Genomic DNA, 57,671 nt, shown 5'->3' on the forward strand with positions numbered 1-57,671 from the left:
GATGTAGACGACGGCAGTTCCTCGTGCCTTGAGTTTCGTCACGATGTTGAACAGCACTTCGGCTTCCCGGTCGCTCAACGACGACGTAGGCTCGTCCATGATGACGAGTTCCGCATTCCGGCTCAGTCCTTTCGCGATTTCGACGAGTTGCCGCTGTGCCATCGACAGTCGCGCGACCGGAGCACGTGCATCGATAGCGATCCCGAGGTCGTCGAGCAGATCCTGCGCCTGCCGGAATAACGATTTGAAGTCGACGATCCCGAACCGCCGCGGCTCATGGCCCGCGAAGATGTTCTCGGCCACGCTCAGGTTGCTCGCGAGGCTGAGTTCCTGATAGATGATCGAAATGCCGGCCGCCTGGGACTCGGACGGGTTGGCAAATGCGACACGCTGTCCGCGCAGGAGCAGTTCACCCCAGGTCGGTTCATGCACGCCCGCCAGGATCTTCATCAGGGTCGACTTCCCGGCACCGTTTTCGCCCAGAATCGTGTGGACCCGGCCACTTCGCAACGTCAGCGAAACGTTCCTGAGCGCTTCGACAGGGCCGAACGATTTGGCGATCGACCGCAACTCTACGAAAGGGGAGCCGGCGTGATCGGCGAAGCGCGCGCCCGATGCCTGGGCGCTCAGGCTATTCGGGCTCGCGTTCATTTTGCGGCTTCGTGCAGATAGACCCCGGGCGTCACCGGGATCAGTTTCGCAACCTGTTGCTTCCCGGCGACCTTCACGGCCGTATCGACAGCGACAGCGCCCATTTTTTCGGGGTACTGACGGATTACGCCAACGAAATTGGGGTTCTTGTCGACCGCGGCACGCGCTTCCGGCATGCCATCGAAACCGATCACCTTGACATGGTTACCCTCGGACTTGCCAGCTACCGCTGCCGCCATCGCGGCGTCGTCTCCGAACCCGAAGATGCCATCAAGGTCCGGGTGGGCCTGGAGCATGTTCTGCGCCGTCGTCAATGCTTCGGCTCGCGTGACACCCGGCTGGACGGCGACAACCTGTACGCCAGGGCAGGCACCGAGAGCCTTCCTGAAACCCGTAACGCGGTCGATCACCGACTGGACCGTCGGATAGTCGATCACACCAACCTTGCCTTTGCCGCCGAGGACTTTGCACATGAGCTGTCCCGCCATCTGGCCGCCTGCATAGTTGTCGGTCGCGATGTGGGACGCAACCTCGACCCCTTGCGCGCCAATGTCCACCGTAATGACAGGGATGCCAGCCCGCTGGGCGGTCATCACGGCCGCCTTGACGCCCTTCGAATCTACCGGCGACAGCACGATGACATCCACCTTGCGTGTGACGAAGTCCTGCACGTCGGCGATCTGCTTGCTTAGATCCTGATTGGCGATCGAAATGTCGAGCTTCGCATTGTCCTTCTGCGCTTCCTGCTTCATCGCATCAGCCAGCGCAACGTAAAACGGATGCTGCTGCGTGAGAAGGGATGCGCCGATCGTGACCTGACCAGCTTGCACGAAAGGAGCGGCGGCAAAGGCGGCAGTGGCAGCCATGGTTGCCGCAATGCGTTTGGGCGTCAACTTCATGTGTCTCTTCCTCTGATAGGGTTAGGTAGTGGATTTGCGGAACTCCAGAATTCCGCTTTCCCTTCTGTGGAGCTGAAGACCTTTGCGTGGCATCAGCTCCATTGTGGGTGGATCGATTCCGTCATCAATCAGTAGCGCGTCAACGTCGGAAACGTTCGCGAAGACTTCACCATCGCGCTCATTCAGCTGCGGCTGGTACGCAACGACGATCGTTCTGGTAGCCGCCCGCCGCGCCGCCTCAAGCACGCGAGCCACAGCCGGGTCTGCGCAAAGCAGGTTGCCGTCGCGGTCGAGTCCTGAGGCCTCCAGGAAACACAGGTCAATTGATCGCCGCGTCAACGAGGCTTCCGCGTCAGGGCCCGTCATGACCGTGGCACCCTGTTCCAGCTGGCCACCCGTCAACAGCAGCTCGCAATGCAGAAAGCGCTGTGCCGTTTGCGCCATCCCAATGTCCTGCATCAGCAGGGCAAGATTTGAGCGATCAGACAGGAACGGCAGGATTTTGTGAACGATCTCGCCGGCGCCCATCATTAGCGACTCGTGATCGTCAACGGCCTCGGCGGCAAAACGGGCGATCATGGTTTCGGACGCCTTGCGCGTTGCCCCATCCGCCACAGGCATCAGGACGTTGTCCCCAGGCTTCTGCGCGAGATAGCGGGCCTTGCCGAACGACCGGGCGAGATAACGCTGCTGCTCCAGATAGGTCAGGTCGGTGCGGATAGTGACGCTCGAAACGTCGAACGCCTGGCTGAGCTCTTCGACCGAAACCTCTCCGCGCTTGCGGACCAGTTCGACGATCTGCAGCCGCCGCCTCAGGGAACTCTTGTTTGACAGCATGTCTCCAATCTCGAAAGAAAACGCTTTTGTTTCGAAAGAGTTTAGTTTCGAATCGAAAGAATGCAAAGCGATTTTTGTCGTACTCAGCCTGGGGTTTGCCCTGGTCATGTGGCGGCTGCAGACAAGAGAAATCGGCTGCCTGAGGAAAATCGAGGTCAGCAGACTTGGGGGTTACTGGGACCGCCAATGAAGGACGGTGGCAGGACGCTCAACAAGCTATCCCGCAGGAAGGGAATCGATGCAGCATGTTGCGCGCTCCAGGAACAGCTTAATGAAGCGCGGGCCCGGTCAAGCGGGCAACCTGTGCAAGAGGTTGGAAATCCGCAAGGAATGCTCGGTCGTAATTTCAGGGTTATGCGTGCGCGGCGCCGCTCGACAGTTCGTTGCCTCGAACCACAGTGACACGAAACAACCCGTCGGCCTAGGTTCGTTCCGAACGGCTCTAAAGAACCTCTAAGCTGACATACGCCGCTCCCCTCAGAATGACCGGATGTGGCCGTTCTGCGACACCTCGTTAGCGACTTCCATCCCGCCGCTTTCACCACGCCGCGCAACGAGAAATCAACCGCGGAATACGGATCCCCTTTTTATATCAGCAGCGGCTGAAGCGTCGCCGTTGCGTGTGCGCCTTCGACGATCAGCATGCCCGCCGAAACCGGCAACTTGAAACGCCGCGGTCCGGCGCTGCCCGGATTGACATACAGCACGCCGTTGCATTCGGCAATTGACGGTTTGTGCGAGTGACCAGCGATCACTACACCGATGCCTTCGCCGCGCAAATCGCCACTGAGCGCACCGAGGTCCGCGATGTCGTGCACGACGAGGATCGTCACCTGTTGAACGGTCAGCGTTGCGTGGACCGGCAACGCAGCGGCCCATTCACCGGTGTCGTTATTGCCGCGCACGGCCGTGACCGGCGCGATCTGCGCAAGCGCATCGAGCACCGTCTGATTGCAGATATCGCCCGCATGAATGATCGCATCGCAACCCGCGAGGAATTGCAGTGCCTCCGGACGCACGAGGTTATGCGTGTCGGAGATCAAACCGATGCGGGTGGTTCTCGCGTGCGAAGTCATGGTGGCAGTATTGGCTGATTCGGCTGAACGCGCTCAATCCGCTTGCGGCTGTTCGGCCAGTTCGCGCTGCGGCGTCCGCGCCGGCCGCTTCGCACCGAGCATGCGTCTGGTCGCGCCCTGCACGGCCCCCGACGCCGCCGATGCACACGCGAAGCTGAACAGCACGCTGTAGTGCGGCAGCATCGTCGCGGTCACGGCGAAGAATGCGGCAAACGCGCCGCGGCCGATCACCATGCCGCGCATCAGCAACGCGACGAAATCCGCACCGTGCGCGCGTTGCGCCGATACGGCGAGCACGATGCCGAGCAGAGGAAACACCGACAACAACCCGCTCCAGGTCGCGCCCATCGACGCGGACAGCGTCGTCACCGCGACGCTCAGCAGCGCGCCGGCAAGCATGCGCCAGGCGAGGTCGCCGAGGCCGAGCCGCGTAGCCGGCACGTGTCCCGTAATACGCGGCAAGCCGCTTTGCGAAATGGCGACGGCCACACAGGCCGCCGCCACCGCCCAGACGAGTCCAGCGGGCAGATGTGTGAGCAGCAGCGCGATGCCGCCCCACCCCGCCATTCCCGCGCACAGAGCAAGCGGCCACGCATAGCGCCGGCAACTCCACGCATAAGCAAAATTGAACGCCTCCGATGCGGCAAGCGCCGCGATCGACGCCGCCGACGCCTGCGCCGCGAACGCGGGGCCGCGCTCCAGCGCGAGCAGCAACATGATCGGCCCGGCGACCACCGGCAGCCCCGCGAGCCATCCCGCCACCGACGGTCCCCATACGCGCGCCGCCACCGTCAGCGCAGCCAGAAACGCCGGCACCAGCGCCAGCTTGAGCGCAAGCAGCATCCTCAGGCCTCGAACAGGTGTTCGATGCGCCGGTCCGGCACGATCCACCACGCCGCAGCCAGCGTATAGAGCGCCGCCGAAACCCACGGCGCGACGAACGCCAATGCGATGGCCGCGAGGTAGATCACGACCGAGACCTTGCCCTTGAAATCGTTGCCGACCGCTTTGGCGAGCGTCGAGTCCTTGCCGTGCTGACGGATCAGCACCTGGGTCAGAATGAAATACGCGATCGCCGCCATGAACAGCACGACGCCGTACATCGCGGTCGGCCACGAGGCGAGATGATTTTCGCCGGCCCAATGCGTGACGGCCGGCAGGAGCGACAACCAGAACAGCAGATGGAGGTTGGCCCACAACACCGCACCGTTGACCTTCTGCACGGTATGGAACAGGTGGTGATGATTGTTCCAGTAGAGGCCGACGTAGATAAAACTCAGCACGTAGGCGAGCAACACCGGAATCAACGGCCGCAGCGCGGCGAGATCGAAGCCGTCCGGCACCTTCAATTCGAGCACCATGATCGTGATGATGATGGCGATCACGCCATCGCTGAAGGCTTCGACGCGTCCTTTGCCCATCGCTCGGGTTCCTGATGATGTATGCGGTTAGGCGCGCAACTCGCCGTCATCCCGCTCTCCGTCATGCCACCGACGGCCCGCGCCGCAGCCGATTATCAGCGATGGCGCGGCGCTTTGTCGATGTCGGCCGATACCGTGGCGTTCAACGTGAACCGTCGCCCGGGTAATACACCGCGAGCCACACGCTCGGCTCCGTCTCGCTCGTCCATGCCACGCGGTGACGGCAATGCGCTTCGATCAGCACGTGATCGCCGGGCTTCATCGGATGCCACTGCGGGTCGCCTTCGAATTCGAGCGCCGCGGCGCCGCTCAGCAACACGACCCATTCCGCGCGCGGACTGTCGTACCAGAAGCCGGGCGCGCTCGCCTGGCCCGTCGAGACAATCCGCTCGATGGTGACGCCGGCCTGCTCCGCCAGCGTATCGATCCGCTCGTCGGGACTTGTCCGCTTACCGATGTCGAACAGATTGCCGCTGCTGATTGCGCGCTTCATTGCTGGGCTCACTTCATCGGTTTCAATCCATCGAGCAAGGTCGGCACCAGCTCACTGATGGTCGGATGGATATGCATCGCGTACTCCAGGGTCGGATACGGCGCGCCCGCTGCCATGATGTCGATGAAGGTATGGATCGCTTCGTCGCCTTCGATGCCGTGGATCGCCGCGCCGAGAATCTGCTTGCTCCCCGCGTCGACCAGCACCTTCATGAAACCATCGGTCTCGCCGCGTTCACGGGCCCGGCCCACGCGCGACATCGGCATGGTGGAGATCAGCGCTTCGCGGCCGGATTTGCGCGCGCCGTCTTCCGAGAGCCCGACGCGCGCAAGCGGCGGATCGACGAACACCGCATACGCCATGATCCGCGTATCGACGCTGCGCGTGGCGCCGTCGAGCAGATTGGCCGCGACGATCTGGAAGTCGTCGTATGAAGTGTGGGTAAAGGCGCCGCGGCCGTTGACGTCGCCGATCGCCCAGATGCCCGGCGCAGCGGTGCGCAACTGGCTGTCGACGGGAATCACGCCGTGTTTGTCGGCGGCGAGGCCGGCCGCTTCCAGCCCTAGCGAGTCGGTATTCGGCACGCGGCCGGTGGCGAACAGCAGGTGCGACGCTTCGAGCGCGGGAATATTCTGCTCGAAGCCGATGCACACTTCGCCCTGATGATGCGGATGCGGCTCGACCCGCGATGGCTGCACGCCGAAGCGGAACTCGACGCCTTCGCGCGTCAGCACTTTCTCGACGGAGCGCGCGAAATCGGCGTCTTCACGGGCCAGCACGCGATCGCCGCGCACCAGCACCGTCACGCGGCTGCCGAAGCGGCGAAAAACCTGTGCGAATTCGAGCGCGATATAGCTGCCGCCGACAATCGCCAGATGCGTCGGCAATTCGGTGAGTTCGAGCAGCGACGAATTCGTGTAATAGCGAATCCGCTCGATACCTTCGAGCGGCGGCACGACGGCGCGCGTGCCGGTATTGATGAAGATTTCGTCGGCGCTGAGCTCGGCGAGCACCGATCCGTCCGGCGCGCCGATGGAGAGCGTATGTGCGCCGGTAAAGCGCGCGTGGCCGTTGAAGACGCTGACGTTATCCGTGCCGCGCAGCCATTTCTCGACGCCGTCGCGCGATTGGCCGATGATCCGGTCCTTGCGCGCCTTCACCGCCGCCAGATCGACGCTGACCGCCCCGCTCACCTGCACGCCCAGTTCCGCCGCGTGGCGCGCCACATGCGCCGCGCGGGCGCTTGCCACATACGACTTGGTGGGCGTGCAGCCGACATTCACACAGGTGCCGCCAAACGCAGCACGTTCGATGACAGCGGTTTTGCGTCCGCTTTCACCGAGGCGGACCGCGAGCGGCGAGCCGCCTTGTCCGGTGCCGATCACAACTGCGTCGAAGTGCTGTGGCATGGCAAATCTCCCGAGGCGTGGGTGCAGCTCGTCATCTTACCCCTACGCTTCGTGTTGCCTTTGTCGGATCTCGTCTGGATGCGCGCCGTTACATCAGCGTGCCGGCTTGCAATCTGTGGTTGCCCCGTCGAGGGTGCGGTGCTGTCCGCTTGTTCCGGATTTCTCCGGATTGCTCCTGATTTGGCCTTGATTTGGCCCCGAGCGCGCTCAGGCGTGGCAGTGCACGGCGCAGATCAGCTCGCGTGAGCGTTGCAGCGCGGCTTGCGCGCCGCGCGCGGCGACCACCCACCCGACCTGGCCGAGGTTGAAGTCCTGTGACACCATCACTTGCATGAGGGCGACCATCGGCAGGACCACCGACGGTCGATAAAGCTGGTTTCTGATCAAGGCTGGCATGGCCGCTCCCGTCGCACCGCGCTGCTTCCGCGCCGCGCTGAAAAACACGTTTCGATGGGAGAATTTTACGGAGGCGGCCGCCAGGGATAAATATCGCTAGCGCGAAGTCACTTGTTTGCCAGCACGAACAATCGGGTTGCGTCCTTGTGCGTCCTTGTGGGTGCCTTCTGCCACCTTCGCCCGAGCCTCGCTCAACACACGAGCATACGAACTCGCACCAACCGGCCGGCTATACAGGTACCCCTGCTGCTTATCGCAGCGGATCGACCGCAGAAACGCCGCCTGCTCCGCGGTCTCCACACCTTCGGCGGTCACATTCATCCTAAGCGAATGCGCCATCGCCACGACCGCCTGCGTGATCGCAATCGAATCGCGGTGATCCGGCAAGCCGGCCACGAACGAGCGGTCGATTTTCAGGTTGTGCAGCGGAAAGCGCTTCAGGTAGGACAGCGACGAATAACCCGTGCCGAAATCGTCGACGGAAATGCGTACGCCCATGTCGCTCAGCGCGGTCAGCATCGGCAGCACGTTGTCGGTATCGCTCATCAGCAAGCGTTCGGTGATCTCCAGCTCCAGCGCGGCCGGTTCGAGCCCGGACTGTACGAGACAGCACTCGATCCGCTCCACCAGCCCGTCGTTGAACTGGCGCGGCGACAGGTTCACCGCGACAATCAGGTCCGGCGCCAGCGTGCGGCGCCACTGCGCCACCTGCTCGCAAGCCCGTGCCAGCACCCATGCGCCGATCTCGACGATCAGGCCGGCGTCTTCCGCCACCGGAATGAACTCGACCGGCGAGACGTTGCCGAGTTCGCTGTTGTACCAGCGCAGCAACGCTTCCGCCCCGATGGTCCGGCCGCAGTGGCTATCGACGATGGGCTGGTAGACGAGGCTCAGCTCGTCGGCGGCGAGCGCGCGGCGCAGCGATTGTTCGATCGTGAAGCGGCGTTGCAGATGCTGATTCAGTTCCGCCGTGAAGAACTGGAAGTTGTTGCGGCCGCGCTGCTTGGCGCAATACATCGCCGAGTCGGCGTTGCGCATCAGCGTCGGCACGTCCTGGCCGTCTTCGGGGAAGAGGCTGATGCCGATCGACGCGCCCAGATAGTACTCATAGTCCGCCACCGCGAACGGCACCGCGATCGTGTCGAGAATGCGGCGCGCGAGCGCAATCAGATGAGATGCGTCGTCGTACGCACTGACCACGATCACGAACTCGTCGCCGCCTACGCGCGCGAGCGTATCGTCACGCTCGACACAGGCCGACAGCCGCTCCGCCACACTGCACAGCAGCGCATCGCCGGCCTCGTGGCCGGCGGTGTCGTTGACCTTCTTGAAGCCGTCCAGATCGACGAACAGCACGGCTACGCGCGCCAGTTCCGCACTGCCGACCGCGCCGCCCGGCGCGAACAGATCGCGCATCCGCTCGGTCAGATAGGCGCGGTTGTAGAGGCCCGTGAGCGAATCGCGGGTCGCGAGAAATTTGAGCTGCTGCTGCGCCTCGCGCACCGGTCCGATATCGGTAAAAGAGATCAGCACCGAACTGGGTTCGCTATCGCCCGGCTTGATGATCGGCACGACGTTCCCAGTGATCCAGACGATCTCGCCGCTGCCCAGTTCCACGCCGACCGTGATACCCAGCAACGGCTTGCCGGTCGCCAGCACCCGCGTGGTCGGGCGGTCCGCCTCGGTGAGCAGCGAGCCGTCCTCGTGATACGCGCGCACCATCACGGTCAGAATGTCCTGGCCGACGAGTTCGGCGCCCGCGTGCAGAATGCGTTGCGCGCTCGGATTGCAAGCCAGCACGACACCCGCGCGCGATTGCACGATGATGCCTTCGTTCAGATGGTCGACGACCAGCCGGTGATGCTCCTCGCTGCGTGCAAGGCGCTGCGCGATGGTGTCCTGATGGACGGCCAGACCGACGCTGCGGCTGATGTCGCGCAGTATCGCTTCCTCTTCGGCGCTGGGACGGCGCGGCGCGCGGTAATAAACGGCGAACGCACCGAGCACCACGCCGGCATCGTTCTCGAACGGCACCGACCAGCACGCGCGCAAGCCGAGCGGCAACGCGAGCTGCTTGAAGTCGGCCCACAGTGGATCGGTTTCGATATCCTCGACGGCGACCATGCGCCGCTCGTACATCGCCGTACCGCACGAACCGGCTAGCGGACCGATCGCAGCGCCGTCGATGGCGGCGCTGAAATGCGCCGGCAGCGACGGCGCGCCGCCCATTCTCGTGTGCACGCCGTCCGCATCCAGCAACAGGATCGTGCAGGTCGCCCCGTCGCCAAGCAGCGCTTCCGCACGACGGCATACCTCATCGAGCAATTCCGGCAGCGGCGTGTTGCGGGTAATCAGCCGCAGTACGGAGCGCTCCGACGCCAGCACCTCCTCGGCCAGGTTCGGCCGATAGCGGGTACCCTCAGGCGTTGCTCGCATCGTGCTATCTGATGTCGCTTCGCAAGTCATATGTGCGCCCCCCAACCCGACATCGGCAGATTAGTGTACGCGGCACACGGGGGTTTACGCCAAGCAAATGCACTTTAATCACGGTGCGTGGCAGCAGGCCTCACGGGGTCGGATCGGGGAGTCGGGCCGCGACATGCGCCGCATGAGCTCATGGCAGATTCCGCGCGAAGCAAGATTTGGTAATCACCCACCTGAAGTCACGCTGTTTTCCGGCGTCTGTGCAGCGACGACTGCACCGATCATTCATTGCATGAAAACCCTTGCACCGCCGGGACCGCAATGAAAATCATCCGCCCCATTCTCGTCGCCGCTCTGATGTCGACGTACTTGCCCGCTCAGGCTACGAGCTTCGACTGCCACAGGGGACACTCGCTTACCGAAAAGATGATCTGCGCGGACCCCGCGCTCTCGAAACTCGACGACGCGCTCGGTCAACTGTATTGGAAAGCGCGCCGGCGAGTCGCGAACCGGCGAGCCTTTCTTGACGACAGCGACAGCAAGTGGGCCTGGCGCGAAGCGAATTGCCGCGATGCGGCGTGTCTGAATGCGTGGTACGCCACGCGGATCGATGAACTGGAGCGCTTGATTGAAAGCATGCGCAGCGGCACGCCGGCTGCTCCCGCCGAACCGCCTCCGCTACCGCAAGCCGAGACCATGGCGCGTCAATGCACGGCTGCGAATCCAGGTATCGTGCTGCACGATCAGTGCTCCACCGTGCTCAAGCAGAACGCCCACTGGCGGTATGAGCCGCATGGCGGCGACTGGTTCTGCGGACTCGCCATGGTAGGGACGGGAGATGCTGTTCCGCCGCAATAAGATCGCGGCGCTTTTTTCTACGCGCAGATTACCGGCTACTCCAAAACCGCCTCTGCACCTCCATAATTTCAGCCTCGACCTCGGCCACCGGCCCAACCACCTCCACTGCCTTCTGGCAGTGCTCGAACACATACCGGCAATCCACACTCATCGTCGGATTCTCCGAATGATCCCCGGTCGCCTCCAGCAATCGCTTCTCCGTCATCCCGAACACGACCCGGCCGATATTGGCCCAATACATCGTCCCGGCACACATGCAACAAGGCTCGACAGACGTGTATAACGTGCAGCTCCACAAATACTCAGGCGTGAAATTCAAAGCTGCGACGCGGGCCAACACCGATTCGGCGTGATTGACCGTGTCGACATTGCCCTGCTCCATCAACACGGTTTCCTGATCCGGCCCAACCAGCACCGCGCCAAACGGATGATGCCCCAGCAGCGTCGCCCGCTCGGCCACCCGGCTCGAATGCCGCAAATGCCGCACGATCTGTTCGGGCGTGGGCGCCAAACCCTGCGGCGGATACGCCGCCGCCAGGCCGGCGGCGTCAGTCGAGACAGTCAGACTCACGGGCGGTCTCCTTTAGTCATCGTTGTGCAAACCCGGCAATCCGTTACTTCGGCAGCGACCCGTCCACGCCCTGCACGAACCAGTTCAGACGCAACAGATCCGCATCGCTCAGCGACTTGCCCGCCGCCACCTTCACCGTACCGGACTGATCCGCGATCGGCCCGGCAAACGGATTGAACTTGCCGGAAATGATGTCCTCACGCTTCTGATTCAACGCCTTTTGCGCAGTCGGCGAAACCGCGTCCGTGTTGATGTCGGCGAGATCGATCGCCTTCTCCTTCAAACCCCACCACACCGGCGCGTTGTTCCACGTGCCCGACATCACCTGCTGCACCAGATGCGTGTAATAGACGCCCCAGTTGCTCACGCAGGCGCCCAGTTGCGCGTTCGGGCCAAACTTCTTCATGTCGGAATCCCAACCGAATGCGTGGACCTTCTTCTGCTCGGCGGTCTGCATCGTCGCGGTCGAATCGGTGTTCTGGATCAGCACGTCGGCGCCCTCGCCGATCAGCGTCTCGGCGGCCTGCTTCTCGCGGCCCGGATCGAACCAGCTATTGATCCACACCACCTTCACGCGCGCATTCGGGTTGACCGAGCGCGCACCCATCGTGAATGCGTTGATATTGCGCACGACCTCGGGCACCGGCACCGAGCCGACGAAGCCCAGCGTATTGGACCTGGTCGTATAGCCCGCGACCAGACCGGCCAGATAAGCGCTCTGATAGGTCCGCACGTCATAAGTGGCGAAATTGGGCGACTTCTTGTAGCCGGTTGCATGCTCGAACACGGCGTCCGGGAAATCCTTCGCCACTTTCAATTCGAAATCCTGGAAGCCGAAGCTCGAACCCACGACGATCTTGTTGCCCTTGGACGCCAGATCGCGAAACACGCGCTCCGAATCCGCCGACTCGGGCACGTTCTCGACACGCGTCACTTTGATCTTGTCGCCGAATTGCGCCTCGACGGCTTTCACACCCTGTTCGTGCGCATAGGTCCAGCCGGCGTCGCCCGGATTGCCCAGGTAGACGAAGGCGATGCCCAGCGGCTGGGTCGTGGCCGCCGCGGCGCCGAATGCCACGGTCGCCCCGAGTGTGGCGGCGAGGACGGTCCGCACGGTTCTGATACGCAGTGAGTGATGGAGCGCGCGCGCCAGCTTTGCTTTCATGAATTCTCCGACGATGGTTTGGAAGGTGCCTGCCACAGCGCTCGGGACAAACCCGGGCAAGACGTCAGCATAAGGGGCCATATTCGAAGGTCAAATTCAGCGGAAAAATTATTTCCCGTTATTCCGCCCATAACGCGGGCTGTATCTTGGTACGCGTCAACGTCGTGAGCCCCGGTCGGGCCGCCGGCGCGATCAGCCCGGCTGCGCCTCAGTGGGTCCGCGGCGCCGGGGCGGACTGCCCATCGTCGGGATCGTCAGGCGGCCCGGCGCCACCGAACAACGCCGCGCATAAGCCGAGGCCGGTTTCGCTCAGACGTGCGGTGCCCGACCCTTGCTCGTTGAAGGTGGTGTCGACGAGGCCGCCGTCGACCAGCGCCGTCAACTGCCGCCGCAAGCCGCTCATCGGCACGGCCGCCTGCTTCGACAGTTTGGCGAGCGACCACGCGCCGCCAGGCGTCTCCTGATGCGCGCGCCACAACTGCGCCAGCACGGCGACCAGCACCGGGTCGATTTCGTCGTCTTGCATCAAGTGCGTCTCCTTGTTTTCTCAAGCCATCCGCGCCACGAGCTCGCCGAGGATCTTCAGCGCCGTTTCAGTCTGCGCCGTCCACGGATAGCTGTAATTGAGCCGGATGAAGTGGCGAAAGTCGCTGCGCATCGAAAACATCATGCCCGGCCCGATCGTGATGCCGCGCGCGAGTGCCGCCTGATAGAGCCGCATCGAATCGACGCGTTCCGGCAACTCCACCCACAGCACGTAACCGCCTTGCGGCGTCGAGGTCCGTGTGCCGACGGAAAAAACCGCTGCACCATCGCCGTCATGATGCTCGCCTGCTGCCGGTAGACCTTGCGCACGTGCCGCAGATGCCGGTCGTAGCCGTCTAGCCGGAGATAATCCGCGACGGCGACTTGCGGCACCGAAGGCGTGGTCAGCGTGTTGAGAAACTTCAGTTTCTCGACCTGCGCGCGATGGCGCCCGGGCATCGCCCAGCCGATCCGGTACGAGGCGGTCAGGCTTTTCGAAAACGACGCGCAATGCAGCACCAGCCCTTTGCTGTCGTAGTTCTTCAAGGTCGAAGGCCGGCTCTCGCCGAAGTACAGTTCCTGATAGACATCGTTCTCGATCACCGGAATCTCGTGCGCGGCGAGCAGTTCGACCAGTTGCTGCTTGCGCGCGTCCGGCATGCGGAAACCCAGAGGATTCTGGAAGTTCGGCATCACCATGCAGGCGGCGATCTTCTGCCGCGCGATCACCTCGGCGAGCGCCTCGATGTCGATGCCGTCGACCGGATGCGTCGCCACTTCGATCGCGCGCATGCCGAGACGCTCGATGGCGTGCAGCATCGCGTAATAGGTCGGCGATTCGACAGCGACCGTGTCGCCCGGTTTGGCCACCGCCTGCAAGCTGAGGTTGATCGCCTCGGTCGCACCGACCGTAATGACGATTTCGTCGGGATCGACCGGCACGCCGTTTTCCGCGTAGCGGCGCGCAATCTGGCGGATCAGTTCGGGGTTGCCGGGCGGCAGGTCGTCGATCAGATTCCAGCTCGCCTGACGCCGCGCGATCGCATTGGCGTACTGGTTGATGCGCCGCCACGGGAACAGCGACGGATCGGGATACGGCGAGCCGAACGGCACGGCGTCGTGCGCGCGGATGCTGCGCAGCGTCGACAACACCAGCCGGCTCACGTCGACGGCAGCGGCCACCGGCGGCGTCGGCGCGGCGGCCCGGCGGCCTTGCCGCGGCGTGTCGGGCCCCGCAGCCGCAACGGTGGTCACGGCGTCCCGCACGAAATAGCCCGACTGCGGCCGCGATTCGACCATCCCGCGGCTTTCCAGCAACGCATACGCGTGCAGCACGGTCTTGATACTGACGCCGTGCTGCTGGCTCGCCTGGCGCACCGACGGGATCCGCTCACCGGCCGCGAAGACGCCGCGGCGCACGGCTTCGGTCATTTCGTCGGCGAGTTTTTCGTACAGTTTCACGGACCTGGCTCGAACAAACGGATGGGCGGGAGCGCCAGTCTATGACAAATATCCACCAACTGTATTCCTCTGCTTTCCGATTATCTGTATGCTGCGCTGCTTTTGGAACACAGTAGGCTTGCATCCATCGGCCTATCAGCCTCGTCAAAGCCGCTGCGGCGGCAGGATCATGAAGAAACCCGAAGCTCGCATCGCACCGTACACGCACCCGGCAGCCGGCTGGGGCGCGCTCAAGTACGTCGCCATCAATCTCATCAAGGAAAAGGTCACAGGCGGCAACTACCGCACGCTGCTTAAACAGAATCAGCCGGACGGTTTCGACTGTCCCGGTTGCGCATGGCCGGATCGTGAACACGCGTCCACCTTCGAATTCTGCGAAAACGGCGTCAAGGCCGTGGCCGCCGAGGCGACCAGCAAGCGTGTGACGCCGGCGTTCTTCGAAGAACACACCGTCGCCGAACTGATGACGCAATCGGATTTCGAGCTCGAACAGCACGGCCGCCTGACCGACCCGCTCGTCTACGACGCGGTGCGCGACCGTTACGTGCCGATCGGCTGGAATGAAGCCTTCGACCTGATCGCCGCTCACCTGAAGCGCCTCGACCACCCCGATCGCGCCGCCTTCTACACCTCGGGCCGCGCCAGCAACGAAGCCGCGTTCCTGTACCAGTTGTTCGTGCGCATGTACGGCACCAACAATTTCCCCGACTGCTCGAACATGTGCCACGAAGCGACCAGCCGCGGCCTGCCGCATACGGTCGGCGTCGGCAAGGGCACGGTTACGCTCGACGATTTCGAACATGCCGACACCCTGCTGCTGTTCGGCCAGAATCCGGCGACCAACCATCCGCGCATGCTCGGCGAGTTGCGCGAGTGCGCGAAGCGCGGCGCGACCATTGTGTCGATCAACCCGCTGAAGGAGCGTGGGCTGGAGCGCTTCGCGAGCCCGCAGCACCCGGTCGAAATGCTGACGCTCGGCAGCACGAAAATCAGTTCGGTGTTCATCCGGCCGAAGGTCGGTGGCGACTTCGCGCTGATCAAGGGCGTCGCCAAACGGGTGATCGAGCTCGACGACGAAGCGCAGCTGTCCGGCCTTGAACGCGTGCTCGACGTCGCGTTCATCGCCGAGCACACGGTGGGCTTCGCGGCGTTCGCCGATGACCTGCGCGCCGAAAGCTGGGACACCATCGTCGCCGAATCGGGCGTGCCGTTCGACGAGGTGCTGAAGCTCGCCGACATCTACGTGAAAGGCCGCGCGGTGATTTCGACGTGGGGCATGGGCCTCACACAGCACAAGAATTCGTTGCCGACGGTGCAGCTGCTGTCGAACCTGATGATGATGCGCGGCAATATCGGCCGCCGTGGCGCGGGTCTGTGCCCGGTGCGCGGGCACTCCAATGTGCAGGGCGATCGCACGGTCGGCATCGAGGAAAGGCCGACCCAGGCGTTTCTGGACCGGCTCGGCGAAGTTTATGACTTCGAGCCGCCGCGCGAACACGGCCTCGACGTCGTCAACACGATCCAGGCGATGCTCGACGGCCGGGTGAAGGTGTTCATCGGCCTCGGCGGCAACTTCTCGATTGCGACGCCGGACACGCCGCGCACGTGGGAGGCGATGCGCTCGTGCGAGCTGACTGTGCACATCACCACCAAGCTGAACCGCAGCCACCTCGTGCATGGCCGCGACGCGCTGATTCTGCCGACGCTCGGCCGCACCGAGATCGACTTGCAGAATGGCGTGGCGCAAGGCGTGAGTGTCGAGGATTCGATGAGCATGGTGCACATCTCGTACGGCATGAACAAGCCGGCCTCGGAGAATCTGTTGTCCGAGATCGCGATCGTCGCGCGGATGGCGCACGCCACACTGGGCAGCGCGAAGGTGGACTGGCTCGCGCAGGCCGCCGACTACTCGCTGATCCGCGACGGCATCGCGCAGGTGATCGACGGCTTCCACGATTACAACGAGCGGCTCGAGCACCCGGGCGGCTTTCATCTGGGCTTGGCCGCGCGCGAGCGGATCTGGAAAACGCCGAGCGGCAAGGCGCAGTTCATGGTGCATGCGATTGCCGTCGACACGCCGATTCACCGCGCGCGCGAAGAGCACGGCGAGCGCCTGATGACGTTGATGACGACCCGTTCGCACGATCAGTACAACACGACGATTTACGGCCTCGACGATCGTTATCGCGGCGTGTATGGCCAGCGCCGCGTGCTGTTCGCCAACAAGGACGATCTCGCGATGCTCGGTTTCGTGGCCGGTCAGCGGGTGGATATCACGAGCGTGTGGGCGGACGGCATCGAGCGTCGCGTGGAAGGTTTTTTGCTGGTGGAGTACGACATTCCGCGCGGTTGCCTCGGCGCGTATTACCCGGAGACGAATCCGCTGGTGCCGCTGTCTTCTGTCGCCGATGGCGCGGGAACGCCGACTTCGAAGTCGATTCCGGTTTTGTTGAGTGCCTGTGCCGCGGAGGCTGTCGCCGCTTGACGGGTCAGGTCTGGTTCCTCGTGAGATCGCGATGCGTCAGGTAAAGGCGCAGGTCGAATTCGAACTGGTGGTAGCCGGGTTGCATGAACTCGCAGAGGCGGTAGAACGCTTTGTTGTGGTCGCTCTCTTTCAGGTGGGCGAGTTCGTGCACGACGATCATTTTCAGGAACTCCGGCGCCGTCTCCTTGAACAGCGAGGCGATGCGGATTTCTTTCTTTGCCTTGAGTTTGCCGCCCTGCACGCGGGAGATGCTGGTGTGAAGCCCCAGTGCGTGGCGCACGACGTCGAGCTTGCTGTCGTAGATCACTTTGTCGATTGCGGCTGCACTGCGCAGGTGTTCGCGCTTTAACTCAGCGCAGTAGTCGTAGAGCGCGCGATCGGTCTGCACGTCGTGCCCGTTCGGATATCGCTCGGCCAGGTACGCGCCGAGTTTCTGGCCGGCGATCAGCGTCTGGACTTTTTCCTGTAGCGATGCCGGGTAGCCGGTCAGGTATTTCAATGGCTTCATAGTGGTTTGGGTCGCGCGTAGCGCGCGGGGTCAACAGACTGCCCTTAAAGAAACCAGCGGTACTCCCGCGCGCTGACGTCATTCATAAAGTCCAGATGATCCTGGCGCTTATTCTCGCAATAGACCATCACGAACTCCTCCCCCATTCCTTCCCGCACGACCGGATCGCCCTGCATCGCGGCCACAGCCGCAAGCATATCCTGGGGAAAATCGACCCCGCTTGCGCGGTCTTCGTTGAGCGGCGCAATGGGCTCGCGGGCAGCAGCCAGCCCATGCTCCATGCCCACGAGAATGGCTGCCAGCACGAGATAAGGATTGGCATCGGCGCCCGCCAGGCGGTGTTCAATGCGTAAATTGCGCTCATCCGATTCGGGAATGCGAATGCACGCGTCGCGGTCTTCGAATCCCCAGCTGGCGCGGCTGGCAGCATTCGCCTTCCAGCCATAGCGGCGAAACGCATTGTGATTCGCCGCAAAAACCGGCATGCAATGCGGCAGCAGAGCAAGGCAACCGGCCACCGCGTGGCGCAACGGCCGCTGGCCGTCTGCCGCCAGCAGGTTGTTGCCGCCCTCGTCGTAGAGACTCACATGCACATGCATACCGCTACCTGGCGCGTGCAGATAAGGCTTGCTCATGAAGCTCGCGCGGTAGCCGTGTTTCATCGCTACGCCACGCGTGCTGCGGCAGAATAAGGCCGCCCAGTCCGCGGCACGCAAACCGTCGTCGTTGTGACCGAAGTTGATCTCGAACTGCCCGGGTCCCAATTCGGCGGTGATCACGGTCGCCTCCACGCCCTGCTCGCGAGCGGCGTCGACCATCTCGTGGAGCACGCCGGAAAACCTCGACAGCCGCTCGATATGCATGTTCGGCTGGTCGTCCCTGTCGTCGCTGAGCGGGTCGCGCGGGAAGCGCGGCAGACCGTCCTCGAGCCGCGCGTCGAACAGGTAGAACTCCAGCTCGAAAGCCACCACCGGGCGGATGCCGCGGCGCTCGAAGCGTCTCAGCACCTGCGCCAGCACCTCGCGCGGCTCGAACTCGATGGGATTCGCGGTGCCGTCCGAGGTGATCAGCATCTGCCCCAAGGGCTGGCTCTCCCATCGCACCGGCGCGAGCGTACCGGCGACGAGGCGGCGTGTCGCATCCGGATCGCCGTCGTTGAAGCAGTAGTCGCCGATCCGGTACAGGCCGCCCTGCGCACCCAGCAGTATGCAGTTCTGCGGCAGCTTCAGAAGGCCGCCGGCAGCGACCTTCTCGAGCATGTCCATCGGATAGCGCTTGCCATAAAAGTGCCCAGGGATATCCAGGCAGATCAGGTCGACATAGCGTACTTCGGGATAGGCCGCGCGGAAGGCGCGCACTTCACTGAGCAAATCTGCTGTAGGGGAAGCCACCTTGTTGTCCTTCTCACGAGTAAATGATGATCGAGCTTCGGTTCATCGTCGCGATGGCCAGGCCAGACGACGACCGCACAGGACACGAGACTCACGGCGCCATCAATTGGCAATCCGGATTTTCATACGCGCAAAGCCTCGCCCGATGTGTGAGGAGCCGGCTGAACCCTCTAGGTGAACACCCAAAGTACCCGCGCCGGCTGATTAGACAGATTGGCGTAGCGGAACTGGGCGTGCGCCGGCACCTGGAAACCGTCGTTGGGCCCGAGCGTCACAGGCTGCTCCTCGCCGTCCAGCCAAATGGTCAACTCGCCTTCGAGGACGAAACCGCCCTGCTCGTCGCTGTCGTTCAGGGGCCGGTCACCGCTGCTGGCGCCGGGGGCCAGGTGGCTTTCCAGCATCGAAAAGCCCGCTGCCATGTTCGGCGACACCAACACGTCGGTCACGCCTTCGGCGTAATAAACGGTGCGCCGTTCTCCGGGCCGGGTCACCCAAGGCAAGGCACGCGGCTTGCTCAAGCTATAAAAATAGGTGGTGGGCGCGCCCAGCGCCTCGCCGATGGCGGTCAGGTCGCCCACCGTCGGACGCGACAAGCCGCGCTCGACCTGCGAGAGAAAGCCCACCGAGCGGCCGATCTTCTTCGCCAATGCGCCCAGGGTCACCTTCTTGTGCTTGCGCAGATCGCGAATCAATATCGCGAGACCTTCCATCTCTTCCTGCCTGTTCATCTTCCGTCCCTCTTCTACCCTTTCTCTCAGACTCTATCGCGCAGGCGATACCAGGTTTTCCCAATGACTTCCAGCGGCGCCGCCAGCAACGCACCGCCAGGAAACGGCGGGTTGTCGATGGACTGATACAGGCCCAGCAGTTCGTCGTCGCCGAGGATGGCGTCGGCCACGGCCCGGGCGGCGGCGAGCGTCGGCAGCACGCCATGACCCGAGTAGCCCTGCAGCCAGTAGCGCTCACCGTGGCGGCCGATATCCGGCGTACGTTTCATGCTGATATCGATATGGCCGCCCCAGGCAAACTCCAGCTCTACCCCGCGCAGTTGCGGGAACGCCCGTTCCAGGTAGGGCCGCGTGGCTGCCGCGATGTCCTTTGGAATACCGCCCGCGTACGTGCAACCGCCGCCGAACAGCAGGCGGTTGTCCGGGCTCAGGCGGAAGTAGTCGGGGACGAACTGGTTGTCGATCACACAATGGTTGCGCGGCAGAAGCGAGCGGGCCAGTTCCGGCTCCAGCGGCGAAGTGGCCACCTGATACGTGCCGACCGGCAAGACGCGTCTCGCAAGCTTGCGGTCGAGACGGTCGAGATACGCATTGCAAGCGAGCACCAGCACGTCCGCGCGCGCCTCGCCCCTGTCAGTGCGCACCACATAACCGGCGGACGTTTCGCGATAGTCCAGCACCTTGCTCTGCTCGAAGATGCACCCGCCCGCATGCTCGATGGCCGCCGCCAGGCCTTGGGCCAGTTTGAGCGGATTCAGATGGCCCGCCTCCGGATCGTAAAGCGCCGCATGATAGCGCGCGCTTCCGATCCACTCAGGCATCTCCGCGCGGGGGATGAAACGCATCCGGTCGTAGCCCCACTTCTCCACGGCCTCGCGCTGAGCCTCCTGCAGCAGAGCGACGCGGCGCGGCAGCACTGCCGCCCACAGACTGCCGGCCCGGTAGTCCGCATCGAAGCCATGACGCCCCGCCAGTTCACGTATCTCCGCGGCGGCCCAGCGCATGCTGTCCCACAGCTGGCGGGCACGCTCCCGCCCCAGCGCCGCCTCCAGCGGCGGCATGTCGCACGACCAGCCGAGCAGCGCCTGTCCGCCATTGCGCCCGGACGCCGCCCAGGCCACCCGGCTCGCCTCGAGCAAGGTCACGCGCTTGCCTGCCAGAGCGAGGCGCAGCGCCGTGTGCAGGCCGCTGAAGCCTGCGCCGACGATCGACACCTCGGTGTCTACACGGTCTTCCAGCGCCGGACGCAGCGGAATCGGACCGGGATAGGTGCGCGCATAGTAGCTCGCGACGTGCTCGCTGGACTGATGGAACATTGGACACGGCCATGAAAAATCGAATCGATAATTTCATGAAAAAATAGCATCACTTTTTCACGAAAGCAATCGTGATCTTCACCGGACCGTTGTAGTCACGAGGCGACGATCCGCCTGAACACCAGCAGGATCGTCCTTCGCTTCACCTTGAGTAGCCAATAGAGCAGCCCGACCGCGAAGCCGACGCCCAATGAAATGATGTCGCCCATACCGATCTTCCTTTCCGTAGCCATCTGTCGTGACGGCACGCAAGCGTGGGCGTCAGAACGCGAAACAGCTACAACCGAGCGCGCCCCAGAAGCCGTTCGAATCGCTGACCGGCACGTTCTTGCGCCACGCCCAGCCGTGCGCATGCGCGTGCCCGCCGCACAGATTCACGCAGCCGTCCACGCAGGCCACCGCGGTCGGCTTGTAACGGCTGTAGCCGCCGAACTCGGCAACCGGCGACCTCGACGGACTGACCGGCAGATCGGGCGGCGCGAGCGGCGCGAATTCCTCGTCCGCATAGACGATCTTGCCGCCCACCACCGTCATCACCGAGTTCAAGAACTTGATGCGGGTTTCGTCGACGGTGAAGTAGTCTTCGCTGAGCACCGCGAAGTCGGCGAAATGGCCGGGCATCAGCGCGCCCTTGCGGTCGTCCTCGTTCGAGAACCATGCGCTGCCCACCGTGTAGCGGCGCAATGCTTCCATCCGGTCCAGCCTGTTCACGCTCGAATACATCGCGGTGCCGCCCACCGTCTTGCCCGACACCATCCAGTACAGCGACACGAACGGATTGAAACTCGCGACGCGCGTGGCATCCGTGCCCGCGCCGACCGGCACGCCGGAGTCGAGCATGCGACGGATCGGCGGCGTGTGCTGCACGGCCTCTTCGCCGTAGCGCTGAATGAAGTACTCGCCCTGAAAGGCCATCCGATGCTGAATCGCAATACCGCCGCCGAGCGCGCGCACCCGCTCGATGTTATGTTGCGTGATGGTCTCGCAGTGGTCGAAGAACCAGCGCAGCCCGTCGAACGGAATATCGGCGTTCACGCGCTCGAACACATTCAGGAAGCGCTCGATCGACTCGTTGTACGTGGCGTGCAGACGGAACGGCCAGCGGTTCGCCACCAGCAGCCTGACCACGGCTTCGAGTTCGTCTTCAAGCGTGTCCGGCAGATCGGGGCGCGGCTCGAGAAAATCTTCGAAGTCGGCGGCCGAGAACACCAGCATCTCGCCCGCGCCGTTCACACGCAGGAAATCGTCGCCTTCGCCGGGCCTCGTCACCTTCACCCACTTCGCGAAGTCTTCGATTTCCTTCCTGGCGTTCTGCGTGAACAGGTTGTACGCGATACGCACGGTCAGTTCATTGCGCTTCGCGAGATCCATGATGACCGCGTAGTCGTCCGGATAAGCCTGGTAGCCGCCGCCCGCGTCGATCGCGCTGGTCACGCCGAAGCGGTTCAGTTCGCGCATGAAGTGCAGCGTGGAGTTGCGCTGATCTTCCGGCGCGAGCTTCGGTCCTTTGGCGAGCGTCGCGTACAGGATGCCGGCGTTCGGCCGCGCGATCAGCATGCCCGTCGGGTTGCCGCGCTTGTCGCGCTGGATCTCGCCGCCGGGAGGATTCGGCGTGTCTTTCGTATACCCGACCGCACGCAGCGCCGCGGCATTCAGCAGCGCGCTGTCGTAGAGGTGCAGGATGAACACCGGCGTATCCGGTGCGATGGCATTGATTTCGTCGAGCGTCGGTCCGCGCCGCTCGACGAACTGGAATTCGTTCCAGCCGCCCACCACGCGCACCCACTGCGGCGCCGGCGTGCGGGCCACCTGCTTGCGCAGCATCTCGAGGGCGTCGGCCAGCGACGGCACGCCGTCCCAGCGCAACTCCATGTTGAAGTTCAGGCCGCCGCGAATGATGTGCAGGTGCGAGTCGTCGAGACCGGGGATGACCGTGCGCCCTTTGAGGTCGATCTGCCGCGTGTTGTCGTTCACATGACGCATCACGGCGTCGCGGGACCGACGCATCGCGAATCCAGCCTGTCAGGAAGCCCTGGTCGGCGCCATCGGCGCGACCTCGGCGCCGGTCGCGGGGTGCCTGGCCGATGCGGGCCAAACGGTGCGAGCGACGCTGATCGCGCTGGTTCGCTATCTGACGATCGGCCATCCGTTTGCCGTCCGTCTGCCGTCCGTTTTCCGCCCGCAGCGCTTGAGCGAACCGGTTCATTCAGGAAGCCGGACGGAATGCCGTCCGCGTGCTTAACAACATTTCAGCGTAGCTTCAGGAAATCCTCTGAGGTTAGCGATACGCCAGTCGACAGAGTCACGCATCTGAAACCAACGCATGCGGTCGATATCGATCCGTCGACGCCACGGCTCCGTGCGCTGTGTAACGACCTGCATCTGCACAGCGCGAAGTTCGGCTGCGGGCAGTTCGCAGATGCGGCGCTGCGCGGATCCTTCGCGTGCGATCTGTTTCACCATGCCTCCGTGCTAGGATGGTTGCTGCTCACTGCGACGAGGAATTCGCCATGGCAGACCATGACTTCAGCGAGTTTTCCTGGGATGAACAGGAAGACGTCAAGGCCTTGCTTGCAAGCCAGGGACTTGACGTACGAGAGTTCAAGATCACGGACAACGGCGACTCTCCGGCGGGCGGCAAAATCGGCGCCGTCCGACAGATATCCGTCACGCGGATCTCTAACGGCAAAATGGCGATTTATGACACCGATCATTTCGCCACCTGGATCACAGATTTCGCAGACGGGCTGGAAGCGGGCGCGTTCGACGACTGACGTTGAACAGCAGCCATCGCCATTCGGCGCGCTAAATCACCAATCGGTGTCTCAACAGACGCGTCCACCCCTGATCCAATCGCTTTGCACGGCGAGTGGGAGCCTAAGCATATGACGGAGGACGGCGGGTCAGACCGCCAACGTTGCCAATACCGCCACGGTTCGCGGTGGTTGCCCTCGACAGGCTCATCAGAAATGGGGATACCTGCTTTAGCATCGGATTGATACGCTGTGTGTTCGTACAACTGTCCCGTTGTGCGTGTGTGTTCGGGCCTCGGCTTCGTCCGGGGCTTCTTTTTGTCCGCCCGCGCAGCGTCCCGCCAGCTATTTACCGAAACATTACGGGTGCCGTGTGCAGATTGTGTGCACTAAACGGTGCAGGGATCAAATAAGGACGGCTGAATGGGAAACTCAGTAGGGAAATCCTGAAAATAGGCTGAGGATATCCCCATCGCACTCGGGCTCCAAGTTCCGGTGCGTACTGCTGAGCGCATGCCCGGAGCATGCTCGATATGTGTCGGAGCGAGTCACGAAATCAGTGGGAAACGACACGACTATGCGGGGCTTAATTATGGTTGTCGTCGAGTTGCAGGTAGAAATCGCGCGCGTTGTGCGGCAAATCACGACTGAATACGGCCGCACGCGGTGCAAGGAAATAACGGACGAACGCGAGCGCGGCGAACTGCCGGTCGCGACCCGGTGTCACGTTTGCGTCCACAAGCGCGCCGAGTTGCAATCTGGACCCGAGTCTTGTCACAGCGGCAAGCTGCGCGTGTGCGTAGGGGCCGTGGTCGTGGCTGCCGGCGCAGGTGAATTGCGCCGCACTGTCGACGATTGACTGGCTCGAACCGGGCAGCTGCGCGATCGCATTTGCCAGACCCGCGGTCAAGCCGAGCGGAAAACACCGTTCGGAACGCTGAAGCGTGTCGTTCCAGCCCGTTTCGAGATTCCCCTGCCACTGCCAGTTGCGCCCTTCTTTCGACAGCCATTGCAGCGCAACGCCCGTGCCCAGCGACGATTGCGGACTGTAGTATCCGCCTTGGCCCCAGCTATAGAAGTTTTCGTTGCGGCGGTACGAAAGGTAGTGCAACGCGGGCCCCATGCTGAAATAGTCGAAGCCGGGCACGCGAAAATCATAGCCGCCCGACAGGTCGGCCGACATGCCCTCGTTGCCCACCACGTTCATGCCGGTCAGCCATTGCCCTTCCACCGCCGCATTGACATTCCAACGCGGTGCAACCTGCCAGCGTACCTGCGTGCCGCCCGCCATGCGGCGCACAGCGCCCCATTTACCTCCGCCGACAGCCGCCGGCAAGGTCATGCCACGCCACGAGAGCAGCGAGTCGCGCACCGGCATGACGCCGATGTAAGTGGTCCACATGCCCCAGGACGTTTGCTGCCCGATGCTTGCCTCGCGAGTGGGCTGAAAGCCCGCAGGCGCGCCCTGGGTGGCGCCGGCGGACACGCTCCAGTCGAACCTTGGCAAGGCGCCAATGCGTATCGAGTCGGCCACCATCACCTGCAATTCTTCGGCACGGGCCGAGCCGCCTACAGTCGCGACTTGCCTGAAGTTGTTGAAGGTATTCTCAAGCGATCTCTTGACCGATTCCTTGGCGTTGCCCACGCCGTCCAATATCAACGATTCGAGCCGGCCAAGCGACCCCGGCACCGTCTGGTCCAACGAGGTCGTCCCCGCATTCAGGAAAAGCTGCCGGTACCGCAGCTCATATTGCGTCGTGTTGTGAATCCACTCGCCGCGCAGCGCAGGCGCGATCGTATCGAGCCGCCCTTGGCCGGCCGCGCCCACGTGATCCGACCACGTGAGGCCACCCGCTACCGACGCCGCATCGATTCCATTCAGATCGGCAGGAACGTAGCGTCCGATCCGTTGCCCGTCGGCTCCGCCGACGCGCGCATCGCGCAAGGCCACGCGCGAAGCGACAAACTGCTTGCGATAGTAGAGCTGCTGCGCGCCGAGTGCATCCAGGTAGGAACCAACGAGGCCGCCGCCGGCCGCGGCGGCGAGGCGCTCAGGCGCGGCGCCGTGGTTCAGCGCAAGAGTCGCGAGCGCCAACCCTTCGGCGCTGTCGTCGTCATGGTCCCGCTCGTAGCGCTCGCGAAACACTGCGACCGCCTGCACATATTGGCCCAGCGCGTACAGATTCCAGCCGCGCAGCGCCTCCGTATCCGCCGCCGGCATGCCTTCGCTTGCAGCCACGTCGAGCAGCTGCAGGCTGTCGCGATAGCGGCGTTGCCCATAGGCCGCGTTTGCCTGCGCAACTGCAATCTGTGCGCGAGCCCGGCGTGCGCGTGGCTCGTCGCGCAACGACGGTTGCGCGAGCAGCGCCATGGCCGAATCGAAGGCGCGTTGTTCGATCTGCGCCTGGACGAGACCAAGCGTCGCGTCCACGTCGCCCGGCGCAAACGTCAGTGCTGCGTCGAACCAGCTGTCTGCTTCTTCGACGTGATGCTGGGCGAGCTCGATCCAGCCGGCCAACGTCGCCGCCGGCGCGTCGCGATACGCACGAATGGATGGCGCAAGCGCGGCCAGCTGCCGGGCGGCACTCGCGTCGGCCGCGGGCGTTGTGCCCAGCGCCGCGACGGCGCGCTGATAGCGCAGGCGTTCGAAGGCGGCCTCACCGTCCGCATCGCGGCGGCCTTGTGACGCTTCGAGGTCGATCAACGCAGCGGTTTGCTCGACCGGCAACTCGCGTTGCGCACGGTAGAGCGTGGCAATACGATTCGCGTCCGGCTTGCAGGCGGGAATCACCGTGCGGTAAAGCGCGTAGACATCGTCGAGGTAGCCCGTGCGCACAAACAGGTCCGCCGCTTTCCATAGACGATCAATGTGCGCGCAACCGAATTCGTCCGGCGCACGCGCGATCAGTTTGCGCAGCGCGCCGGGTTCTCCGTTCAGCGCGGCGGCAATTTCCGCGTCCCGCTGACGCCGGGCGCGTTCGACGATAAGCGCCTGCGACGGCCTCCATGAGGGGAACTCGCGCACGAGCCCATCGATGCGCTGGTCGTATTCGCCAAGCCGGTTCGCCTTCAGCAACTGCCACAGCGGACGTTCGTCAGGCGCCTGCTGCGTGACGGGCGTGACGGGCGTGACGGGCGTGTCGCCGCTGTCAGTCGCGTGAAGGGCGCCATGCGCAGGCGGGTTGCCGACAGACGGTGGCGAGGATGGTTCGGGCGCGGCGAGCAGGTTTTGCTGCTCCGACTGCACGATGCGTGCACGCCCCGCCTCGTTCCTTGCATTATCCAGACTGCGCTGACGATCCTGCTGCACGCGGGGTTCCGTTGTGTCGCTTGCGCTTCCGAATGTCGGGTTGTGCCGCTCGATGTCCAGCAGATTGTCCTGCGCCGCCCACCCCCATGCCGGAATTGCAACGCACCACCACACCACCCAGCGCCATCTGTCTGCGTTATTCATCCGTGTCACGGTGCCGATTCCGGTGGTAGCGACGCAGTAACAGCGCGGTCAACGCCGAGAACATGGCCAGCAGCAGGATGAGCGCCGCGTAGCCCAGCCACGGGTGATGGGACAGCATGTAACCGAGGTGGTCCCCGATACTGAGCGTGCCGGATTCGTAGGTGTCGCCCACACTGGCCGTCCACAACCCGGGGCGGTCGAGGCTCAGCAGCGCGACGTTGCCGTCGAGGCTTGCCCAGTAGGCCGGATTGATCAGCTGCCCAACGCCCTGCGCCAGTTCGGCCGCGTTGGCAGCCGTCAGCACGGTCAGCGCACCCGCGGACTTGTCGCGATACTGCATGACGAGCAACTGTTGCGACAGCGATGCGGCGCCATGCAGCGTAACGCTTGCGGGCGAAGCAGCATGCGCGGGCGTGCCGAGGAAACTGTGCCAGTGACGCGCGACCCAGCCGTCTGCAAGCTCGTCTGGAGAGCCTGCGGCGGCGTCCGTGGCGCGGATGCTCTGCCCTGGAAACCAAGGCGCACCTTCGAGCGCCGAAGGCGTTAATGCCGGGGCCGCGCCGATCAGTATCGTCTGGCGGCCTGGCTGCGGTGCGCCAAAGGTGATCTGCGCGGCAGCGAGCGGTGCCATTTGCGTCTGCGCGAGCTTGCCCGCGAGCGACCACGCAGCCGCAATGGTGTCGTTGTCGCGCGAAGCGACACGGATGGCCAGACCGGCTCCGTCCGGACGGACCATATAGGGAAATCCGCTGTCCGCAAAGCGCTTGAGGTCCGGCAGCATCGTGAAGTGTGACGCGGGCGGCAGCGTCAGCGTTGAATCGTCGAACAGCGTGACCGAGAGATTGCCTGTCTGCCGCAACGCGCAGCGGTCCGTCACGAGCGGGACCAGCACGGGGCGAAGCGACAGCGTGTTAGCGCCCGCACGGAAGTCGCGCAACGGAATACTGATGCGATAGTGCCGAATGACCGCGCCTTGCGGCTGGTCGAGCGCCATCACCTGTTCGAAGCGCCCGTTCAGGAAAACGTTGAAAACGGAATCCTCACGCATCTTTGCGCCTTCCGTGAAGTTCATGTCGAGCATCACCTTTGCATCCTCGGGTGCATAGATGTCGGCGGGCAGTCTGACCTCCATATCGGCATGGTCGCCGGGACGCAGCGTGCGGCTCGTGAAACCGAGCTGGCGGAACGTAAAGGGCGCAGTGCCCGATACCGTTCCCCCTGCCGACCACGACGGCATGGCGGCTTCGTCCAGCCCGCCAACCAGGAGTTCGTCACGGCGCGGCAACGGCAATTCGCGATGCGCGAACGCACGCGCCGCGCGGTTGACCTCGGCGTCATCGCGGCCGCTGATGACGAGAACAAAGCGGCGGGCATCGTCAGGCTTCGGATAGATACCGAGAAAGGCACCGTCGATGCGGCTCGCAATCCGCGGATCGACGTAACTGCGCAATGCGTCGCGCGTGCCGATCAGCAGCAGATCGGAACCTGCCAACGGCGCAAGCGCGAGCCCCGGCAATGCGCCGCCTCCGGCACCGTGCTGGGCGTCGAACGCGCGCGGTGTCGCGCTCAAATAGCGCAACCGCAGTGCGACAGCCTGTGCGAGCAGGCCTCCGCTCGCGAGCTGCAGGTCGTTTTGCGGATGCGCTGCCGTCACAATGGCGACCTGACGCCCGGACCACTGTTTCGGGTCGATGAGGTCGTCGAGGTCGGCAAGTACCGGCGTCAGCGGCTTGAGTTCAGTTTGCAGTCGCAGCTTCGAGACACTGGTGTCCACTTCGCTCCACAACTCGGGCGAGTCCGGGTCTTCGCAGTTCTCCGTCGAATGCTGCGCGACTGCAAAAGTCAGTGTGTTGTAGCCCGGCCGAAACAGCTCGGCGGGGACGCGGATGTCGGCCGTCGTTTCCGGCTGCCGGGACGACAGCGGTAACTGCGCGATGGTGCGATCGTTGACGCGCACCGCGAGCTGCGAACGGTCCGTCAGCAGCGACACCGAATTGGATACGACGAGATGCAGCGTTGCGTTCTGTACCCGTTCGCGCGCGGATATCGGAATGCTCATACTGCTGGACGCAGCGGCACCGGCAAGGCGTAGCGAGCCGGACAGGTTGCCAAGTGTGGCAAGCGATACCTCAGCACCTGCTGTGGCAACGGACTTCGCTTCCGCGGGCTGGCTGACCGTCGGATTCTTTGGATGTCCGGCGGCGCATGCCGCACTACCGGCAAGCAAGGCCAGCGCGCAGCAGGCAGCCCGGGCCATTGCGTGGGAAATCGACGAAACGCTCATGTGTGTTTTTTCTGAATAGAACGGAAGGAGATGACCGTGTTCGACGCCATGCGCCACGGGCGTGCCGCAAACTGCAGCATGCCGGTCCAGAATCCCCGGTAATGGGCGAAGGCGTGCACGGTGCCGAGGCTCACGACGATCCCGAGACTGCGGAGTATGCCCACGCGTCGGTTGCGGCTCTCGCGGAAATCACGCCAGCGGCCGCTGTCGCCGAACACGAGGGCGACCTGTTCGGATAGCCCGCCGACGCTATCGTCAGCGAACTGCGCGCCGACCGCCACGCCGCCGTTGCCGGCACTGAACGTGTTGCGGATGGTGAGCGGCACGTGACTGACGCGGTCCAGCGCGACATTGAAAACCTCGAGCGTCGCGGTGCCATTGCATGGCACGTCCGTCTGCTCGGCCTCCGGAACAAGCAGTTTCAGGCCGCCTGCCGACATATCCAGCACGCGGCACGCGAACGCGCGCTGCGTGCCGGCCTCACCCGAAATCGGCGGTACATTCAGCGTGGCGTCGAGATTGGCAGGCACGCGCGGCACCGAGCGCCGCTGCTTGCGCTCGTACAGTACGCCGATGCAAGCGTTGAGCTGGACGAGGTTCAGGCCGCACCAGCCAAGCGCGGAAACGATCACGTCGCGGTGTGGGAAACCATCCAGCAGTTTCCATACGCCGACGGCCGCGCCGAGCAGCATGAGTACATAAGCGAGATAAAACGGTCCCGCCAGCTCTGAAATGGAGTCCTCCTCGATCTGTTCTCCCTTTGGCGTCACCTTGAAGCTCGGTGCACGCGGGCGCAGCATCACCGACAACACCGCGCGTAGTGAGAACATCGACTGCAGCAGTTCGTACACCTCGGAGATCAACGTCCACCGGTAGCGGCCAAACAGGAAGTCGGACGCGAGAATCGCCGCGATCATCTGCGGAAAGCCATAGGCGAAGAATTCGGGAATCGTCGCGTTATAGAACTGGAGCCCGAACACCAGATACATGACCGGAGCGAACAGGAATACGAGCCGCGCGTAGCAGAAGAACCAGAAGAACGAATTCGAGAAGTAGCAGAGCCGTTGCGCGAGCGAGAGTCCCTTGAGGCGTAAGGGATTGCGCAACAGGAACAGCTGGATCATGCCCTGTGCCCAGCGCGCGCGCTGCACGATAAAGCTTGAGAAGGTCTCGGGCTGCAAACCGGAGATCAGCGCTTCATTGACGTAAAGGCTGCGATAGCCGCGTGCATGCAGCATCAATGCCGTTTCTGCATCCTCGGTGATCGACGAGCCGGCAATGCCGCCGATCTCTTCCAGACACCGCCGCCTCAACACCGCAGCCGAACCGCAGAAAAACGAGGCATTCCAGAAATCGAGCCCCCGCTGAATAACCGAGTAAAACATCTCGTTTTCGGGTGGCATCCTGCCGAACATGCCGAGGTTTTTCTCGAGCGGATCGGGATTGATGAAGAAGTGTGGCGTCTGCACGAGGTACAGCTCCTCGTCGCACTGAAAGTAGCCGACGGTCTTCTCGAGAAAATCGGCCGTGGGCACGTGGTCCGCGTCGAAGATCACGATCAGTTCGCCATCTGTGCACGACAGCGCCGCGTTGATGTTGCCCGCTTTCGCGTGTTCGTTGCGATCGCGTGCGAGGTAGAGACCGCCGTGGCGGCTCGCCATCGCTTGCAGTGCGTTGGCTCGTGCCTGGGCTTCGGCGGCCTTCCCGGCGTCCTGCTGGCTAAGCTTTTGGCGCGTGCCGCCGTCGTCGAGCAGGTAGACGTTCAGCAGCCTGCGCGGATAGCGCATGTCGAGCGCCGCGCGCAACGTGACTTCGAGCAGTTCAGGCGGCTCGTTGTAGGTCGGAATGAAGACGTCGACACGCGGCAGCTTGCCTCCATCCGTCACGAGCGGAACGGGAGCGCGTTGAAGCGGCTGGCTGTTGACAAAGAGCCCAAGCATGGCAACAACGATTCCATACAGTTCGGCGCCGTAGAGAAGCATCATGAAGATGAAATCGGCAAGTCCGTTGTAGCCCAACGTCGCCGTGGTGCGCCAGTACAGGTAGCGCAGTGTCAGGAATACCGAGCACAGCAGAAAGAACATCCGGGTGCGCTCGAGGCGCGCGGTATGCCGCAGCAGGATCATCGTCCCCAGCACGGAGAAGGAGAGACAAATCTGGGCGCTCAGGTCGAGCTTGACAACGGCCAGCACCGAGATTGCCGCCAGCAAACTGCCCCATAGGGTAGTGATTGCCCACCCGGGTAGCATCGAGAGCGGTAACGCGTTGACGCACTGCTCGAATGCGTGTTCCAGCGCTGCTCTCGCGGCACGGGGGCGCGGCAGCTGGGCAACGGCTTGCGCCTCGGCTGTTTCATTCATGGCTGGACTTTAGTGTCTTGACAGGCGGGATATGCGGAAAGGGCCGGCGATATAAGCGTCGAACCGGTTAAAGGCAAATAGACGGCCCGGATTATAAGGATATCGGCTTGATGGTAAAAATATTTACGTCAGGCAATCGTTAAATATGGTCAATCCGACCTCTCATTCTTCACACTTCTGGAATCAAACGTTTGCGCGCCCAAAGACACGGCACACAATGACCAGCAGACACATAAGGCCTTACTGACTATCTTGTAGGGAAATCCTCAATTTGACATCGCATTACGGATATCCGTTTCTTCTGCGACGACCGCAGCTTTTTGGGCACGATCAAGACTATCTGCCGTTCCACCAGCCAATCCAGCGCCAAGCCAAACCGTGACGTATCGTTTTTCAATCTGGATCTCGTGCAGAAAGCCCGCAGCACATTGGCCAGAAACTCGATATTCGAATTGTCGTTAGTTGCAGAATTGGGGACTTGGCCGCCGTTTTGGCAGCCAGCCGTATTGTCGATCGAGCCCGCGTTGACGGTGCCCGTGCCGCCTGCGCTGAACACGCCGTTGCGGTTTGTGAAAGCACCGGCCGTCGTCACCGTCGCGTCACCGCTGGCAAGCACCGAACCGGCATTGTTGTTCAAGCCTTGCGCGGCCAGGGTCGTGTTGCCCTTCGCGGATACCGTGCCGGCGTTGGACAGCGTCGCGGCCGAAAGCGACACATTGCCGTTGCCGCCGATGAAGCCCTGAGTCCCATTCGTCAGCGCCGCGCTGACCGACACGCCGGTGGCGCCGTCGCCGGCATTCGCGACGCGGCCGCCGGAGTTGTCGACGTTCGCGCCCGCCACCGTCACCGCGGCATGCGCGCCGGCAGCGTCCATGCTGCCGCCACCGTTCGTGATGTCGCCGCTCGCAGCAACGTTCAGTGCGTTACCGGCGTGCACCGTGCCACTGGAGTTATCCAGCGCGCCCCGGACGTCGAGCGTTGCATCGCCCTGCGCAGAAGGCGAACCACCGCGGCTGGCCAGTGATGCGGCGGTGAGCGACAGCGTCCCGTTGGTTGCCACACTGCCGTTCGAATTGCCCGCTGCACCCTGACTCGCCAGCGTCAATGTGCCAATACCGGCGTGCGCAATGTGTCCAGCGTCGTTGAGCAGCGCATTCGCGTTGACGCTCAGGCGTTCTGTATCAACACCGCTTTCCGTTACGTCACTAGCCACAACGCCGATTGCCAGTGGCAAAAAAAGAGCATAGCGAGTGCCGCGCTGTGGAGGCCGAATTAGATGAACCACCTCAGTGCGACAGAACCGTTTTCCGAGCGCGCGTGAGTATTTCGCATTTCGGCGTAATGCTATTTGCGATAGCTGTTAAGAGCGATCGCAAACGTTTGCTTTTCTGCAATTCCAGTTGATTTGGGGTGGCCAGAACATTTCGGCTCGCGATGCATGTCAAAACGTCTGACGATATTTAACTTTCGAAAGAAAAATATTTCTATATCTTTCCGCCTCGATGCGGGACATCGCGGACTTTCGCATAAATCGGGAAATTCGCCAGACCCTCAGACCTCGAACGCGGTGTTTTCGTCCCGCGTTTAGTACATCGACATTAATGAATCGATAAAGGCATATGCGAAAAGAAACTCATCTTCAACGGGCGACAGACCATCATCCTGGATCACGCCCTCCCCGCAATCGACTGGCCGATCAGATATCGAGGCCACACCCCAAGGCAACGACCCTCTCCGTTCTTGGCTATATCGCACTGGTTCCCGCGCTCGCGCACGCCAACTGCACGACGTCGGGCACGACAACGACCTGCGATACAAGCTCGCCGTCGCCGTGGACGACGCAGATCGGCACCGGCCCGACGACGGCTTCCGGCGCCCAGGTGACCGTCGGGTCCAACGCGCAAGTCGTCGTTGGCAACAGCAGCGCCATCGCGCTGTCCGACAACGCGAACATCGTCGTGCAGTCCGGTGCGCTCGTGCAGAACGCCGCGACCAATGCCTCAGGCACGTACGGTACGGGCGGCAACACGATCGACTTCCGGAACAACAGCACGCTCACGGTGCAGCAGGGCGCGACGGTGCTGTCCAATGGTACGGAGGGGGACGCCGAAGCCGTCAACCCGGAGGGTACCGGCAACCTGATCGTCAACAACGGGACCATTCGTGGCATCAACAGCGCAGCCATCTGGTTTCAGAACACCTCGGGCACCAACACGGTCATCAACAATGCCACTGGCGTCATCCAGGCCCCGGGCAATGTCATGGGCGCGTCGGGCAATGGTGCCGTGGTGTTCAGCAACCTCGGCAAGGTGATCGGCAACCTGGTTTTTGCAGGCGGCAACGACACGCTGAACATGTTCACCGGCTCGAGCGTCTCGGGCTCCATCAACGGCGGCGGCGGCAGTAATCTGCTGACGCTGAACGGCACTGGCACGGCAACGCTGCCCACGACGATCACCAACTTCCAGACCCTGCAGAAGAAAGACAGCGGCACCTGGACGATCTCGAATTCGATCGGCAGCATGGGCATCACGTCAGCTGAAGTCCAACAGGGCACGCTGGTTCTCACGGGCAACAATTCGAGCTATACGGGCGCGATGCGCGTCGATCAGGCAGGCACACTGCGGGCCAGTGCGCAGAGCCTGCCCTCCGCCGTGACCGACAACGGCCTTGTGCAGTTCCAGCAGGACACGAACGGCACGTATGCGGGCCTCGTTAGCGGCTCGGGCGCCGTCGAGAAAGATGGGACCGGCACGCTGACGCTCGCGCCGTCGGCGGCTGGCGGCAATTCGTACACCGGCGGTACCGTGCTCAAGCAGGGTGTGCTGTCGGTGTCGGCGGACAATGCGCTCGGCGGTACGACGGGCGGTGTGACGTTCGATGGCGGCACGCTGCAGCTCGGCGCCAGCCTGGACCTCGCGAGCACGCGAGCCATCTCAGTTACCTCGAATGGCGGCACGATCGACACGCAGGGTTTCCAGTCGACGATCAACCAGGCAATCAGCGGATCAGGCGCGCTCGACAAGACGGGTTCGGGAACGCTGACGGTCAACGGCGCAGTGGTCGGGGCGATCGCGGCCGAGGTACAGCAGGGCACGCTCGTGCTCAACGGCGACGCTTCGCAGTTCACGGGAAGTGTGACGGTCGATCAGCCGGCCGTGCTGCAGGCGAGCGCGCAAAGCCTGCCGCCGACGGTCACCGACAACGGTCTTGTGCAATTCGAGCAAAACGCCGACGGCGTCTATACGGGCACGATCGGCGGCACCGGCGTCGTGGAGAAAGACGGAACGGGCACGCTGACGCTCGCACCTTCCGCAACCGGCGGCAATACCTACACGGGCGGCACCGTGCTGAAAGCGGGGACGGTCTCCGTCTCGGCCGACAGTGCGCTCGGCGGCGCCACGGGCGGCGTGACCTTCGACGGCGGCACGCTGCAACTCGGCAGCAGCTTCGACCTTGCGAACACGCGTGCGGTGTCGATTACCTCGAACGGCGGCACGATCGACACACAGGGCTTCCAGTCGACGATCGCGCAAAACATCACCGGCGCAGGCGCGCTGACCAAGGCGGGCAGCGGGACGCTCGTGCTCGACGGCGTCAATACCTATTCTGGCGGCACGACTGTGGCGGCCGGTACGCTCGTCGTCGGAGATGCGTCGAACACCGGAGCGTCGGTTGCCGGGGCGACGAGCGTCGCGACGGGCGCGGTACTCGGCGGCTACGGTACCGTCAATGGCGACGTGACGAACAATGGCACGATAGCGGTCGCCAATGCGTTGCCGTCGTCGGTCCCTGCCGGCGCGCGAGGCAGCTTCACGATCAACGGCCAGTTGACGAACGCGGGTCTGGTGCAGCTCGGCGGCGGCGGGCAGGCCGGCAATACGCTGAACGTGAACGGCTACGTCGGCCAGAACGGGACGATCGCGCTCAATTCCGTACTCGGCGCGGACAACTCGGCCTCGGACAAACTCGTCGTCAACGGCGGCACTGCGACAGGCTCGACCACGCTGAAGATAACGAACGTCGGCGGCCACGGCGCGCCGATCGTATCGAACGGCATTCAGGTCGTCGAGGCGGCCAACGGCGCGAAGACCGATGCGGGCGCCTTCACGTTGTCGGGCGGCATGGTCAAGGCCGGCGCATATGAATACTACCTGGCGAAAGGCGGCGTGACGGCAGGCACTTCGGACGACTGGTATCTGCGCAACACCGTGCCCGCCGCGGCCAGCGTGTCAGCGAACGGCAGCGGCGGCTCAGCCGTGGTCGCCGCAGAGGGTACGTCCGCGTTGCCGGCCGCGGGCAGTGCTCCGGTCACGCTGTACCGCCCCGAAGTGGCGCTTTACGCGCAGATTCCGGGCGTCATGCGTCAGCTCGACTGGATGCAGCTCGACGAGTTCCATCTGCGGCAGGGCGATCAGATGCTGCTCGGCGAGACGGGCCGATTGCCTGCCTCGTGGGGCCGTGTGTGGGGTGCGCATAGTGTGCTTTCGGAAGGTGGTGGCGTGAGCCCGCAATTCGACGGCACGATGGGCGGTGCGCAAATCGGTCAGGACGTCTATGCCGACGGAACGGAGGGTGGCCACCGCAACCATTACGGGTTCTATCTCGGCATGGGCCGCGCCACGGGCGACGTCAGCGGATTGGCAGTGGGCGTGCCGAATGCGGACGTCGGACACCTCTCCGTCAATGCGTACAGCCTCGCCGGCTACTGGACGCATATCGGCCCGGGCGGCTGGTACACGGATACGGTCGTGTCGGGCACCTCGCTGGTTGCGGCTACGACTTCGAGCGACAACCTTCACGCCAGCACGCACGGTACCGCCGTCACGGCCTCGATCGAAAGCGGCTTGCCGATCGCGATCGGGCATGGGCTCACGATGGAACCGGAAGTGCAGCTGGTCTACCAGCATCTGTCGATCAACGATCTCAACGACGGCGCCTCCAACGTGGGGTTCGGCAGCGGCAATACGGTGCTTGGCCGATTCGGCATCCGGTTTGCCGGCACGTGGAACGCGATGGGTGCAGCGTGGCAGCCCTATGTGGGATTCAATGTGCTGCACGCATTCGCCAACGGCGACCGCCAGACCTACGACAGCGTCGCGTCGATCGGCACGCCGGTCAACCAGACGACGGCGCGGATCGACGCGGGGGTGGTCACGAAGTTCTCGAAGCACGGCAGCGTGTACGCAGCCGTCAATTGGGGCACGAATCTCGACGGGGAACATGTGCGGACCATTGGCGGGAACGCCGGCGTGCGTTGGTCCTGGTAAGGCACGGCCGTCGTGAGCGCCGCTTCGCTCGCGCGTCCGTTCCCAGTCGGGAACAGTGCGACGCGAGGCGGCTCAATCCGGTTCTGGTAGTCATATAGCCGGCCGGCCTCCGTTCCAGTAGAACGGCTGGCGCAGATTCGGGCGGTGAACGCGCCCTGCAAATTCCGACGCGCCGCTACCTGTTTCGCCGAAAAACGTTGGTGGATAACGCCACACCGTTTTTCCGGACCGCGCACTCGCTGCAGCGACGACTTCCAGGCGTGTTTCGAGCAATTGCCGGTCGTGCTCGTTCACGACTAACGTCAAAGCGTCGATCGCAGCTTCGGAAAACGACCAGACGTCAGTTTCATTGCCGGTTGTGAAAACTTCGACGAGGGCGTTTTCTGCCTCATCCAACTCTGCCACTGCCAGTCGCCCGTGCCCGGCTTCGGTCAAGAAGCGGGTGAGCAGCATGACGCTTGTCAGCCGTTGGCCGAAGCGCCGTCTGCGCGCCCGCTGCGCACGGCTTCAAGCGCCACGCGCGAACGAAGCATCATCGCATCGGCGTCGGCGCGCGGCATCGGCAGATACAACATCTTTGAGCGCCGCGCGTGCAATGGCGACGCCGATTCGAAGCGCTTCTTCCCTTTCTTTGAATTCAACAAGGATGGCCTTGACAAGTTCCCCATGACGCCGATCCGTCGCCACCTTCTGGACGAACGACCGGTCGATCTTCAACGTGTCAATTGGAAGCGAGCGAGGTAGCTGAGCGACGAGTAGCCCGTACCGAAGTCATCGATCGCAATCGAAAGCCCTATCTCCCTGAATGACGACAACGTATTCAGCATCGCGTCATCCTCAGCGAGCAGCACGCTCTCCGTGATTTCGAGCTCCAACCATTCGGGGCGGCAGCCAGTCTCGACAAGGATGTCGTTCACCATCGACACGAAATCGTGAAACCGGAACTGTCTGGCAGACAGGTTAACCGCCACCCTATGTGATACCGATCCCGCGGCGGCGTTCCATTCGGCTGCCGTGCGGCAGGCCTCGCGTAGCACCCAGTTGCCCAGATCCACGATCAGGCCTGTTTCTTCGGCAAGCGGAATGAACTCATTCGGCGGGGCCAGCCCAACGCCAGGTCGGCGCCACCTGAGCAAGGCCTCCGAGCCAACGACGACATTGCCGTGAAACGACACCTTGGGCTGGTAGTGCAATTCCAGTTCGCCGCGCTCAATCGCGCGGCGAAGACCTCGAATGGTGGATGGGAGGCACACGCAGCGCGAGGTCGGCTGTTCAGACTGCCGGCGATGGCGTCGAGTTCGTCCTGACTGTAGACCAAAAGGTCTGTGACTTTGGGCAGATGCTGGCGCAGCAGTCCGTTGGTGTTTTCACAAGTGCCGCGTTGCAAGCGACTGTGGGGCACAGAAGTACGCTTTCGCGCCCGGAATCGTACGGGTCGGCCTAAGCCCGATACCAGCCCGCTTGATGCATCACAACGACATGGCGACGAACCGTGTGATTCCTCGTGAACCAGTGAATGATCGTAACCAGTTTCTTTCTCTTTTCTGCCACCTGAAGTGAATAAGGGCTTTCTCCTGTTGATATTACAAATGACCGCGTTATCAAGCCCCCGATCAGCGTCATCATGGATGACGTTTATAGAAACGTACACTTTCATCGTCAACCATCGCTAAACAATAATGGCGTGATTTTATGCGGTGTTAAAATCCCTAAAAACACGGCAGCGTAAAAATCGTCAAGCCACGCATACGCATCGCAACGCCACTTGTTGGGACGCCATGGCGGACCACCTGCGGCATGTGTTCGGGCCAAAGCGAAAATCCACGCAGCTCGGCCGTCAAAACGCATGCCGATCGATAGCGGCGTGTCGGCATGCCGCGAGAAAGACGTGTACAAATCGCAAGAAAGAATTCGACTAGATGTTGACGGTGATCACTCGGGGCGATTACCACTTCAACTGTTCCGGCAACGGTCTTCCGCGCCAATGATCCCCGGCGTCTTCGCCCAACCGTGACACGGCCTGCGCGGACGATTACAGGGGACATCCTCCATGCGGTCCTTGTCAGCCCAGCCCATTGCACGCGCCCATGTGGTATTTGCATGCAGCCTCGCGGCACTGATCATCGTTACCGGTCTGATCGTATTGCCGTTCGCCAACAGGCCGTTGCGGCCGCAACCGCTGGTTTTTCCGATCACATACACAGCGGTTTTCCTCTGCAGTTCCCTCACCGCGTTCCTGCTGTTGCTTCAGTTTGGCGCGACACGCCGGCGTGGCATGTTCGTGCTGAGCAGCGCGTATGTCTTTCTGTCGACCATCGCCTTGCTGCAACTGCTGGCGATGCTGGGTATCGCGGGGCTCGGCGCACAGCCGCTGCCATGGCTATGGGTCAGCTTTCATGCCGGCTTTCCTTTGCTTATCGCGATAGCGCGATTCATCCCCAATCGCAAGGAGCGCCCTGCCCGACCAGCGACGGGGGTCGCGATGGCGATCGTGACGCCTCTGCTGATCACAACGGGACTCGGCGCGGCCCTCACGTACTACGCGCCGCACCTGCCGGTGCTCGTGATCAACGCCACGCTCACCGCCGTCTTCGGCAACTTGCTCGTGGCGCTATGCGTGGAGGCGCTGTCGATCCTGGTGGTGGTATTGCTCGCAGGCCTGCGCGACCGGCTGGACCTATGGCTGTGCGTGACGGTGCTTGTTTATCTGGTTGATGAGATGCTCGTTGCAGCGACGCCAACCCGTTATACCGTCGGCTGGCTCAGTGCCGCCGTCATTGCGACACTCTCGTCGGCCATCCTGCTCTTCACCCTGTTGTGGGAGGTCCGGCAGCTCTACCGGAGCCTCATCACGCTGAACGCAGAACTACAGGAGCAGGCCTTCCACGACGGCCTCACCGGCATGTTTTCGCGACGGTACTTCGATCAGACGTTACCGCTTGTCCTGCGTGACAGGATCGACGCCCGGCAGCCACTGTGTCTCATGCTCATCGACGTGGACCATTTCAAGGCATGCAATGACCTTTATGGTCATCCGGCCGGTGACCGGCTTCTCATCCGTCTCGCGCGTACGTTGAGTCAGCACTTTTCCCGTCCAGGGCAGTTCGTGGCAAGGTATGGCGGCGAAGAGTTTGCTGCTGTGTTGCCGCGGGTCGACACCGCGCGAGCGGCCGATATCGCCGAATCGCTGCGCCAGGTGATCGAAGAAAGCGGTACCCGCCGTGACGACGTTTCGGTGCCGACATTGACCGTGAGCATCGGAGTCGCCTGCGTTCCGGCATCATACGAACCGGTCGAACCGGCGGCGCTGGTGACCTTGGCCGACGAGGCGCTCTATGCCGCCAAGCGGGCCGGTCGCAACTGCGTACGTGTGCACGTGCCCGATTCGGCTCCGTCCGTAGTATGGGATCGTTCCGACCTGTCGGCGGATATGGCCAACCGATAGCCGTCACGCGACGCGAGAGGACACGCCACTCCGTTGAAATGAAAATACGCCGATCCCAAGCTGCGCATCCAGTGTCCTGGCAACGGCAATCCCCGGTGCTCATGCGAGCCCCCTATCAAGAACACCGTGTTGGCGAAGATGTCCGGATCGCGCACGCGGCAGGCTCTGGACGATGAAAGAAGAAGCCCTGGAACTTTGATACGCCGAGCCGGCGCAGAAACTGCAACGTGGCATCGTCCTCGATCCCCTCCGCCACCAGATCGAGCTCCATATCCGCGGAAATCGACACCGCCGCCTTGACCAACGCCTGACTGATCGCGCCGGACATGATGTCGGACGTCACCGAGCGATCGATCTTGATCCCGTCCACCGCGATTCGCTTGAGGACGTCGAACGAGTTGTAGCCGGTACCGAAATCGTCGAGGTATATGCGGACACCATGCGAGCGCAGGATCGCGACGAACGCAAGCTCCTCCTCCGTCCAGCTGATTTCTTCGAGTTCGGTGATCTCGATCCACAGCGTGGCGGCAACGCCCAGGTTATCGGCCAGACGCTCGATCAACCAGTTTTGAAACAGTGGGTCCGCGATCGATCTCGCGCCGAGGTTGACCGACAGATATGGGCAAGACGCACCCGGGCGCAACGCATGCAGGTCGCCGAGCAAAGGCAGCGCCTGGTTGAAGATCGCCCGGTCAATCCTCGTCATCAGGTCGAAGCGCTTTGCCGCCGAGAGGAACATATGAGGTCCGACGGTCTCGCCGGACGAATCGACGAACCGCGCCAATGCTTCATAGCCCAAAATTTCGCCATCCGCCGACACGATTTTCTGCAGGAACAGTCTGAAATTCCCTTTTTCCAGGCCCTCCTGAATCCGGTACGACCATCCCGTCGCCATCCTCGCATCGACGATCGACGCCGCATCGGGGCGATAAACACTGACGCGGCCACGCCCCTCGCGTTTTGCGGCCCGGCAAGCGGCGTCGGCCCAAGCGAGACCGGTTGCGGCATTTGCCGTCTCGGCACACACGCTGGCAAGGCCCGCACTCGCCCCCAACGTGAAAGCGCGTCCTTCGTGCACGAAACGATACGTATTCAGGGAGTCGATGATACGGTTCGCAATGGCCAATGCCTGATCTTCTTCGACCCCGTGCAACAAAAGCACGAATTCATCGCCACCGAGCCGCCCTACTGTGTCCGTCGATCTGGCATGCAGACGCAGGAGGCGGGCGACTTCGGCGAGCAGCCTGTCGCCCGCATCATGGCCGCATGCGTCGTTCACGAGCTTGAATCGATCAAGGTCGACGTAGAGCAGGCTAAGCGCCTGTTCGTACCGGCCCACGTCGGCGACCGCCTGTTCAAGCCGTTGCATGAAGCCTCTGCGATTAAGCAGTCCCGTGAGTTCGTCCTGTGCGGCCTGCGTGGCAAGCGCTTCCGTCAAGGCGTAGACCTTTTCAGCGTCCTGCAGCACGGTAACCGTGCCCAGTATCTTGCCATCCATTGCATGAAGCGCAGAACAGGAGATGGTCACGACGCGTCGTCGCTGACCCGTTGCCTGCAATCCGACGAAATCGCTGATGCGAACCGGTTCGCCTGACTCGAGTACCGACACGGCCGGACACGGCAGGCGCGTGGCAGTGGCAAGGTTGAGCAGTTGCAGGGTCGACGTGATCGGACGGCCCACGATGTCCGCGATCTCCATGCCCATGAGCTTCGCGGCCGTCCCGTTGCACAGAGTCACCTCGCCGGTCAGGTCGGTGCGGATTACACCTTCGACCAGCGAGGTCAGCGTCACCTGCGCCAGTTCTCTCGCCTCGTGCAACGCGGCTTCGCGTTGCACGCGCTCCGTGATGTCTTCGATCATCAGGAACGCTTCAGATGGTTGACCGTCGTCCCCATAGGCTGTCACGACGAGATGACTCCTCGCCTGAATAACGACGCCGTCGCCCCTCACGTAGCGCTTCTCGACCACCGCACGGCCGTTGCCCGCCTTGAGCCGGTCGAGCATCGCCGCCAGCGGACGCGTCGGATCGTCGGGCACCGTCATCTCCCGGAACGACTTGCCGACCAGTTCCGCCTTCTGGTACCGCAGGATTTCGCACATTGCGCTGTTTGCGTCGACGACCACGCCTTCACCCACGACGATCGCGAATCCGACCGGGGTGTTCTCGAATGACGCACGGAAAAAGCGCTGCGAGTCCTCGAGCGCGGCCTGCGTCTCCTTGAGCGGCGTGATGTCATGCGCCTTGGCAAAGATGCGCACGACCTCGCCGCCCTCTCCGCGTAACGGCCACAACGCGAGATCGCTCGTCATGACGCGCCCATCGGCGGCGCATTGCCCGATCTCGAACTGGACGTACTCGCCATCGGCCGCGCGCCGCACGGCGTCCCTGACTCGCTCGCGATCGGCCTCGCTCAGCCACCAATGTCCCTCCCAGAAATACAGGGACCGCTTCTCGTCGACTGTTAGCCCCGTGAACTCGTATCCCATCGGATTGGTGCCGATATGCCTGCCATCCCGGTCGAGCACGCTGATGACGTGCCGCGTCGTCTCGAAGATGCCGCGAAACCTCGCCTCGCTCTCGCGCAGTGCCTGATCGGCACGCTTGCGCGTGTCGATATTCATGAGGGTGCCGATGATCCGCAGAGGCTGGCCCGCGTCGTCCCGCCGGACGACCTTGCCCCGGTCGCTGACCCACTTGTAGTGACCGTCGCCATGGCGGATGCGCAGCTCGCACTCGTAGTGTTCCGAACGGCTTTCGAAGTGCGCCGCCTGGGCGTCGCGATAAACCGCGCGGTCATCGGGATGCAGGCATGCGACCCAATCATCGGCAGTTCTGAAATTCTCCTGTGGGGCGCCGAGAATCTCGAGCGTCCGGTCGGAATAGAACATGCTGTCCAACTCGATGTCCCAATCCCAAAGGCCGATTCGTGCGTTCTCGATCGCCAGCGTGGCACGCGTTTCCGATACGGCAAGCGCCTGCCGTGTCTCGAGCAGCTCCGTCACGTCCTCGATAATCGAGACGGCCGAGACGTCACCGGAATCTTGCTCCCCGTCGAGCAGCGATACATGCACCTGCAGATCGATCGGCTTTCCGTCGCTGCGCACATGGCGCCTGACCACGCTGACGCGGCCGGCCGACTGCCGCGCCTGCAACTGGATCTGTTCGACATCGTGGTGCGGCTCGTCACTCGCTATCAGCTCGTCTGGGCTCATGCCGATGAGTTGATCGCGCGTATAGCCCACGATCCGGCAATACGCGTCGTTGACGCCGAGGTAATGCGCTCGCAGCGTGCCGTCGTGAATGGCGAGGCCGAGCGGCGCGTGCTCGAACGCTGCACGGAAGAGGCGTTCTGAGCGGTTCAGCGCGTCCATCGCGTTGTCGAGTTGTACGCGTTTCGCTTCGAGTTCCAGTTCCGACAGTTTGCGTTCGTGGATGTCCTCGGTCGTCCCGACCATGCGTGACGGCTGACCGCTCCCGTCGCGCTCCGCCACCCGGCCGACCACCCTCACCCAGCGGTATTCACCATCGGCACACCGCACCCGATACTCGGACTTCAGATAGGGCAGCCGTCCCGCAAGATGGTCGGCATACCGCGTCATCTGGGCTGCGGGATCGTCGTCTGGATGGATGCGTGCAATCCAGTCTTCGATGCCTGGTGGCGCCACTTCGCCGTTGGCAAGCGAGACTGGATCGATGCCGAAGATTTGCAGGGCAAGCGCGGTGAACGTCGCCGTACCGTTGACGAGATCCCGCTCCCAGACGTCGATGCCGGAACCGACCGCTGCGAGGTGGCGGACGAGCGCGGCGTCGCGTAGCCGATTCGAGAGATCGCTATACGTGGCATCGGCTCCCTCTCCTGCGCTCGGCTGGGGACGGGTGGGCGCGCGTAGCACGGCATCGTGCGTTCGCTTCCATGCCAGAAAGATCTTGCGAGATTTCATGATGAGGTGCTGATCAACGCTGACTGGATCCGAGACACGCGCGCGCTCATCTGCCTGCCCCGATGCGGGGAGACCGCCTGTCGGCCTTTGCCCGCTCCCCGTCTAAACGTCCGGTTACGCCGCGGCGGGCGATCGCATTGCTGCGGCATTCGTTGCCGCATCGCACGGCAGGCTCCAGGTCCAGGTCGAGCCGCGCATTCAGGCCGTATCCGGTCGTTCACCAACTGATAACAGCAGGCAATCACATTCCTAACCGATTACCCTTACGTACCCTTATGTATACGGTCACAACGAAAAGCAACTGAAGGGCTATCTATGTAGGCATTTCCTGCAATTCATGTAGGGAAGCTGCGCATGCCACGGGTCGAATAGCGGCTCATGGTCACAGGAAACAGGCATCACAGCGGTATGAAGAATTGAGGCAGCGGTCTGTTCGAGACTCGCCGCGGCTTGCTCGCTACGCGCGCTCAGATCGCTATTGCCTGCAATCAGAATCCTGAGCATCTTTGTGGTTCGTCGCAAAGCGGGACGTGAATCGAAATCACCGTGCCGGTGTCGAGCGCGCTATCGATCTGCAGCGTTGCGCCGATCAGCCGGGCACGCTCCCTCATCCCGAGCAATCCATAGGAGTATCCCTCCACCGCAGCAGCCGCGTCAAAGCCGCGACCGTCGTCGCTGACGTGGAGGTCAAGCGTCGTGTCGCTGCCCGTCAATGTCACATCTGCCCGCGATGCACCGGCGTGGCGCGCGACATTCGTCAGAGACGCCTGCACGATACGGAACACGACCGTCGCGTGCGCATCCGACAAAACGGGTTCACCGCCATTGATCCGCAACTGACAGGGAATGCCGTAGCGTTGACCGAAATCTTCGACTAGCCATTCGAGCGCCGACACGATCCCGAAGTTCAGCGCTGCAGGCCGCAGATGGTTCGACACATTGCGCACCATCCAGATCGTCTTTTCAACGAGCTCACGCATGTCGTCGGCTTTTTTTACGGCGTCCGGGTCACCGGAAAGCCGCATCTTGAGCAACGACACATCCATCTTCAGCGCGGTCAGCAACTGGCCCAGTTCATCATGAATTTCCATGGCAATGCGCCTTCTTTCCTCTTCCCGAATCGCCTCCATGTAGGCGGACACCTCACGCAACTGTTCCCGCGACTCGAATAGCTCCTGCTCGATGCGCTTGCGCCCTGTGATGTCGTTCAGGCCGACGTAGATTGCCGGTGCGTCGTCATACGTGGCAACGCGCGCCGTCGCCATCGCCCAGAACGTGGTGCCGTCCGGTCTGCGGAAATGGGCCTCAGTGTTACGAAAACTCCCTTCCCGGCGCAAATGCTCTACCAGCCTGTCGCACCCCGTGGCGTCCGCATAGAAGTCCGCGATGTTGCCGGCCGCGTTGTTGCGCGAATCAGGGCCGAACAGCGCGCGCAACGGCTCATTTGCGTAGAGAATCGTGCCGTGTGGCATCGAGGCAATGCACAGCGGCACCGGGCTCGTCTCGACAATGGTGCGAAAGCGCGCCTCGCTCGACTGCAGTCGAGCTTCGATCCGTCTACGCTCCTCGACTTCGGACCGTAGGCTCGCATTGGCTCGCGCGAGCTCCTCTTCCACCTTCTTGCGTTCGGTGACATCGCGGGCAATGCCGGCGGTGCCTGCCAGTTGTCCATGTCCGTCGGCGAAAGGTGTCTTGATCGTCTCCACCCATCTCCGGCGACCGTCCGCCTCGATATGGGTTTCTTCGATCCGTTTGCGGCGCCCCGAGGTCATCACCTCGACATCGTCGGTACGGTATGCGATTGCGTGTTCAAGCGGGTGCAAGTCGAAGTCGGTCTTGTCGATCATGTCAGCCGGTTCAGCGTAGCCTACGGCGCTCACCAACGCCCGGTTGGCCGCCACGTATCGACCGTGAGTGTCTTTTACCCAGGCGAGGTCCGGAATGTTGTCGAGGATCGCCGCCATCTGCGCGTTCGCGCTGCGGAGTTCGGCAGCATGCTGATCGAGTCCCTCGAGCATGACGTTGAGGGCATCGACCAGTTGATCCAGTTCGTCGGGTTTCCGCCGTGTCCGCCGCAACCGCAATGGTGCCATGGCGATGCCCGGTGTGCGTCCTCGCAGCGTCGCAGCGATATCTACGAGATGGCGCGTCGCGAGCCTGTGAACCATAAACAGGATGAACAGCGCGACCAGAAACGTTTTCGCCGCGTTGCTCACGAGGATCACCAACGCCTGGCGCAACAGATCGCGATAGATGTCAGTCAAACTACCCTCAAGATGCAGGATCCCGATCTGGTGCCGGTCGTTGTCACAGCAATAAACGGGAAACTCCCTGACGACCGCGTTTTCGACCTTTACGGAACCTCGGGAAACCGTCAGCGGGTGCGCGACCTGCGTTTCGCGGACTTCGACGTGGCGGATCAGGGGCAGATGCAGTATTCCGTCGAGCTGATCCTCCAACCGCTTGCTATCGAGAGCCCACAGCGCGTTGCCCAGACCACGCGCATAGCCTTCCTCTATTTCGTTGAAGCGGTTCTGCAACCCTGAGACCGCAGCCTGGTAACTTAGCAAGAGTTGAACGACGGTCACCACCAGCGTCACCATCGTACTGAACAGCAATACGCGGATCAGTAGGGCGGCAGCAATTCCGCCCCGTGGCGTACTGAAGGTTTTAGGCAACGAGCCAGTATGGGTAGCCAGCAAGATCAGCTCCAGGTAAGACGGCCATTGTGACTATAACTTCCATGCCGCCGGTACGGGTCACCGGGCTGATCCGTATGCAGCACCAGAGATCGAGTCTGGGACGTGAAATGAATACTTGGAAAGATGTGGTATATGAAAGCTGTACACTGCCTGACCGGACGCTGCCGTGGTGCTGGTCGCTGCGGGCAATGCTTCGGCATCGAGTGACGGAATCCGCGGCAGCGCTCCTGCCTATACCTGCACACACCTTACCCGAGCGCTCGTTCGAGCGCCGGGTGCGCTGGTCCACTACGACGACATCGGCGAAAATCCGAAGTTCGACATCGCTAGCGGCAATGTCGCTCCTGACCGCACGATTGGTATCGTCCAGGCGGAATAGACATGGCGACCTGGAACCGTGGTGCGAGAAGCTGCTCTGGAGCGCTTACTGGGTGTAGTTTGCCAACACCGCACGAATCGCCGGATCATTCATGTTGTTCGGCGTCACCGTCACCACGTCGACGAATACTTTGGAGCGAGGCGGATGGCCCTGCAAGGCCCCAACCAATGTTTCCACCGCCAGATAGCCCATGCGGTAAGGGTCCTGCACCACATCGGCATAAACGACGCCATGCTTGAGCCCATCCAGGAATTCCGGGCGCCAGTCGAATACGACCAGGCGCGGGTGATCGCCGACGGCCCTGGCTTCAATGACTCGCAGGGCGCCATAGGCAATCGGCTCAGCCGGTGCGAAAACAGCATCGAGGTGACCCGCATAGGTGTTCAGGGCCCTGGCGATCAATCCCTCCGATTCACGGGGCCGGTACCCCACATAGGTATCGACAACCACATCCCATCCTTCTTCCCGCGCCACGGTCAGAAACCCGTTTTCGCGCTCGGTTGTGGAACTGATGTTCGGTGCGAGACGCAGCACGGCTACCTTTGCCCCCCTCCGCAGGACTGGCACAAGACTGAGTGCCGCCTTTTTCCCCGCGACGAAATTGTCGGTGCTGACGGTAGAGATAGCGTTGTAATCGGTGCTGCTCCGGTCTATCAGCACCGTAGGGACCGCGATCGAAACTGGAGTTGCCACATTCTCCAACGGCTCGGGCGCCAACAGGATACCAGCGGCTCCACGCTGCACCATGTAGTCGATCATCCGTAGCTGGATGTTCGGTTGCGCGCCAAGCGAGGCACCGTCTGAAGGGTTGCGCATCATCAGTTCAATATGCTTATCCTCGCCTGCCTGCTTGATCCCCTTTGTCATCGCCTGCCAGAAAACAAGCGACGATCCGGCCAGTACGACGCCGACCCTGGCGGCGTACGCAGTTGGCAGCGCTCCGGTCAATGCGGCAAACAGCACAACGAGCGAAAGGACCCTCCGCATAGCGGACTCCCGCAACGCCGGGACGCAACCCTCGCTCGTCTGGGGAAAGGCATGAGGACTCACGACGCCATGGTCATTCCGCCTTGCCGATCTCACATCAATCTCCTCAACCTCATCTGGCACGTCTTTCCAGACGCGGTATCGCGTTAATCGGGAGCAGCTTTCGACCCCTGCCGAAAGCCTCGGACCGCTCATGTGGCAGACGACAATCTTCTGCTGTTGATCGGAGATAGGGTCAAGTCTGGTGGTACGACACGTGTCGCCGTCAGCCGCGCGTAATGCGCCACGCATACAGTATACGGTAAAGATCTTCCTTGTCTTGTCACGCTCGGCGTTCGGAACATTGATCGCGGGCCGTGATCGCCCGGGATGCGCAAGAGGACGAAGAGAAAGAAAATGGCGAGATAGTCAAGCCAGTTCTCACAGCCAACACAACTGCGTAACTAATGGAGATGGCGACTGACCTGCACGCAAGACAGCCCGCACATCGCGGGCCTCATGAACCTCGCAATGGTTATCACGTCAGCTGCTGCTTTTCATGAGAGGCACTACCGCATTCCGGCCAAGACGCGTATCGCGGCCATCGCTGCGGCGCTTGTCGTGCTCGTCTTCAATGTCGTTCTGGTCGCTGAACCTGCGGTGTTTCTGTGTTCGAGCTTGCGGACCACTTCCTCAGCTTCGGTTGAAATTCAAGTCCCTCATTCAGGCCATCTTGTACGGCTTGTCAGCGGGCTTGGCGTTGCGAACGGCGAGATCGGTTAGCGACATGAAAGTACCAACAGGCATCTGCGGTTCTACGCGGAAAAACATACCGCCAGAAATACCACCAGGCGCGACACGTTATGCACCTGTCCTTCTGCCATGGATTGTTGTCGCAGAGACAACACGGTGAGCTCCTTTGCAGGGCTACTGCCTCAAGACGACCACGCTTACGCTTTGTCCTGACGGTGACGGCACACGCGACCTGATGCGAGCCGGGAAACACGACACCGTAAAAGAAACGCGCAAACGCGCACAGCAAGTCTTCACTGCCTTGCGCGCGCACGTTATTGGCCGCGGCAGCAAAAGCTGTTGCGATGCGTGTTACGCAGCACCTCACCAACCGAGGAACGATCCGTGACAGAAGAAGATATCCGCAACAACGCATTTGCGATGCCCGTACACAATCCAGCGTATCCGCGTCCGCCCTTCCGCTTCATCAATCGGGAATACTTCATCATCTCGTATGAAACGGACATGGATGCGCTTAGGGCCGTCGTTCCGGAACCGCTGACGGTCGACAACGCAATCGTTCACTACGAATTCATCCGCATGCCCGATTCGTCGGGGTTCGGCGACTACACGGAAAGCGGCCAGGTGATTTCGGTGCGGGATGAGGACGGCAATCGCGCCAACTTCACGCACGCGATGTACCTGGACGACGAAGGTCCAATCGCAGGCGGACGCGAAATCTGGGGATTTCCCAAGAAGCTGGCTTCACCGAAGCTCTGCGTCGACGGCAAGGACACGCTGCTCGGCACGCTCGACTACGGAACGCAGCGCATCGCCACCGGAACGATGGGCTACAAGTATCGCGCGCTCGAGACGGCGACCGAGCGCCGCAAGCTCGCGGACACGCCGAACTATCTGCTCAAGGTCATTCCGCACGTCGATGGCTCGGTACGCATTTGCGAACTGGTGCGCTTCTTCCTGCGCGATGTCGATGTGATCGGCGCATGGGAGGGCCCTGCAGCGCTCGAGCTGCATCCGCACGCACTCGCATCGGTGGCCGATCTGCCGGTTCGAAAGGTGATCGGCGCACGTCACATCATTGCAAATCTCACGCTCGACGTCGGCGAAGTGGTCTATGACTATCTCGCCCCTGCCGAGTCGTTGAAACTCGCAGTCAACCAGTAAGCTCTCGGAGGACGTATGGCATTGAATGATAAGGTCGCGCTCGTTACGGGTGCAGCAAGCGGTATCGGCGAGCAGTGTGCACGCAAGCTCGCGTCGGACGGCGCGACGGTCGTGATCGCGGATCTGAATCTCGCGAACGCTCAAAAGGTCGCTGAAGATATCGTTGCTAACGGCGGTAAAGCAATCGCTGTTGCAATGGACGTAACCAGCGAAGAAGCGGTCAATACGGGTGTGGCCGAAACGGTGAACCGACTAGGCGGCATCGACGTGCTCGTATCGAACGCAGGCATTCAGATCGTCAACCGGATCGAGGACTACGCATTTTCCGACTGGAAGAGGATGCTGGCCATTCACCTCGACGGCGCGTTCCTGACGACCAAGGCCGTCATCAAGCATATGTACGCGTCGAACAAAGGTGGCGCTGTGATCTACATGGGCTCGGTGCACTCGCACGAGGCGTCGCAGCTCAAGTCGGCGTATGTGACCGCGAAGCACGGGCTGCTCGGGCTCGCCCGGGTTGTCGCGAAAGAAGGCGGACCACGTGGCGTGCGCGCCAATGTCGTGTGTCCGGGCTTCGTCAGAACCCCACTGGTCGACAAGCAGATCCCCGAGCAGGCGAAAGCCTTGGGAATCTCCGAGCAGCAGGTTGTGAAGGACGTAATGTTGAAGGAGACGGTCGACGGCGAATTCACGTCGCTAGAAGATGTCGCGAACACGGTTGCATTCCTCGCCGGCTTCGAGTCGAGCGCGCTCACCGGACAATCGATTGTGGTCAGCCACGGCTGGTTCATGCAGTAAGGAGGCAACCATGTATCCGAGCCAGCGTAACAAGCTGCAGCAGCCCCATCGCATCAAGCTCCCCGCATATGACGAAATCGGACTCGTGCTGCAGGGTGGCGGTGCACTGGGCTCATATCAGGCCGGCGTATATGAAGGTATGGCCGAAGTCGGCGTGGAACCGACGCGAATATCCGGGGTATCCATCGGCGCGCTGAATACGGCGATCATCGCCGGCAATGCGCCTGCGGACCGGGTGGAGGCGCTGCGCGGCTTCTGGAACACGATCAGTCAGCCTGCGGATTTCTTCTCACATGTCGGTGCGCGCATTCCAGCGTGGCCGGGGCTTGAAGACATGGGGCGCAGGTGGTCGAGCGCATGGGCCGCGACGCGCACGTTGGTGGAAGGTCAGGACGGCTTCTTCTCCCCGCGCACGCATATGTCTCTCGCAGGGCTCGGCAGGAAACGTCCTGACCAGGTCAGCTATTACGACACGTCGGCGTTGCGTGAAACGCTTTTGCGGTACGCAAACTTCGATCGCATCAATGACGGGAATATTCGCGTATCCGTTGGGGCGGTCAACGTGCGAACGGGCAATCTCGTCTACTTCGACAATTCGACAATGCGTCTGGCACCGGAGCATTTCATCGCATCCGGCGCGCTGCCGCCGGGCTTTCCAGCCGTCGAGATCGATGGAGAGTTCTACTGGGACGGCGGGCTGGTTTCCAACACGCCACTTACCGAGATCATCAAGGAAAGCCAGCATAAGGACACTCTCGTTTTCCAGATCGACCTGTGGAGCTCGCGAGGCAAGCTGCCTGGCGATTTCCTCGACGTCAGCGAGCGCACCAAAGACATTCAATATTCGAGCCGTACGCGAGCGATCACCGCGTTCATGTCGCAGAACCAGAAGCACGCGCAGATGATCAAGGCGCTGCTCGAGCACATTCCCGAAAAAGTGCGGCTTGCGCACCCGTTGTTGCGGGAGGCGCAGAAAACGGCAGATGGCAGTGCGGTGAATGTCGTGCACCTGATCTACAAGAACAAATCGTTCGAGGGGCACTACAAGGACTATGAATTCAGCAAGGATACGATGCGCGAGCATTGGGCGAGCGGCCTCGAGGATATTCGCCGTTCGTTCGGACACCCCGAGTGGTTCGATATCCCGAGCCGCGAAATCGGCTTCGTCACGCGGGACGTGCACCGCTATCGACAGGAGGTCAACGAAATCGCCGGGCTGGGCAAGGACGCTTTGCCGCCATCGGAACGCTCGCCGGAGGAAGAACTGTCTGGCGCAAGGTAGCGCCTATCGACTCCCTCCCTCGGTCGTTCTATTTCTGCTGGTCAAGCAAAAATGAACCAAGCATCCATGCCTGGACTGCACCATGCCGCGACGTCATGGCAAACCAGAATGAAGACAGTCCGGTCATATGACGAGCGCGGCATCCGGGCGTTATATGCATCCTGGGAGTCGTATCAGGACTTCACCCGTCTGATGTCAGACACGGCGGCGTCGCCAAATACCCTGTGTTTTGATGGGACCAACACGCTTGACGAAAGCCTGATCGCGCTTCTTGATCTGCGCGCCTCACAAATCAATGGTTGTTTGTTGTGCGTTCAACATCATCTTTGCCGTGCCCGTAAGGCAGGGGTGCCTGCGGCGAAAGCCGAGAACATCGGCGGATGGCGCTGCGCCGGTGTGTTTTCTCCGTGTGAGAAAGCGGTGCTTTCCTGGGCCGAACATCTTGCGGCTATGGTCAGATGGTCTGTTCCTGACGCAGTGTGGCCAAGCTTGCATGGCTACTTCAGCGACATGCAGATCGCCGCATTGTTTATGTACTGGCGTTGCAGCGAGTTGTGGTCGGGTGATGGCGTTCTTCGTTCCTGCACCGTCAGTATGCCGGTCAGTGTGGGGCGAGCGTTGGGCAGCCCGGATTGGGCGGAGCGATGAACAATCTTCAAGACGGGTACGTGCAAGCCACAAGGAGAGCACCATGTTGTCGCATGAATTAATAGCACGGTACGGCATGTTAGTCGTATTCCTGAATGTGCTTGGTTCTTCGCTTGGCTTGCCGTTGCCTGTCATACCGACATTGATCACCGTTGGAGCGGGCACTGCGCTCGCCATACACGCTGCGTCATCGACGTTGTTCTATTTCGCGACGATACTAGGCTCCGCTGTGATTGGCGGTGTGCTGGGCGACCTGGTCTGGTTTCAGGGTGGCAAACGGTACGGCGAACGCACGCTCCATGCCGTTTGCAAACTGTCGCTCTCGCGCGAAACGTGCGTCAGGAAGACGGAGCGCTTCTTTGGGCGCTGGGGAGTCCGCGTGCTGGTCGTTGCGCGCTTCGTACCTGGCTTGTCGCTCGTTGCCGTGCCGCTGTGCGGCGCGATGGCCGTCAGGTTGCGTTCCTTTGTCTTGCATGATTGCGCAGGCGTTGCGCTGTGGGCATCGGTTGGACTGGCTATCGGTGCGCTATTCGCGTCGCAGATCGACGTGGTTTTCGTACTTATCTCCCATCGTGGCTGGCAGGCGTTGATCGTGATCGGCATCGCACTGGTGCTTTACGTGCTGTATCGATACTGCCGGAGAATCATGCTGGCAAAAGCGCTCGAGAAGGCGCGGATCAGCGTGGGCGAATTGCATGCATTGCTCGCGAACAATCCGCGGCCAATCCTGTTCGATATCCGCTCCGCCGAGCGCAGAATGCTCGATCCGTTTGTCATTCCAGGCTCCCTATTTGCCGATGAACGGAAACTGCCGCAGATCGTGGAGCGCTATGGGGTGAACCGGACGCTCGTCATCTATTGTTCATGTCCAAACGAAGTCTCTGCGGCGTGGATGGCCAAGCGGTTGCGGCTGGCCGGCGTCAAGCTTGCATTGCCGCTTACTGGCGGTATCGATGCGTGGCGTGTGGCGGGCTTCGACGTCGAGCCGATAATAGCGATGAACGACGCTGCAATCAGTGGAGAAGAGAGAAAACTTTTCGCGCATTAATTACGGTCGTGTCCACAAAGCGCCAAGGCGGCACACGAGAGGCGCCCTGACGGCGACGGTCATTCCAGAATGACGAACCGTTAACTGATGTCGAGGCCACCCTTCACGGGGATGACTTGCCCTGTCACCCATCCGCCCGGCGTTACCACGGCAACGATCCAGGCCGCGACTTCGTCAGGCACGCCGCGCCCTCCGAATGCGAGTCCGCTCCTGCTGCTTGACCTCCCCGACCGGTGCCGGTGTCAATTCTGACGCTTCGACGCCACAAGAATCCACGGTCGACCGCGTCCAACCATCTCCGGCCCATTGACCAATCGAGAACTTCGGCCACTCCTCCTACCGAGGAAATAAGGCCGTCAGCACACCCATACATCGACCGGAAAAAAAGCAGTGCGCGATGTCACAAATGGCGGCGCTGATACGTCTGGTCTGGTATGGACTCCCCGACCCGCGCTCCCATCTCAGCTTTCCCATCACGCTGCCCCGCCGCCGGCACCGACGATCCATTCGCAAGCAGATTTGCGACCGGTTACGCTGGCGTAGTTTCTTTTCTGGCCGTTGCCAGCGAAGGCAGCTTTGCCCGCGCGGGCGATCGCCTCGGCATCGGTCGTTCCTCGGTTAGCCGCAACGTGCAGAAACTCGAGGCCCAGCTCGACACACGGCTCTTCCTGCGCACGACTCGCAGTACGTCGCTGACGCGCGAGGGCGAACTCTTCTATGAGAACTGTCAGCCGGGTATGGAGCGCATCGCCCAGGCGCTGGAAGACATGCGGGAGCTGCGCAACGGGCCGCCGCGGGGCTATCTGCGCATCGGCTCGACGCCCGGCTTCGGCCGCAAGATTGTCGCACCGCTGCTGCGCGCCTTTCACACGCAATATCCCGGGATCGTCCTGGAACTGTTGCTGAACGATCGCCCCGCCGACTTCACTGCCGATCGCGTCGACGTATCGTTTCGCGATGGACGCATGGAGGACAGCGGAATCGTAGCGCGGCAACTGCTTCCGATGCAGATGATCGTCTGTGCGTCGCCCGCCTATGCGCGGATTCACGGCTTGCCGCGCCATGTCGACGAACTGGCGGATCATCGCTGCATCAACTTCCGGACGGCGTCCGGCCGCGTCAGGGCGTGGGAATTCAAGGTCGACGGTCTCGCGCAGCGGCGCCAGCCTGCCGCGCTACACACGTTCAACGACGCGGATCTGATCCTGCAGGCGGTGCTCGATGGGCTGGGCATCGCACAGTTGCCGGCCTATCAGGTTTGCGATGTGCTTGGCAGCGGGCAACTCCTCCGCTGCCTCGCGCAGCATGCACCCGAAGACGGCGGCCACTACCTCTGCTATCTCAGCCGCAAGCATCTTCCGGCGCGGATCCGTGTGTTCATCGACTACATGACCGAGCACACCAGAGCACTCGATCTGCAGTGCATGACGACGATGACGACGTTATCGGCGGTCGAATGAAGACGCTCCGAACGACGCTGCGTTGACTGATGTTTCCGATGCAACACGGTGGGTCCCTCGGAGGCCCTACCGCATGACGTAGCGCACGCCTAAGATGCTTTCTGTACGGACGGCACGCTAGTCGCGGCCAGTCCGGCAAAGCACCGGCAAGGACACACGCAATATGGTGCAAGCCGGATTCGAAAAATTGCCAGCGGTTTGACAGCCGCGCACGTGCTCATGGAGAGACATCGTGAGAATTGTCGTGATTGGTGGCACGGAACTCGTCGGCAGAAAAGTCGTCAAGGACTTGCGCGCATGCGGTCATGCCGTCGTTGCGGCGTCGCCCACATCGGGCGCCAACACAATGACGGGCGAAGGCCTGAAGGAAGCACCGACGGGCACCAACGCACGTCTTGGCCCCGTGAACTTCGACGTCGTTCAAAGAGACGTACGCCGCGCAACAAGCGGCGAGCACTCACGAGGCGCGCCATGACAACATTGCGTCCACCGCCGCTGACATTGCTCGACAAGTATTACGGGCAAGACGCGCAAGCGCTGTATTCGACCACTGTCACCGTAACAGGCGGCGATGTGGGTCACGGACGCGCATCGGGCATTGCCCGCTCCGATGACGGCCAACTCGCACTCGAATTGCGAATGCCGAAGGCACTAGGCGGCCCAGGCGGCGGCACCAATCCGGAGCAACTGTTCGCGGCGGGTTACGCGGCCTGCTTTCACGGCGCGCTGAGTCTGCTTGCGGCGCGGTCGGGCATTCCGATTCCCGGCGCCTCGGTGGACGTTACGGTCGACTTCGGCCGCGACCCCATCGATGGCTTGTTCATGTTGACGGCGCACACCCGCGTCCGTTTGCCCGGTGTCGAGCGCGCCATTGCCGGGGACCTAGTTCGCAACACGGAACGCTTTTGTCCTTACACCAAGATGGCACGGCGCGGCATTGAGAACGTCGTCGCGCTTGCGTCACCGGACGACGACAGCAACTCATAACGCCGCGTGCTTGATGCATCGAGGAAACTTGAACATGCACAGAACCGGTTCTGTCGCAGTAAGGCGGTCCGCTATGGTGAGCGAACCGACATGAACGACTGAAACTCTCGTTTCTGCCTGCGTATGACGCGCCCACGAGCGGCGCGCCTCCGTCACCGCGACCGCGCACGGCCGGTTGGCTCCGAGCGTACGTTACCGGCCGTAGTAGGCAGTAAAAGACGCCTTGCCGAGCACCTTGTCGCTCAGGGCGAACGACCGCGTCCCCGCCGGCGCATTTTTCCAGACAAGTGCGGGCGACACGTTTTCACCGGTACAACCGAAAGCGTTGAGCACGAATTTGTTATCGATCTTGCCGCCAGGAGCGATGTCGGGGCTCGAGAGCTTGAAGTCTGGCTGCGCCACGGCCGGCGCAGCCAGAAGGATGGACAGGCTTGTGGCAGACAAAAGGCGGCAAAACAGCTTCATTGAATTCCTCGCGTATGTAAAGTGGTCTTACTCAATGAGCACCCGCCGCCCCGCCGCCGCCCTTGCCGGGCTTGGTGAGCCATACCAGCGGAATGATCGCAATGAAGATCATCGATGAGAGCCAGAAAATATCGTTCAGCCCGAGCATCGCAGCCTGCGCATTCAGCGAGTGCTCGAAAAACGCCGCGGCCTGGTCCACGCCGCCGCCGAGCGTCGCGTGGAGGTTCGCGATGGCGCTCATATAGTCGGGGTTGTTCACGCTCGACTGTTCGGCGAGTTGCGCATGGTGGAGAATCGTGCGGTCGTTCCAGCCCGTCGAGATCAATGACGTGCCGACGCCGCCCGCGAACACGCGCACGAAATTGGACAGGCCGGCGGCCGCCGGAATCTTGTCGGGTGACAGCCCAGACAGGATGATCGCGGTAAGCGGCGTAAAAAAGAGCGCCATGGGGATGCCTTGCAGCAGCGTCGGCAGCACCAGCGTATAAGGGTCGACGCCCGTCGTGTAGTGCGAGCGCATGAAGAACACGCACGCAAAGCCGAGGAAGGCCAGCGTCGCGAGCACCCGTGCATCGGACTTCGGCATGATCTTCGCCATTACGGGCGCGAGCAGCACGGCGAAGATTCCGAGCGGCGCCGTCACGAGACCTGCATCCACCGAACGATAGCCGAGATAACCCTGAATCCACTGCGGCAGGATCACGAGGTTCGAGAAAAACACCGCGTACGAGACCGAGATCGCAATCGTGCCGCCGCGGAAATTACGTCCCGCGAAGAGGCGAAGATCGACAATCGGGTTCTTCTCCGTGAACTCCCAGATCAGGAAGAACAGGAAGCTGATGGCGGCGATGACGGCGAGCGTGCAGATCACCGGCGAGTTGAACCAGTCGAGATCC

The 57,671-nt window shown here is 62.3% G+C and carries 44 protein-coding genes and 5 pseudogenes (2 of these 49 cut by a window edge); 16 read left to right on the forward strand and 33 right to left on the reverse strand.

Annotated features, from left to right (window positions below; genetic code table 11):
* The 10 genes from DLM46_RS25190 to DLM46_RS25235 all read right to left on the reverse strand — a co-directional run.
* On the reverse strand, nucleotides 1-570 hold the 5' end (the start) of the coding sequence (locus tag DLM46_RS25190) for a sugar ABC transporter ATP-binding protein (protein WP_244306363.1). 912 nt of this gene lie to the left of the window's left edge; the window shows 570 of its 1,482 coding nt (coding positions 1-570); its start codon is at nucleotides 568-570; the stop codon falls past the left edge of the window.
* 77 nt (nucleotides 571-647) lie between these two features.
* The gene (locus DLM46_RS25195) at nucleotides 648-1,550 is read right to left on the reverse strand and encodes a substrate-binding domain-containing protein (RefSeq protein WP_115105101.1); all 903 of its coding nucleotides are present in this window, start codon (nucleotides 1,548-1,550) and stop codon (nucleotides 648-650) included.
* Nucleotides 1,551-1,571: 21 nt separating this feature from the next.
* Nucleotides 1,572-2,387 (reverse strand): DeoR/GlpR family DNA-binding transcription regulator, encoded by an 816-nt coding sequence (locus tag DLM46_RS25200; RefSeq protein WP_115105227.1) that lies wholly within the window; start codon nucleotides 2,385-2,387, stop codon nucleotides 1,572-1,574.
* 587 nt (nucleotides 2,388-2,974) lie between these two features.
* Entirely contained in the window at nucleotides 2,975-3,463 is a 489-nt protein-coding gene (locus DLM46_RS25205; protein ID WP_115105103.1) for a metallophosphoesterase family protein, read from the reverse strand.
* Between the two features lie 33 nt (nucleotides 3,464-3,496).
* On the reverse strand, nucleotides 3,497-4,306 hold the full coding sequence (locus tag DLM46_RS25210) for a hypothetical protein (RefSeq protein WP_115105105.1): 810 nt from the start codon (nucleotides 4,304-4,306) through the stop codon (nucleotides 3,497-3,499).
* Nucleotides 4,307-4,308: 2 nt separating this feature from the next.
* A complete protein-coding gene (locus DLM46_RS25215) occupies nucleotides 4,309-4,884 on the reverse strand; it encodes a TMEM175 family protein (protein ID WP_115105107.1) in 576 nt (191 codons plus the stop codon).
* A gap of 142 nt (nucleotides 4,885-5,026) precedes the next feature.
* The gene (locus tag DLM46_RS25220; protein ID WP_208866323.1) at nucleotides 5,027-5,377 is read right to left on the reverse strand and encodes a cupin domain-containing protein; all 351 of its coding nucleotides are present in this window, start codon (nucleotides 5,375-5,377) and stop codon (nucleotides 5,027-5,029) included.
* An 8-nt stretch (nucleotides 5,378-5,385) separates the two neighbouring features.
* A complete protein-coding gene (locus DLM46_RS25225; RefSeq protein WP_115105111.1) occupies nucleotides 5,386-6,786 on the reverse strand; it encodes an FAD-containing oxidoreductase in 1,401 nt (466 codons plus the stop codon).
* A gap of 207 nt (nucleotides 6,787-6,993) precedes the next feature.
* Nucleotides 6,994-7,182, reverse strand: coding sequence for a hypothetical protein (locus tag DLM46_RS25230; protein WP_115105230.1), 189 nt, complete (start codon nucleotides 7,180-7,182; stop codon nucleotides 6,994-6,996).
* Between the two features lie 96 nt (nucleotides 7,183-7,278).
* Complete coding sequence (locus tag DLM46_RS25235) at nucleotides 7,279-9,648, reverse strand: putative bifunctional diguanylate cyclase/phosphodiesterase (protein WP_115105113.1); 2,370 nt, start codon at nucleotides 9,646-9,648, stop codon at nucleotides 7,279-7,281.
* A 279-nt stretch (nucleotides 9,649-9,927) separates the two neighbouring features.
* Here DLM46_RS25235 and DLM46_RS25240 point away from each other — a divergent pair, with 279 nt between their 5' ends.
* Nucleotides 9,928-10,464: a lysozyme inhibitor LprI family protein gene (locus tag DLM46_RS25240; RefSeq protein ID WP_115105115.1), complete on the forward strand. Its 537-nt coding sequence runs from the start codon at nucleotides 9,928-9,930 to the stop codon at nucleotides 10,462-10,464.
* Nucleotides 10,465-10,492: 28 nt separating this feature from the next.
* Here the strand turns inward: DLM46_RS25240 and DLM46_RS25245 are convergent, their stop codons facing one another.
* From DLM46_RS25245 to DLM46_RS25260, 4 genes and pseudogenes are all read right to left on the reverse strand, one after another.
* Complete coding sequence (locus DLM46_RS25245; RefSeq protein ID WP_208866324.1) at nucleotides 10,493-11,035, reverse strand: nucleoside deaminase; 543 nt, start codon at nucleotides 11,033-11,035, stop codon at nucleotides 10,493-10,495.
* A gap of 43 nt (nucleotides 11,036-11,078) precedes the next feature.
* Nucleotides 11,079-12,200: a BMP family ABC transporter substrate-binding protein gene (locus tag DLM46_RS25250; protein ID WP_115105235.1), complete on the reverse strand. Its 1,122-nt coding sequence runs from the start codon at nucleotides 12,198-12,200 to the stop codon at nucleotides 11,079-11,081.
* A 208-nt stretch (nucleotides 12,201-12,408) separates the two neighbouring features.
* Nucleotides 12,409-12,726 (reverse strand): helix-turn-helix domain-containing protein, encoded by a 318-nt coding sequence (locus DLM46_RS25255; protein WP_115105117.1) that lies wholly within the window; start codon nucleotides 12,724-12,726, stop codon nucleotides 12,409-12,411.
* Nucleotides 12,727-12,747: 21 nt separating this feature from the next.
* Nucleotides 12,748-14,186, reverse strand: a pseudogene (locus DLM46_RS25260) (aminotransferase-like domain-containing protein).
* Nucleotides 14,187-14,355: 169 nt separating this feature from the next.
* On the opposite strand from DLM46_RS25260, the gene DLM46_RS25265 reads away from it, so the two are divergent.
* Nucleotides 14,356-16,671 (forward strand): FdhF/YdeP family oxidoreductase, encoded by a 2,316-nt coding sequence (locus tag DLM46_RS25265; protein WP_115105238.1) that lies wholly within the window; start codon nucleotides 14,356-14,358, stop codon nucleotides 16,669-16,671.
* Nucleotides 16,672-16,675: 4 nt separating this feature from the next.
* On the opposite strand, the gene DLM46_RS25270 is transcribed toward DLM46_RS25265, so the two are convergent.
* The 5 genes and pseudogenes from DLM46_RS25270 to DLM46_RS25295 form a co-directional block, all read right to left on the reverse strand.
* The gene (locus DLM46_RS25270) at nucleotides 16,676-17,179 is read right to left on the reverse strand and encodes a M48 metallopeptidase family protein (RefSeq protein ID WP_115105119.1); all 504 of its coding nucleotides are present in this window, start codon (nucleotides 17,177-17,179) and stop codon (nucleotides 16,676-16,678) included.
* A 44-nt stretch (nucleotides 17,180-17,223) separates the two neighbouring features.
* Nucleotides 17,224-18,549 (reverse strand): glutamine synthetase family protein, encoded by a 1,326-nt coding sequence (locus tag DLM46_RS25275; RefSeq protein WP_425274014.1) that lies wholly within the window; start codon nucleotides 18,547-18,549, stop codon nucleotides 17,224-17,226.
* Between the two features lie 191 nt (nucleotides 18,550-18,740).
* A complete protein-coding gene (locus DLM46_RS25280) occupies nucleotides 18,741-19,298 on the reverse strand; it encodes a helix-turn-helix domain-containing protein (protein ID WP_115105123.1) in 558 nt (185 codons plus the stop codon).
* A 26-nt stretch (nucleotides 19,299-19,324) separates the two neighbouring features.
* On the reverse strand, nucleotides 19,325-20,614 hold the full coding sequence (locus DLM46_RS25285; RefSeq protein ID WP_115105124.1) for an NAD(P)/FAD-dependent oxidoreductase: 1,290 nt from the start codon (nucleotides 20,612-20,614) through the stop codon (nucleotides 19,325-19,327).
* A gap of 261 nt (nucleotides 20,615-20,875) precedes the next feature.
* Nucleotides 20,876-22,600: pseudogene (locus DLM46_RS25295) on the reverse strand (amidohydrolase); the annotation flags it as partial.
* Nucleotides 22,601-22,924: 324 nt separating this feature from the next.
* On the opposite strand from DLM46_RS25295, the pseudogene DLM46_RS40500 reads away from it, so the two are divergent.
* A pseudogene (locus tag DLM46_RS40500) lies at nucleotides 22,925-23,023 on the forward strand ((2Fe-2S)-binding protein); the annotation flags it as partial.
* Nucleotides 23,024-23,124: 101 nt separating this feature from the next.
* On the forward strand, nucleotides 23,125-23,388 hold the full coding sequence (locus tag DLM46_RS25305) for a hypothetical protein (RefSeq protein ID WP_115105239.1): 264 nt from the start codon (nucleotides 23,125-23,127) through the stop codon (nucleotides 23,386-23,388).
* Between the two features lie 565 nt (nucleotides 23,389-23,953).
* On the opposite strand, the gene DLM46_RS25310 is transcribed toward DLM46_RS25305, so the two are convergent.
* The 4 genes from DLM46_RS25310 to DLM46_RS25325 all read right to left on the reverse strand — a co-directional run bounded on the left by DLM46_RS25310 (nucleotide 23,954) and on the right by DLM46_RS25325 (nucleotide 32,699).
* Nucleotides 23,954-26,821 carry a cellulose synthase subunit BcsC-related outer membrane protein gene (locus DLM46_RS25310; protein WP_115105126.1) on the reverse strand — a complete coding sequence of 956 codons (2,868 nt, stop codon included), beginning with the start codon at nucleotides 26,819-26,821 and terminating at the stop codon, nucleotides 23,954-23,956.
* Nucleotides 26,814-29,105 (reverse strand): cellulose biosynthesis cyclic di-GMP-binding regulatory protein BcsB, encoded by a 2,292-nt coding sequence (locus DLM46_RS25315; protein WP_115105128.1) that lies wholly within the window; start codon nucleotides 29,103-29,105, stop codon nucleotides 26,814-26,816. Before DLM46_RS25315 ends, DLM46_RS25310 begins: the two co-directional genes overlap by 8 nt.
* The gene (bcsA, locus tag DLM46_RS25320; protein WP_244306364.1) at nucleotides 29,102-31,465 is read right to left on the reverse strand and encodes a UDP-forming cellulose synthase catalytic subunit; all 2,364 of its coding nucleotides are present in this window, start codon (nucleotides 31,463-31,465) and stop codon (nucleotides 29,102-29,104) included. The genes DLM46_RS25315 and bcsA overlap by 4 nt, the downstream gene beginning before the upstream one ends.
* 247 nt (nucleotides 31,466-31,712) lie before the next feature.
* Nucleotides 31,713-32,699: a hypothetical protein gene (locus DLM46_RS25325; protein ID WP_133300376.1), complete on the reverse strand. Its 987-nt coding sequence runs from the start codon at nucleotides 32,697-32,699 to the stop codon at nucleotides 31,713-31,715.
* Nucleotides 32,700-33,084: 385 nt separating this feature from the next.
* Here DLM46_RS25325 and DLM46_RS25330 point away from each other — a divergent pair, with 385 nt between their 5' ends.
* Nucleotides 33,085-36,735 (forward strand): autotransporter outer membrane beta-barrel domain-containing protein, encoded by a 3,651-nt coding sequence (locus tag DLM46_RS25330; protein ID WP_115105131.1) that lies wholly within the window; start codon nucleotides 33,085-33,087, stop codon nucleotides 36,733-36,735.
* A 90-nt stretch (nucleotides 36,736-36,825) separates the two neighbouring features.
* On the opposite strand, the gene DLM46_RS25335 is transcribed toward DLM46_RS25330, so the two are convergent.
* The 4 genes and pseudogenes from DLM46_RS25335 to DLM46_RS25345 all read right to left on the reverse strand — a co-directional run.
* Nucleotides 36,826-37,188, reverse strand: a complete 363-nt coding sequence (locus tag DLM46_RS25335; RefSeq protein WP_115105133.1) for a hypothetical protein — start codon at nucleotides 37,186-37,188, stop codon at nucleotides 36,826-36,828.
* Between the two features lie 8 nt (nucleotides 37,189-37,196).
* Complete coding sequence (locus DLM46_RS39890; protein WP_208866326.1) at nucleotides 37,197-37,376, reverse strand: hypothetical protein; 180 nt, start codon at nucleotides 37,374-37,376, stop codon at nucleotides 37,197-37,199.
* A gap of 72 nt (nucleotides 37,377-37,448) precedes the next feature.
* Entirely contained in the window at nucleotides 37,449-37,928 is a 480-nt protein-coding gene (locus tag DLM46_RS39895; protein WP_208866327.1) for an EAL domain-containing protein, read from the reverse strand.
* A 14-nt stretch (nucleotides 37,929-37,942) separates the two neighbouring features.
* Nucleotides 37,943-38,156, reverse strand: a pseudogene (locus tag DLM46_RS25345) (transposase); the annotation flags it as partial.
* Between the two features lie 629 nt (nucleotides 38,157-38,785).
* Here DLM46_RS25345 and DLM46_RS25350 point away from each other — a divergent pair.
* A complete protein-coding gene (locus DLM46_RS25350) occupies nucleotides 38,786-40,180 on the forward strand; it encodes a sensor domain-containing diguanylate cyclase (protein WP_115105134.1) in 1,395 nt (464 codons plus the stop codon).
* A gap of 115 nt (nucleotides 40,181-40,295) precedes the next feature.
* Here the strand turns inward: DLM46_RS25350 and DLM46_RS25355 are convergent, their stop codons facing one another.
* From DLM46_RS25355 to DLM46_RS41000, 3 genes and pseudogenes are all read right to left on the reverse strand, one after another.
* Complete coding sequence (locus DLM46_RS25355) at nucleotides 40,296-44,123, reverse strand: PAS domain-containing protein (protein WP_115105136.1); 3,828 nt, start codon at nucleotides 44,121-44,123, stop codon at nucleotides 40,296-40,298.
* 488 nt (nucleotides 44,124-44,611) lie between these two features.
* Complete coding sequence (locus tag DLM46_RS40505) at nucleotides 44,612-46,291, reverse strand: PAS domain-containing sensor histidine kinase (RefSeq protein WP_341868599.1); 1,680 nt, start codon at nucleotides 46,289-46,291, stop codon at nucleotides 44,612-44,614.
* An 84-nt stretch (nucleotides 46,292-46,375) separates the two neighbouring features.
* Nucleotides 46,376-46,726 (reverse strand): annotated as a pseudogene (locus tag DLM46_RS41000) (hypothetical protein); the annotation flags it as partial.
* A gap of 265 nt (nucleotides 46,727-46,991) precedes the next feature.
* On the opposite strand from DLM46_RS41000, the gene DLM46_RS25370 reads away from it, so the two are divergent.
* Nucleotides 46,992-47,204 (forward strand): hypothetical protein, encoded by a 213-nt coding sequence (locus DLM46_RS25370; protein WP_115105141.1) that lies wholly within the window; start codon nucleotides 46,992-46,994, stop codon nucleotides 47,202-47,204.
* A gap of 45 nt (nucleotides 47,205-47,249) precedes the next feature.
* Here DLM46_RS25370 and DLM46_RS25375 read toward each other — a convergent pair whose 3' ends face one another.
* Nucleotides 47,250-48,191, reverse strand: coding sequence for a substrate-binding domain-containing protein (locus DLM46_RS25375; protein ID WP_115105241.1), 942 nt, complete (start codon nucleotides 48,189-48,191; stop codon nucleotides 47,250-47,252).
* 498 nt (nucleotides 48,192-48,689) lie between these two features.
* Here DLM46_RS25375 and DLM46_RS25380 point away from each other — a divergent pair, with 498 nt between their 5' ends.
* The 9 genes from DLM46_RS25380 (at nucleotide 48,690) to DLM46_RS25420 (ending at nucleotide 56,310) form a co-directional block, all read left to right on the forward strand.
* Entirely contained in the window at nucleotides 48,690-48,953 is a 264-nt protein-coding gene (locus DLM46_RS25380) for a hypothetical protein (protein WP_115105143.1), read from the forward strand.
* A 354-nt stretch (nucleotides 48,954-49,307) separates the two neighbouring features.
* The gene (locus DLM46_RS25385) at nucleotides 49,308-50,087 is read left to right on the forward strand and encodes an acetoacetate decarboxylase (protein ID WP_115105146.1); all 780 of its coding nucleotides are present in this window, start codon (nucleotides 49,308-49,310) and stop codon (nucleotides 50,085-50,087) included.
* A gap of 15 nt (nucleotides 50,088-50,102) precedes the next feature.
* Nucleotides 50,103-50,885, forward strand: coding sequence for a 3-hydroxybutyrate dehydrogenase (locus DLM46_RS25390; protein WP_115105148.1), 783 nt, complete (start codon nucleotides 50,103-50,105; stop codon nucleotides 50,883-50,885).
* A gap of 10 nt (nucleotides 50,886-50,895) precedes the next feature.
* Entirely contained in the window at nucleotides 50,896-52,167 is a 1,272-nt protein-coding gene (locus tag DLM46_RS25395) for a DUF3734 domain-containing protein (protein ID WP_115105150.1), read from the forward strand.
* Between the two features lie 51 nt (nucleotides 52,168-52,218).
* Entirely contained in the window at nucleotides 52,219-52,815 is a 597-nt protein-coding gene (locus tag DLM46_RS25400) for a carboxymuconolactone decarboxylase family protein (protein WP_115105152.1), read from the forward strand.
* Between the two features lie 43 nt (nucleotides 52,816-52,858).
* The gene (locus DLM46_RS25405; RefSeq protein WP_115105154.1) at nucleotides 52,859-53,863 is read left to right on the forward strand and encodes a DedA family protein/thiosulfate sulfurtransferase GlpE; all 1,005 of its coding nucleotides are present in this window, start codon (nucleotides 52,859-52,861) and stop codon (nucleotides 53,861-53,863) included.
* A 434-nt stretch (nucleotides 53,864-54,297) separates the two neighbouring features.
* The gene (locus DLM46_RS25410) at nucleotides 54,298-55,323 is read left to right on the forward strand and encodes a LysR family transcriptional regulator (RefSeq protein ID WP_115105156.1); all 1,026 of its coding nucleotides are present in this window, start codon (nucleotides 54,298-54,300) and stop codon (nucleotides 55,321-55,323) included.
* A gap of 232 nt (nucleotides 55,324-55,555) precedes the next feature.
* Complete coding sequence (locus tag DLM46_RS41320) at nucleotides 55,556-55,798, forward strand: Rossmann-fold NAD(P)-binding domain-containing protein (RefSeq protein WP_425274015.1); 243 nt, start codon at nucleotides 55,556-55,558, stop codon at nucleotides 55,796-55,798.
* Nucleotides 55,795-56,310: an Ohr family peroxiredoxin gene (locus DLM46_RS25420; RefSeq protein ID WP_115105158.1), complete on the forward strand. Its 516-nt coding sequence runs from the start codon at nucleotides 55,795-55,797 to the stop codon at nucleotides 56,308-56,310. The genes DLM46_RS41320 and DLM46_RS25420 overlap by 4 nt, the downstream gene beginning before the upstream one ends.
* A 192-nt stretch (nucleotides 56,311-56,502) precedes the next feature.
* On the opposite strand, the gene DLM46_RS25425 is transcribed toward DLM46_RS25420, so the two are convergent.
* Together DLM46_RS25425 and DLM46_RS25430 are read right to left on the reverse strand one after the other, a co-directional pair.
* Complete coding sequence (locus DLM46_RS25425) at nucleotides 56,503-56,775, reverse strand: hypothetical protein (RefSeq protein ID WP_115105159.1); 273 nt, start codon at nucleotides 56,773-56,775, stop codon at nucleotides 56,503-56,505.
* 31 nt (nucleotides 56,776-56,806) lie between these two features.
* Nucleotides 56,807-57,671, reverse strand: the 3' portion of a protein-coding gene (locus tag DLM46_RS25430; protein WP_115105161.1) for a DHA2 family efflux MFS transporter permease subunit. 686 nt of this gene lie beyond the right edge of the window; 865 of the gene's 1,551 nt are visible here — the last part of the coding sequence; the start codon falls outside the window, past its right edge; its stop codon occupies nucleotides 56,807-56,809.

Source organism: Paraburkholderia lacunae (assembly GCF_003353175.1).
Classification (GTDB): Bacteria; Pseudomonadota; Gammaproteobacteria; order Burkholderiales; family Burkholderiaceae; genus Paraburkholderia; species Paraburkholderia lacunae.

Bases quoted from the DNA above. Each gene is read 5' to 3' on its own strand.
- DLM46_RS25220 (WP_208866323.1), bottom strand. From the start codon at position 5,377: ATGAAGCGCGCAATCAGCAGCGGCAATCTGTTCGACATCGGTAAGCGG.
- DLM46_RS25215 (WP_115105107.1), bottom strand. From the start codon at position 4,884: ATGGGCAAAGGACGCGTCGAAGCCTTCAGCGATGGCGTGATCGCCATC.
- DLM46_RS25390 (WP_115105148.1), top strand. From the start codon at position 50,103: ATGGCATTGAATGATAAGGTCGCGCTCGTTACGGGTGCAGCAAGCGGT.
- DLM46_RS25210 (WP_115105105.1), bottom strand. From the start codon at position 4,306: ATGCTGCTTGCGCTCAAGCTGGCGCTGGTGCCGGCGTTTCTGGCTGCG.
- DLM46_RS25405 (WP_115105154.1), top strand. From the start codon at position 52,859: ATGTTGTCGCATGAATTAATAGCACGGTACGGCATGTTAGTCGTATTC.
- DLM46_RS25375 (WP_115105241.1), bottom strand. From the start codon at position 48,191: ATGCGGAGGGTCCTTTCGCTCGTTGTGCTGTTTGCCGCATTGACCGGA.
- DLM46_RS25335 (WP_115105133.1), bottom strand. From the start codon at position 37,188: ATGCTGCTCACCCGCTTCTTGACCGAAGCCGGGCACGGGCGACTGGCA.
- DLM46_RS25280 (WP_115105123.1), bottom strand. From the start codon at position 19,298: ATGAACAGGCAGGAAGAGATGGAAGGTCTCGCGATATTGATTCGCGAT.
- DLM46_RS25355 (WP_115105136.1), bottom strand. From the start codon at position 44,123: ATGAAATCTCGCAAGATCTTTCTGGCATGGAAGCGAACGCACGATGCC.
- DLM46_RS25350 (WP_115105134.1), top strand. From the start codon at position 38,786: ATGCGGTCCTTGTCAGCCCAGCCCATTGCACGCGCCCATGTGGTATTT.
- DLM46_RS25380 (WP_115105143.1), top strand. From the start codon at position 48,690: ATGAACCTCGCAATGGTTATCACGTCAGCTGCTGCTTTTCATGAGAGG.
- DLM46_RS25285 (WP_115105124.1), bottom strand. From the start codon at position 20,614: ATGTTCCATCAGTCCAGCGAGCACGTCGCGAGCTACTATGCGCGCACC.
- DLM46_RS25395 (WP_115105150.1), top strand. From the start codon at position 50,896: ATGTATCCGAGCCAGCGTAACAAGCTGCAGCAGCCCCATCGCATCAAG.
- DLM46_RS25265 (WP_115105238.1), top strand. From the start codon at position 14,356: ATGAAGAAACCCGAAGCTCGCATCGCACCGTACACGCACCCGGCAGCC.
- DLM46_RS25255 (WP_115105117.1), bottom strand. From the start codon at position 12,726: ATGCAAGACGACGAAATCGACCCGGTGCTGGTCGCCGTGCTGGCGCAG.
- DLM46_RS25235 (WP_115105113.1), bottom strand. From the start codon at position 9,648: ATGACTTGCGAAGCGACATCAGATAGCACGATGCGAGCAACGCCTGAG.
- DLM46_RS25330 (WP_115105131.1), top strand. From the start codon at position 33,085: ATGCGAAAAGAAACTCATCTTCAACGGGCGACAGACCATCATCCTGGA.
- DLM46_RS25400 (WP_115105152.1), top strand. From the start codon at position 52,219: ATGAACCAAGCATCCATGCCTGGACTGCACCATGCCGCGACGTCATGG.
- DLM46_RS25230 (WP_115105230.1), bottom strand. From the start codon at position 7,182: ATGCCAGCCTTGATCAGAAACCAGCTTTATCGACCGTCGGTGGTCCTG.
- DLM46_RS25225 (WP_115105111.1), bottom strand. From the start codon at position 6,786: ATGCCACAGCACTTCGACGCAGTTGTGATCGGCACCGGACAAGGCGGC.
- DLM46_RS25315 (WP_115105128.1), bottom strand. From the start codon at position 29,105: ATGAGCGTTTCGTCGATTTCCCACGCAATGGCCCGGGCTGCCTGCTGC.
- DLM46_RS25410 (WP_115105156.1), top strand. From the start codon at position 54,298: ATGGACTCCCCGACCCGCGCTCCCATCTCAGCTTTCCCATCACGCTGC.
- DLM46_RS40505 (WP_341868599.1), bottom strand. From the start codon at position 46,291: ATGGTTCACAGGCTCGCGACGCGCCATCTCGTAGATATCGCTGCGACG.
- DLM46_RS25310 (WP_115105126.1), bottom strand. From the start codon at position 26,821: ATGAATAACGCAGACAGATGGCGCTGGGTGGTGTGGTGGTGCGTTGCA.
- DLM46_RS25250 (WP_115105235.1), bottom strand. From the start codon at position 12,200: ATGAAAGCAAAGCTGGCGCGCGCGCTCCATCACTCACTGCGTATCAGA.
- bcsA (WP_244306364.1), bottom strand. From the start codon at position 31,465: ATGAATGAAACAGCCGAGGCGCAAGCCGTTGCCCAGCTGCCGCGCCCC.
- DLM46_RS25305 (WP_115105239.1), top strand. From the start codon at position 23,125: ATGGCAGACCATGACTTCAGCGAGTTTTCCTGGGATGAACAGGAAGAC.
- DLM46_RS25425 (WP_115105159.1), bottom strand. From the start codon at position 56,775: ATGAAGCTGTTTTGCCGCCTTTTGTCTGCCACAAGCCTGTCCATCCTT.
- DLM46_RS25195 (WP_115105101.1), bottom strand. From the start codon at position 1,550: ATGAAGTTGACGCCCAAACGCATTGCGGCAACCATGGCTGCCACTGCC.
- DLM46_RS25205 (WP_115105103.1), bottom strand. From the start codon at position 3,463: ATGACTTCGCACGCGAGAACCACCCGCATCGGTTTGATCTCCGACACG.
- DLM46_RS25270 (WP_115105119.1), bottom strand. From the start codon at position 17,179: ATGAAGCCATTGAAATACCTGACCGGCTACCCGGCATCGCTACAGGAA.
- DLM46_RS25240 (WP_115105115.1), top strand. From the start codon at position 9,928: ATGAAAATCATCCGCCCCATTCTCGTCGCCGCTCTGATGTCGACGTAC.
- DLM46_RS25420 (WP_115105158.1), top strand. From the start codon at position 55,795: ATGACAACATTGCGTCCACCGCCGCTGACATTGCTCGACAAGTATTAC.
- DLM46_RS25200 (WP_115105227.1), bottom strand. From the start codon at position 2,387: ATGCTGTCAAACAAGAGTTCCCTGAGGCGGCGGCTGCAGATCGTCGAA.